The sequence below is a fragment of the Neobacillus sp. NPDC058068 genome (assembly GCF_042885335.1).
GTDB lineage: Bacteria > Bacillota > Bacilli > Bacillales > Cytobacillaceae > Neobacillus.
This window is the reverse complement of the sequence record NZ_JBHVSI010000001.1, coordinates 55938-113608: the sequence shown is the minus strand read 5'-3', so window position 1 is coordinate 113608 and position 57671 is coordinate 55938. Positions and strand designations below refer to the sequence as shown.

The window sequence follows — 57671 nt, the reverse complement described above, 5'->3', positions numbered from 1 at the left end:
TTTCGCAAGCTTTACGCCTACAGCAGCTGGCACTCCGTAACCCATCGCGCCAGATGTGGGCCCAACGTAAGTTTTTCTTTGATTAAATTGATAATAGTTATGCAACCAGCCAGAGAAATTTCCAGCATCATTTGTGAAAACAGTGTGATCAGGAACTTGTTTTTGCAGGGTTTTAATTATTTGTCTCATATCAACTTCATCATTATGTTTTTCATCTTTTATATACGTTAGATTTTGATATACTTCTCGTCTTTCTTGTGCCCATTTCTTCCACTTATCCGAAGGATTTTTGCTACTATTTTCAGCAGTTAGTAAGGATTTTAGCGCTTCATTTGCATCTGCAACTATACCAATTTCCGGGGAATATACTTTGCCGATGGTATCGTAATCTATATCAATATGAATGATTTTTTGATCATCTGAAATGATTGAATAACCTTGTGTAGTTACTTCTGAAAAACGAGTCCCGATTGCCAAAATAGTATCTGCTTGTTTAATTGTCTGAATGATTTCTTGTTCAGTTCCCAGACCTGAATGCCCCACGTATAATTCATGATTATTTTGAAACACATCATGCCTTCTAAATGAAGCAAGAACTGGCAGATGATATTTTTCTGCAAAAAGTTGAAGGTTTTCTTCACCATTTGAAGAAATAACACCTCCACCGGCAATAATTAACGGGCGATGTGAATTTTTTATAAGTTTTAAAGACTCTGTAATTTCTGATCCTGTTGGGGCTGGTTTTGGATTGGCAATAACTGGTCCAAACACCATTTCAGCCTTTTGCGCTAAAATATCTGCTGGAAGCGATACAACAACTGGACCTGGTCTTCCCGTTCTCGCAATACGGAAGGCCCTTTGAACCAACTCTGGCGTTCTTTCAACATCTCTTATCTCAACAGCCCATTTACAAATATGCTTAAAATACTGATCTAGTTCTACTTCCTGGAACCCTTCACGCCCCCGAAATTTACTATCGACTTGGCCCAAGAAAACTACCATAGGAGTAGAATCTTGATGGGCCGTGTGGACCCCAATCGATAAGTTTGTTGCCCCTACTCCTCTAGTTGCCATCGCAATACCAGGTTTACCAGAGGCTTTACCATAGGCTTCAGCCATAAATGCAGCTCCACCTTCATGCCGATTCGAAATAAGTTCAATACTGTCTTCTTCATAGATTGCATCTAATAAATCCAGATAACTTTCTCCTGGAACACAAAAAGCATGACCGATTCCTTCTAATTTTATACACTCTACGATAGCTTGCGCTCCTGTCATAACCTTTTTCATTCTTTAATCCTCCTTCTCAATCTTCTTTAACTGCTACAATCATCTCGATTTCAACAGGAGTACTACGTGGTAATTCCGAAGCCCCTACTGCCGAACGAGCATGTCTTCCGTTCTCCCCAAATATCTGTTCAATTAACTCTGATGCTGCATCAATAACTTTTGGTTGTTGGTTAAATCCCTTTGCAGAATTTACAAATCCGGTAACTTTAATAATTCTTTCAACAAGGTCAAGACTTCCAATTTCCTGTTTTAAGCAACTTAACGCTTGTAAAATGCATATTCGCGCAGATTCCCGGGCATCTTCAATGGAAACGTCTCCTCCAACTTTCCCTGTTATTTTAACCTCGCCATTAACTTTTGGGAGTTGACCACTAATATAAGCTACTCCATTATGCACAACGACTGGTACATAGATGAATGAAGGTTTTGCTGCTTCCGGTAAATCCAATCCCAATTCTCTTATTCTTTCTTCAATCATGTAACTTTCCTCCTTAATGCTTCTAAGTAATCTTCACATGCTTCTATAACCGAATATTTGGGAAAATAATTCATTTCCTTTTCAATTTTTGATGTATCCATAAGTGGATATACTGTCCCTCCTGTATCAGTTATTTCTAATGATAATTGATATTCAGACATACAGTTTTTCACAATACCTACCATCTCACTAACGGATGTTGTGTGACTTTTTACATTATATATCTCACTTAATTTTTTTTCCGTCATAGCTAGTTGATAAAATAAACTGGATACATCTTTGACATACATTAAATCAACTAATTCTGAACCACCTGTAATAACTACTTCATCACGGGAATGACAATTTTCAAACATATCTACAAATGCTCCTCCTGCGCCTTTATACCATCGGCCTGGTCCGTACACAAGAGGCAATCTTAAGGAACAAACTTCCATTCCATACTGATTTCGATAAAACGTGGTCATCAATTCATCCATTACTTTAGTAGATCCATAGAAGGTTTCTGGATTTCTAGCAGATTGTTCATTTACCAAACCTTCATTATACCAATTTGAAGGGGCATAAACTGTACTTGATCCTGACCATAACAGCCTTTTTACACCTGCATTTTTTCCTGCTTCCAAAACATTGTAGAAACCCAATACATTAACATCTAATGCCATCTTTGGAGTTTCCTGAGCAGATTTAGCTAAGCCATCTTTACCTGATCCAAATGCTGCTAAGTGAATGATGATATCCGTTTTATTATTTCCTACTGCATTTGCTAGACTTATGTAATCCATAATATTACCTTCTATAAAGGTAATATTTCCTTGAACATCACCAATTAAATTTTCATTTAGTTTTAATCCAAATAAGGTAACATGATGGCCCTTTTCAACAAATTCTCTTGTAATATGAGAGCCGACAAATCCGTCCCCACCTATTATCAATACATTCATTTCCACACCTCTTTTTCATGATATGCGAACCTTCCAACTAATGGCCCCAAGAATATTACACGTTGCCCTCTACCCCATTAAGAGTTAATTCGTTAGCAAAGTGGCACGCAACAAAATGTTCGGGTTTACTTGAATCCCCTTCATTGACATTATTGAAAGCTGGTTTTTCTGATTTACAAATATCTTGACTATAAGGACAACGAGTATGAAAACGGCAGCCGGTGGGAGGATTATCAGGGTTTGGTACATCTCCTTGTAAGACGATCCTTTTTCGTTTTCTTTGAATTTCTGGATTAGCAATCGGTATGGCGGATAGTAAAGATTCAGTATAGGGATGGAGTGGTTGGTCAAAGATGCTTTTCTTATCTGTTAATTCAACGATTTCACCCAAATACATCACAGCAATTCGGTCACTTATGTGTTTTACGACACTTAGATCATGCGCAATGAAAAAATAGGTTAGGTTAAATTGTTCTTGAAGATCTTGTAGCAAATTAATGATTTGAGATTGAATAGATACATCAAGAGCAGAAACTGCTTCATCACAAACAATAAACTCCGGGTTTAAAAGTAATGCCCTGGCAATTCCAATCCGCTGTCTTTGACCGCCAGAAAGTTCATGAGGGAATCGATTTAAATAGTCTGAATCAAGACCAACAATCTCCATCAGGTCATCAATCCGCTTTTTTCTTTCTTCCTCTGATCCTAATTTAAATAACCGCAGAGGTTCTTCCAAAATAGTGCCTATTTTCATTCTTGGGTTTAAAGAAGAATATGGGTCCTGAAAAATCATTTGCATCTTTCTTCTTATTTTTCGAACTTCTGCTTTATCAAGTGCAAAAACATTTTCCCCTTGGTAGTAGACTTCACCTTTAGTAGGCTCGAGTAACCTTAATAGGGTGCGTCCTAAGGTACTTTTTCCACAGCCTGATTCCCCAACGACACCTAATGATTCACCCTTTTTAATCGTAAATGAAACATTATCTAACGATTTCACCCAGCCTTTTGTCCTTGACAATAAGCCACCTTTTATAGGGAAATATTTTGTCAAACCTTTTACTTCTAATAGAATCTCTTTTTCTGTTTGTTCCGCCCTAGTAACCATCTGTAATTCCATTTACGCCCCCCCTAAATTTCGATTGTTTGATATTGTGAGATATTCGTTTCTTCCTTCTCATACAACCAGCAATTGGCACTTCTCCCCTTTTCAAAAGTTGTAGATGGAGGATCAATGGTTTTACACTTTTCCATTGCATGTGGACATCGAGGATAATAATTACATCCGGCTGGTCTAGAAGTAGGATTTGGAATCGATCCACCAATTGTGTTTAAACGATTTTCATTATGATCTAATCGCGGGATGGATTGTAATAGTCCCATAGTATATGGGTGTTTTGGATCTTTGAATATTTCTTCTACTGGTCCTGATTCAACAATTTTACCAGAGTACATCACGACAACCCGATCGGCCATATCTGCAATGACACCCATATCATGGGTAATTAGCATAATGGATAAATTTAAAGTGGATCGTAACTCTTTTATTAATTCTAAGATTTGAGCTTGAATGGTTACATCAAGGGCAGTTGTTGGTTCATCCGCAATAAGTAATTTAGGCTGACATGATAAAGCCATTGCAATCATGACCCTTTGCCTCATTCCTCCAGACAATTGATGTGGAAACTGTTTTAGTCTTTTTTCCGGAGAAGAAATTCCTACCAATGTTAAAATTCTAATAATCTCCGATTCAATTTCTTTTGGCGCTAGCCCCCTATGTAATCGAAGGACTTCCTCAATCTGCTTTCCAATCGCATAAACAGGATTTAAGGATGTTAACGGATCCTGAAAAATCATTGATATTTGTTTTCCGCGTATTCTTCTTATCTCTGAATCATTTAACTTTAAAAGGTCCTTGCCTTCAAACATAATCTTGCTATCAGTTCTGACAGTGGTTTTTCCCTTCTTCAGTAATCTCATTATGGAGAGAGAGGTGACACTTTTTCCACTTCCACTCTCGCCTATTACACCTAAGATTTCACCTTCATTAACAGTGAAACTAACACCTTCAATGGCTGCAACATCACCTTTTGATGTATGAAACACCGTATGCAGGTTCTCTACTTCAAGAATCGGATTATTCATTAGGTTCCCCCCTCGCAATTAGTTGATAACAAGAGTTACAATCGAGAGAAGGCAAGTCTATCCTCATCGATTTCAATCCCGCTTCCTATGGAATCATTTAGATGCAATTCTCCATTTATTACTTCTGGCTGCTCGGTTACAAGATTTTCTTTAAAAATAGTGAAAAAGCTTAACTCAGCTGGATAGTTAATTACGTTTAAGCCAAGAGCAATTTGCGCACTAAGTATGGTACCGATTGCCGTTTCACCCTGAGTTCCAATCAGTACATCTACCCCAAAGAGATTGACCAACGTCATAATTTCTTTACTTTCAGAAACCCCTGTTCTTGCAGGCTTTAAACTTACCATATCTATCGTGTCTGAATTCAATTCTCTTAAGACATCTTTTGCAGAAAAAACACTTTCATCACCTAGAATACAAACATCGGGTGCAGAGCTTAAAAATCGTATTTTACTGAAGTTTCTGACATATATGTCTTTTGGTAACGGTTCTTCAATTAAGGAAACGCCATATTCGCTTAGTTCTCTTATTACCTTCCCCGCAGTTGAAAGGGAATACCCTTGATTCGCATCAATGTATAGGAATATTTTTTCACCCAGTGTATTTCTAATATTTTTAACTAATTCCACATCCTGAACAGGATCAATACCGCCTTTTACCTTAAAACTTTTATACCCTTGCTCATACTTTTCAATGACTTGGTCAATCATTTTCTCAGGTGTATCTAGATTAACCATCCATGTTAGTGGAATACTTGTTTGCTCTCCGCCTAAAAATCTGTACATTGGTTGAGAGGCACTTCTTGCTTGAATATCAACGAGTGCCATATCGATTGCGCCTTTTGCGGTATTATTACCTGGAAATTTATTCATTTCTAATTGAATAGAATGAAGGGAATATGGATTTTTGTTTAAGAGAAACGGTTCAAACCAATTCTTTATTGCAGTGACAATAGATATTTGGGACTCTCCATATATTGTCGGTCTAGGAATTGCCTCCGCATATCCTTTTATACCTTCATTTGTATGGATGATTATAAGTACATGATTGGCAGCATCTGCTTGGCCTGTTGCCCATTTTAGGGTTTTACCGTAAGGAATGTTAAAAGGTATTGCTTCTACTTTTGTAATTTTCATAGTTCCACCTCTTTATCTATCTGATTGTGGGTCTAATAAATCACGAAGACCATCACCAATTAGGTTAAAACTAAATACTGCTAATACCATAAACAATCCTGGTAAAATTGAAATCCATGGTGCAAATAATAAGTAATCAATTCCATCGTTCAAAATGCTGCCCCAAGATGCTGCTGGAGGTTGAACACCTAAACCGAGAAAACCAAGTGCAGCTTCCAGCTGAATTGCAACGGCTAACCCTACTGTAAACTGGACAGTTACGGGGACAATTGAATTTCTTAAAACATGAACAAACATGATATACCAATCATTCATTCCTAGGGACCGTGCTGCCTCGACATATTCTTTTTCTTTTTCCTTTACGACACTGCTTCGCATGGTACGGAAAAAAACGGGTATAAAAACAATAGCGATGGCAATCATTACATTTACAACACTCGGTCCTAATATTCCAGCTATAAAGATACCTAAAATTTGTGATGGGAAACTATATAATACATCTATAACTCTTCCGAAAATATTATCAAAAATTCCACCAAAATAACCTGAAATTAATCCTAATGATCCTCCTATTATCATGGCAAACACCATTGCCCCTACTGATATTCCAAGAGAAACCCTTGTACCCCAAACTACCCTTGATAATATATCCCTGCCAAGATGATCTGTTCCAAAAGGATGCTCTAATGACGGAGCTTTTAAACGGAGTGCACTTTCTGTTTGTATCGTTATATCCTTATTAAAAAACAAGAATGGGAAAAGTGTTAAAATAAAGAAAATAATAAGGAAGATACCTCCAAAAACTAGTGTTTTATTATTCTTTAATAGTTTCACCCAGTTTGGTATTATTATTTTTTTTCCTTCATCTTTATTTAACTCTACTTCGGGCATACTCATTCAATCCCCTCCTTAATCAAACCGAATTCTCGGATCCACAAATTTATATGTAAGATCGATGATAGTATTGATGATTAATACAACAACGGTAACAAATAGAATTCCCGATGTAACAATTGGAAAATCTCTTTGTAAAAGACTATTAAAAATCAACTGACCAACACCAGGTAAACTAAATACAACCTCTACAACAACAATCCCTCCAAAAATCTGCCCCATTTCTAAACCGACAGCAGTAATAACTGAAATCAGAATATTTTTTAGCGCATGTCCAAAGATAACAGCAGTTTCTGTTATACCCTTTGACCTAGCTGTACGTATAAAATCTTGTCCTAATGTTTCTAATAGTGAAGAACGAGTCATTCTCATCACGACTGCACTACTAGCTATTCCTAAGGCAATTGCCGGTAAAATCATAATTTGAAGGTTTTGAGATAATGATTCCCATGGATATTGATAGACAACCGGTGGGGACCAAGGGAAATAAAGTGAAAAGATTAGCATAAGTAAGGTACCTTGAAAGAAAACAGGTATGGAAACCCCAGCTAATGAAAGGATCCTTAAAATATTGTCTATTAAGCCATACGGCTTCAATGCAGCAAGGATACCCAATGGTACTCCAATAATGACACATACAATTACAGAGAGAATTGCCATTTCACAAGTAATGATAAAAGCATTTAACAACGTTGGTAGTATGGCCTCTCCTGAACGCCATGAAACACCAAAATCGCCAACCATAATGCCACTAAACCAATGCCAATATTGAACAATCACAGGCTGGTTTAAACCAAAAAATTCTTCAAGTTGTTTTTGTGCTTCCCGACTATTTCCTTCTACGCCTAACATTTGCTCAACAACTGTCCCTGGGATCAACTGCATCAATAAAAACACTAATAAACTAACTCCTATTAAAGTAGGAATCATAGATAGAATACGTTTTAATATATATACACCCAATAAAGTCACTGCCTTCCTCTATTGACATATTGTTTAATAGATAAAGATGTAAGAATCTACATTGTGATAAATTCTTACATCCCGGTAATCTTTAAAACATTATTTAAATGTTATTTTTGAATCTTAGCGTATGTTAAACCATACCACCAACCCGATGGATGTTGTTCATAGTCCGTTACACTCTTTTGTGAAACAGAAATACTATCAGGTGAGAATAGTGGAATACTAGGAACCTCAACTGCCATTAGATGTTGAAATTCATTATAAATTCCTTTTCTCGTATCCTCATTTGTTTCCTTTCTGGCTTGGTCTAGTAATTTAGAACCTTCCTCATTTTTCCAACGCCTCCAATCTCCACCTTCAGGCTGCGCTCTAAAGTGACGATAATATAGTAAGTCAGGATCTGTAAATCCGCCCCATTCATTGAATGTATTCGGAGATTTGTAACTACTCCAGTCTTTAATCCAAACACCTAAATCCACTGTTTCAATTTCAACTGTTACACCAATGTCTTTCAAATTTGATGCAATTACCTCCGCAGCAGGTCTCATCCAGGCAAAACTACTAATAATTCGAAGCGGCATTTTAAAACCTGTTCCATAACCAGCCTCTTCTAATAATTTCTTAGCACCTTCCACATCTCTTTTTTGGTTTTCTAAATCAGATGTAGGTACAACCCAGTCTTTAAATGCTGGAGGCATTGTTCCTATTACTGAACCGACACCGTCAGTTGCAGCAGTCATGATTTCTTCCTTATCAAGGCCCATAAGAATAGCTCTTCTTACCTTTGGATCATTAAAGGGTTTCGTGTCATTTGAAAAATCCAATGTCGTCCATCTAAGTGCTGGATTACTTGCAACATTTAATTTTGGATTATCTTTAACCATTGTGTAAAACTTTGTATCAGTTAATAGCGCAGCATCAATCTGACCTGAACGAATTCCTGCCAACAGACTATTTTCATCAGGAACAATTTGGATAGTTATTTTATCTAGGAACCCTCTCTCATCACTCCAATACTTATCGAACTTCTTGAGAACCATACTATTATTTTGATTCCACTTGACGAGAGTGTATGGACCTGTCCCAACTACCTCATTTTTCAAATTACCCTTATCATAGGTTCCTTTAGGAACAACCGCTCCATAACGTCCACCCAATGCAGCTAGTAAACTTGCATACGGAGACTTTAAATTAAATTTGATTGTAGTTTGATCAACGACTTCGATACTGTCTACTGCAGTAAAATCACCGGCTCCGCCTGTACCAAAGGACTTATCTAGAAATAAATCGTAACTATATTTCACATCGTCTGCTGTCATTTTTTGTCCATTATGGAAAAAGACATCACCACGCAATTTAAATGTATAAGTTTTGCCATCTTCACTAATTTGCCATTCAGTGGCCAATCTTGGCTGAACTTTCATTTCATTATCCACCCATGTTAATCCTTCATACATTAAAACACTGCGTCTAGATCGCTCATCAGCTGCTTCTAAAAAGGGGTCTAAACTTGGAGTTTCAGTTACTGTACCAAAGATTAATTCACCACCCTTTGTATTACCTGTTGCTTTTGAAGTGCCATCTTTTGCAGTATCAACTTTTGAAGTACTGCTACATCCAGAAAACATCATAACTACAAGTACCAAAACACTCAGAAACGTGAGATTTTTAATCCTACTCATTTACCAAACTCCCCCTCTTACATATATTAAAGTTTACTATTTGGAAAAGCCCCATACTAAAAGGCTAATATACTACTTCCATCTGCTGCATATTTTTTAATCAAATCATTATTCAAGGTAATTCCTAATCCAGATCCTTCATTGACTTCAATAAACCCATCCTTAACAACGAATCCTTCCTCAATAATATCTGTCCTTAATGGATTCAGACTTGTGTCATATTCAAATAGGATAGGTGATGGCTCATGTAACGTATGAGGGTGACTTGGAAGATAAGCCATAAATTGTGTTGCCGCTGCAACACCAACAGCTGTTCCCCAGACATGGGCGGATATATTCAGATTCCTTGTTTGTGCAAGATTGGTAATCGCCAATGCTTCAGTAAAACCGCCACATTTACTTAAATCAGGTTGTATCACATCAATTAAGCCATTTTCAATATAGTTTCTAAAACCAAATCTCGTAAATAGCGCCTCTCCTGCCGCTAGTGGGATAGTTGTTCTCTCCTTCAAATAACAATAGCCATCCATATCCTCAGGAGATAATGGTTCCTCATACCAATAAATATCAAATTCTTCAATCATTTGTGCAGATTTTAGGGCACTATCCCTCTTGTAATTGCCATTTGAATCCACTAAAATAAGCACGTCTTTCCCTGCTATTTGTCTAGTTAATTTGACTCTCTCTCGGTCCGATTCAGGATTAATACCAATTTTAATTTTAACTGCCTTAAACCCTAGCTCCATTGCATGTTCTATTTGCTTCGACAGTTCCCGAGGTGAAGAAGTTTCCGTTATGTAACCGGTAGAAGCATAAACCATAATTTTATCTCTTGACTTCCCACCTAATAATTTTGCTACAGGCTGGTTACACGCTTTTCCCATTAAATCCCACAAAGCCATATCAATTCCACCTAATGCGGCTATATGTAATCCTCCATACCCGAGATGATACATCGAGTTCATAGCTTTTTTTAGGAGAATATCGCGATCAAAGGGATCCTGGTCTTGATAGAAAGTTGAAACTTGTTTAATATGTTCAACAGAGGGAGACCCTCCCCCCCAAGTTTCACCAATACCGATCAATCCTTCGTCTGTTTTAACAACTACAAGCGTGGATCCACGTGATGTAATTAAGCCTCTTGCCATTCCATAAGGTGCATCTAGGTCATATTTTAAATTTAAAGCTTCAATTTTTATTATCTTCACTATATTTACTCCTTTCTAAATATTCTGAATTATTATCCCAAAAAAATTTATAAAGATTCTATTTGTTGATTAATATGAAGTTTCATTAATAATTGAGCCCTCTCTTTGTTTTTATCGATGATAGCTTTCAATATTTCCTCATGAATCATGATATAATCTGCTATTTCTTTTTCATCTTGGTAAACTCTAACTGATAAATTTTCCATTACTATTTCCCAAAAGTCTTTATCCATTAGGGAGAAAATTAACTCCATTGTTTTCTCCAGGACGGTATTATTAGTCGCTTTAGCAATTGCTAAATGAAATTCCATATCTGCATCTTTTGGATCTCTTCCTGAAAGGATTAATTTCTTTAGTTTTTCAAAGGCGATGGTCATATCTTGAATATCCTTTTCAGTTCGATTCTCTGCAGCTAAAAAAGCAGCTTTTACTTCGATAGGTTCCCTCACCTCTAGGATGTCAATTGGACTTTGATCACTAAGAGCGCTTGCTAGAGCCTTAAATGCATTTCTTTTTGAAGGAACAATTTCATTTACAAAAGTCCCCGCGCCATTTTTAGTGATAATTATATTGGCAACCTGCAGTGAGCTTAAGGCCTCTCTTAACGGACCCCTACTCACTCCCATTTTTTCAGCTAATTCTCTTTCAGATGGCAACCTCTCTCCAGGTTTATATTCACCATCTTTAATAGATGCGATTAATTGCTGTGCTACTTTAAATGCCAGACGATTACTTTGAATTGGAACACTTACCATAAACACCCCTACTTTCTCTCACAGACACACAGCTGTATTACCAATTTAAATTGCAAAGCATTGCATAACTATAAATCTATAATACCAATTTTAAAGCCGCTTATACACGGTGTCAATATTTTTATTTATAATTTTCACAATGTTTTCGCATAAATCATCAACTATAATAAGGAAAAACCACTATTTTCTTTTTCCAATCAAAGTTTAGGATAATAAATACTGACTAATTATTATATTTAAAATACTAAATCAGCACAACCTTTCGTACCAATTTAATTACCTTATTTAATCAACTGATAATACCAATTTTCAAGCTGATCAATGTTAATACTTTGACCTATTAAAACTATAATTGCACAAAAATACCCAATCAAATGTTTGAACTTAAAAACAAGAGAAAATAGTGCGTATATTTGTCATACGATTTACTCTGGACTCAGGTGAAGAAGAGCTGCTCATCACCAATATGAAAGATGTAGGACTTGAAATATAAGATTTTTAGACACTATATTTTAAACGCTGGCGGATTGAAACGAAATATGAAGAATTAAAAAATAATCTACAAATTCAAAAATTCACAGCAGGTGATCCCTTTTTTATGCTCAAGGTTATACAGATTTAGTTCCTTTATTATTGTCAGGTCATTAATCTTCAAAACCCTTCTGTAATAACAGGAGGGTTTTGAAGATTACGATTATGTAAAGGGGGTATCGTTAGGTTAAAACCAATTTCACTAGCAATTTGATCATTGTAATGAAAAACATATTTAGTTTGATTTACATAGTATCCAACCAAAAAATCAATAATGTCATTATTCCAATAAAAAACATTTATTTTGATTATTTCCGAAGAGTATTCAGGATATATTTCAACACTATTAAAAATCTCACCATGATTCCGTCAGATATTTCTCTTTTATTTCATCCTCCTAGTAAGAACGATTATAAGTAACAGCCTTTCCTCCATCGGCATTACCCAACTTCATTGGTACTACGCTGTTACCCGACTACATGCAATCCATTTGGTTTCCTCACTTTGTATCGCTTGTTCGCCATACTCTTCGCTTTTATTCGAAAAGACCTGCAAGTTCTACCGAGTTGCCGTAACATATCAATGTGTAACGTGCCAAGGTCAACGAATTCGAGAAGGTTGGTTCCTATCCTCTTGCCATTTTGCGATGATAGAAATGTTGCTTTCTGCCCAGACCAACGCATCAGCTCTTCTGAGTTTGGGTTTTCGGAGCTCAATCCCTTCAACCTTACGGCTTTCAGCCCACTACCTAACTGTCTACGCTTAAAGACAGCGGTTACCCGCTGCCCTCCAAGACTCGCTACGAGTGAATAGCTAGTTCTTTCTCGACGGGATTCCCACCCGCTATATGTTACGACCTAGGCTCGGCCGCACGGACTGACCGCATTGTCCCATAAATGTGTATTTCATCGCCTATTTATTGCAGTAGCATATGCGCGGCTGCCACCCCAAATTGGAGTATATCGTTATAGTGCTCTTAAAGGGATTTACCTTAGCTAAAAGTATTTTTATTGGTTTCATAGTATTTTTAGTTGAAATCTAATGATGCACTTTACTAAAAGTAAAATACGGCAGTGAACCAACCCCCGTGGAGTTGCCAATTTTAATGTCCGTTTTATCCTTCATGACTTTTATGCTATGGTTAAACTTTCCTCCTAATATATTAGAATTTTCATTATAATTATTGTATGACGGAAAGAGAAGGGAACCAAAAGATATGTCTAGCTTTCGTAATAGTTGGTGTCTATGATTGGCCGTTTGGTGCCGTAATAATAGGATGGCAACAGCTTTTCCGCTGTCTCGGGATTATTCACAATCTCACGTATCTTAGAGCGGATAAATTCAGCAGCCGTTTCATTAGCCGCTTCATTAATTGTGATATCATAATAGGCACTGAAAATGCCTAATCCCCCATTCTCCCACGCATACTCATAGACCTGATTGCGTTCTTCCGGAGCAACTTCAAGTGCAGACTTAGTAGGCGGTACTACTGGCTGCCCCCCTTGTGATTCACGCATTTGCTTCTTAATTTCGCTAAAGTTTTCTTTTGATTGCCGGATGTATTCCGGGTCATAAGGATGGTTTCTTGCTGGGGCGCTATACTGTGGTGTCCTCTGAAAAACAGTAAGGTTCCCTGCCTCTGTAGCAAGGACCGGAATTGCTTGAACACCGCTTGACCCTGTCCCGATAATTCCGACCCGTTTCCCCTTAAAATCAACCTCTTCATGCGGCCAATGTCCAGTGTGGTACCACTCTCCTTTAAAGCTTTCTAAACCCTTGAAATTTGGAAGATTGGCTGCAGAAAGGCAATCTACTCCTGTAATAAAGTACTTGGCCGACACAATCGTGCCATCATCCAATTGGATCCTCCATTTATTATTCTCCTCATCGTAATGAGAAGCATTAATCCGGGTTTTAAACTGAATATCAGTCCGTAATTTGAACTTATCCGCAACAAAGTTAAGGTACTGCAAAATCTCTGGCTGTTCGGGGTATCTAGAAGACCAGGTCCATTCATTATAGATCCTCAGAAAAAGTGTAGTTATAATAGATGCTTTCCGAGTCGCAGCGGGCACCAGGATAACGATTCCAATACCATGTACCACCGACACCTTCACCTGCCTCGAAAACACGTGTGGAAAAACCAGCCTCGCGTAAGCGATGAAGCATATACAAACCCGAAAATCCTGCACCCACGACAACAGCGTCGTAGTTGACAGCTTGATTCGATTGTTTAGTAGTCATTATTCCGCCTCCCACACCTAAATTTAGGAATTAACACTACTCACCTTTTGATCAATTTCGCTTAAAAACTTAGCGAATCTATTAATTGACCCTTTAATTCTCTCTGGAAATACCGCCATATTTGTAAAATATCCATGCACTAAACCTGTTTCGATAATCGTTTCAACCTTAACTCCTGCTTGCTTAAGTCGTTCCGCATAGGCCAATCCTTCATCCCTAAGGACGTCATTTTCCGCGGTGAGAATGAAGGCTGGCGGAAGATTGCTTAAATCCTCAGCCAATAATGTGGCTACATATTTATTTTTTGTGTCCTCTTCATTATTAATATAGTAATTACCAAACCAAATCATTAAGTCTCTATCAAGGCCAAATCCCTGTTGAAACTCTTGATATGACTTAGTGTCGTAACCAAGTGCAGTAACTGGATAAATGAGCACCTGCCCTGAAATATCTGGTCCATTTTTTTCCTTGGAGATTAATGAAACAACTGCAGAAAGATTACCGCCTTCACTGTCACCGCCAACCACTAAATTGGAAGCGTTCCCATTTATTGATGGAGCATTTTCGCTAACCCATTGCAATGCTGCATAGGAGTCTTCTACAGGGATCGGAAACTTATATTCAGGTGAAAGCCTATAATCCACAGAAACTACTACTCTTCCTGTTCGATTTGCGATCATACGGCAACTTGCATCAGCTGTTTCAAGATCTCCTATTACCCAGCCGCCGCCATGGTAATAGACAAAGAGAGGAAATGGTCCTTGACCTTCTGGTGTGTAAATTCTGACTTTAATTTCAGCATCATCGGCGACAGGAATCATTCTTTCCTCCACCTTCGCAAGCGAAGCCAGTTCTACCTCTACAGGAGGAGCAAGGGCAAACATTTCTCTTACTGTCTGAGCGTCTAATGACTGCATTAATGGCATTTGGCTAAACATTTCTAAATATGCTTTTGCTTGCGGATCTAAATTGGCCAAAAAACATCTTCCTTTCTTTAATAGAAAATTTTTTATACTTTGAGAGAAAAGATTTCTCAAAAAGTCTATCTAAAGTATATAATCTCCTTTATAATTTGAATATTCCAAATTTTATACGTGGTATATCCCTATAAAGGTGATGATAATATGACATCTCAGTATACCTTACAGCATCGAATTCAAAAGCTAGAGGATGTAACGTCCCATGAAGAAAGATTGTTTATAATTCTTGAAGTATATTTGGATTTCTATCCCGTCAAGAATTCTTATTTATTCCGTTTTTCTCCATTAGGTAATCTTGGTGAAGGGATCATTTTATTAACCACTGGTGGAATAGTACATATTGGAGATATCTGGGATGATATCCGAACTTTACCAATTATATTTTCATCAATTCGGGAAAAGAAAGCGAAGTATTGTTCAGGTTTAGAGTTTTTAAAACAAACAAGTAGTAAGTATATTACCTCTTCCAACGTTAACTCTATGGTTGTAGTCCCTATTTGTTTTCGATCTGTTGTGATTGGATATATTTGTTCTACGGAGTTTCAAGATACAGCAGTCATTAACGATAATGTTCTTTCAACACTTACTCTTTATGGTAAACTAATTGGAAAGTTCCTAAAGAAATCCGAGAGTGTGGAGGATTCACAAGTACTAAGCAAAAGGGAATTAGAGGTCATGAAAAGAATAGCATGGGGCGAAAGCACAAAGGAAATGGGAGTTTCGATGGAGATAAGTGAATTAACAGTTAAACAATATGTAAAAACTGCAATAAAAAAGCTTGGCGTCCAAAATCGCTCACATGCAATTGGCGAGCTTTTTCGAAGAGGAATAATTTCTTGAATCTGTGAAAGCGCTTTATTTTGTTGGGTTAAATTGAAAGTATTAAACATAGTAAATTAATAACAAAAAAGTGTCTGGCACCATCCAGTAATTTCGGTGATTTAAGAATAAATTTAAAAAATATCTTTAGAGAAACGTAAGTCCATTTGTTGTAAAGTTCGACCATAAATTTCAATTAAAATTTTATAAGGTCACTGATTCTCCAGCGACCTTTTTGTCGTTATTTAGGGTACTATTTCCTTTTACTTTTTAGATTTATAACTAATCGTACGTTTGAGTTAAAGTTTTGAAAACTATATCGTTTTTTTTTTGCAAGTCACATCCAATTAATAAAAAAACTGTTGTTAAAATGTTTAACAACAGCTCTTTTATTTCCGTATAACCTTTAATCTAAAAATAGTTCACTATTAATTACATAGAATAAGAACATTCTTCTAGCTATTACAACTATTGAATATGGAAAATCTTCTTAACAATTACAAGTGAATTTTCTGTATACCGGGCTAAGTCGAATATTCCAAGAAGAATACCTCCAACAATTAAGAAAAGCAAAACAAAAAAGATGATCTTATCATTTTGTCTGAACTTGATTTCATTCAAATACGTCCTTCCTTTAATATCATAACCGAATCCTCTTGAAGTCATCGCTGCAGCCAAATGGGTAGACGAGTTCATAGACCGGAAAAAGGTCGGAATCATAATCGGCATGTAATTGATCATTTTTTTCACTGGATTCCTTCCACCTGAGTTCCATCCCCTCGACTGCTGTGCTTCAAGAATTCCTGAAATTTGCTTAAATAAAACAGGGACATAACCAATTGCGATGGAAACAGCGAGTCCTACTTCGGAAGGAGCCCCAAGCTTCACAAGTCCAGTCGCTAGTTCCGTCGGAGTTGTCACCATCAGTAAAATCATCGCCGAAGCTAAAATACAAACAAATCGGAATGCGGCTCCAAAGGAATAGACAAGTGTTTCAAGATAAATCGGAATCTTATCTTCCCCACCAGTCAAATAGGAGGGAAGCATATGACCTAACAACGTCGGTACTTTAACAGGGGGTGTGTATAAAAAGAAGTTTGCAATAAACAGGATAATTAAAATTGGGACAATTGGAGCCACAGACTTAAACACCCTTTTAACTGGTATTCCAGCCATTCCCGCAAAAAGAAGTTCATACAAAAATACTCCTAGCAGCATAAGCGGATCATCCCACATTACCACCACCAATGAAATACTAATAAACCACATTAGCTTAATCCGAGGATCAAGCTTCATCACAAAGCTGTCCTTTTTCCCAACTGCATTAAAATCCACACCGTTCACTTCCTTTTTATTGATTTATCGCCATTTTAGTCATCATGAAATATGGCAGCATCTCATCCACTGTCAAAATTGAACCTGGAATACCCTTATGGTCCATCCTTTGCGCAAATTGGGTAATTTGCGGTGGTTTAAGCATTGCACTTTGCAATACGTGGTGTTGCTGAAATACTTCTTTCGGCGTGCCGTTAAGCAATACTTCTCCTTGCCTAAATACAATCACTCGTTTTGCATATTCAACTGCCAAGTTCATGCTGTGTGTAATCGCTAAGATTGTAATACCTTCCTGATGCAATTTCATGGTCAAATCCATAATTTCCTTACTTCTTTTAAAATCCTGACCTGTGGTTGGTTCGTCAAGGATTAAAACTTTTGGCCGCATGGCCATGACTGAGGCGACAGCAATCCGTTGCTTATCCCCTTTGGAAATAAAAAACGGGTTTGTATCTAAAAGGTGACGAATCTCTAGTTTATCTGACACATCCTCAATCAATTGAGCAATCTCTTCCTCTTTATATCCCATGTTTTTCGGTCCATACGCAATTTCGTCTCGAACCTTTGATTTGAAAATTTGGGCATCAGGGTCTTGGAAGACATAACCCACTAGTCTCGATAACTCATGGAACTTATAAGAACTTGCTTCCTTTCCAAATACCTCCAAACTTCCTCCCGTTGCTTTCAAAATTCCATTTAAATGCTTGGAAAAGGTCGTCTTGCCTGAACCGTTCTGACCTAAAATGGCTACCATTTCACCTTCATGAACCGTTAAATCAATTCCTCGGAGTGCAAGTGTTCCATCTGGATAACGATGCTCTAAGCCCTTTGCCTTAATAATAGGATTGGTCTGCTCTTTTACTTGAAGCTTCTTCACTTGTTCTCTTACTGTTATGGCAAATGGCTCAAGGATTTCAATTGCCTCCTCTACGTTTAATGGCATTACCTCAATCGGACACCCTTGATTTTTCATCTTTGCTGCTAGAAGAGTTACATCCGGAACATTCAGGCCAATTTCACCCATTAATTCTACCTTCTTTAACACTTCCCTTGGTGCACCGTCCAAAATGATTTTTCCTTCATCCATTACCACAAGCCGATCAACAAACGAAGCAAGTTCCTCGATTTTATGCTCAACTATAATAACCGTAAGTTGAAGTGATTTTGCGATATCTTTAATCAGGCGCAGAAAAGTTTCGCTTCCAAGTGGATCAATGTTTGAGGTTGGTTCGTCTAGCACTAACACAGGTGGCTGCATCGTTAACACGGATGCAAGTGCGACAGCTTGCTGCTGTCCTCCGGAAAGCGCATGCGGATTTTTTTCAAGAACGTTTTGCAGACGGCAGGCTTCTAGTAAGCTATCAATCCGCTTCTGGATCTCTTCAACAGGCACCGAATAGTTTTCCGGTCCAAATGCAAGCTCCTCAAGGACGGTTGGACAAAGCAGTTGTGAGTCGGGATCTTGAAACATAAGTCCGACAATCTTGGATAATTGCGTAATGTCATAATCCTTTGTGGAATATTGGTCTGCAATGATGACCTGACCATCCATCTCACCTTTAAACAACTCAGGAATTAGCCCGTTCATGGCCTGGCAAAGGGTTGTTTTACCAGCTGATGATGGGCCTGTGATTAGAACAATTTCACCTTTATTAATTTTGAGATTTATTTCTTTAAGTGCAGGTTTTTCGGCTCCTTTATACGTAAATGATACATTCTGAAACTCAATCATCGAAGTTTCCTCCTAACCTTTTTATAAAAAAAGGAGACAAATGTCTCCCTTTTTATTGTCCTTTATATAGATTGACCGATTTTTCGATCATCCTTTCGACTCGGGAACCATTTCCAGTCTGGCGCAAGGAATTGCGGTGCTGATAAAAGCAAGATACTTGGGACTAAGCAGTAAATCAAATCAAAACCGATATAAGGGGGTCCAGCGAAATTATAAACAATAAGAGCAGGAATGCTCATAACCTTGAAAACGAATCCATAAAGGAAAATCCAGTACCAATATTGGAAGAATAATGCAACCGAGTTCCATGCCCAAAATGCAACAATTTGAATGGGTTTTTTTTGAATTTTAAAAATACTTTTATAAAGAAGTGCTAATACGATTACGTGAACTAAGTAGCCCGGAAAACCGATTAAGCCCACTTCGCCCCCGATTGAAATCATTAAGGCAACAACGATACCTGCTAAAGGACCGGCAATTAATGTTGCTAATGTTAACCATAAACCACCAAAGTTCATTGAGAATCCAGGAAGAAATGGAAGTTTAATTCCAAGCGCTTCGAAAGCAAAGGCAATTCCCCCAAATACAGCTGCGATTGCAACCTGCCTTGCAGTCATAAACGGTTTTTTCTTATTTAGCGAAAGCTCAGTCATACACACACCCCTACTATTTTTTTATTTGTACCGCATCGTCTTGCAACGATGCAGCAGTGAAACCAAAATTACCTCTTTACCAATGCCCAAATGATTTCGCAGTCTTCCTCTCCGTCATTATAAGCCCAGTGCTCTTCCCCAGCAGGAATCAATGTTGCGTCTCCAGCTGCCAAAGTATATTCTTTTCCATCTGCCCATGAAATGATTGAGCCTTTAACGATAATGGAGTATTCATCTTGATCGTGAGAACCATTCCCATGAAGTGGAACGCGTGCTTTTGGAGGAATGGACACAGTTCCAAATTGTGTCTTTCCACCTTCTATACAATCTTCTTGGAATACCGTTTTCAAGGTGACAAGAGGACGATCATCTGCCGGGATTTGTTTTTGGTTGATTATAATCATTGTTTATTCCTCCTATTATCGTAATCTTCCATTTGTAAAACCTTCAATTTCGTAGGTTTGAGGATTTACAACGACTCCGAATTCATCTTTCGCCTGTTCTAGGCTGATATACCCGTTTTTCACGTCTTTGGTAACTTGTTCTGCAGCACGTTTGAGTGGGTCTCCGTAACCGCCGCCAGTAGCAGTGACTAGTTTAACGACATCTCCCGTATTTAATGGATATCGTGGATAAATACCATATGGACCAGCCACCTCACCATTTGCTTTTTCCACATAAAATTTATTGGCTGAACCGTCTTTCCCATCATTAATACCCCATGGGACAAACTTGTGGCGGCCAAATGTTATCGATGCCGTTTGATTATCTGTTAATGCTTTGTAAGAACGAACGACACCTGCTCCACCAAGATATTCACCGGCTCCTGCTCCATCAGTATGCAAACTGTACTCATCGACCATAACTCCATACCTTGTTTCTGCTACCTCAACGGGAACATTATAAGTTTCACCATCGCCGATACAGAATTGAGCTCTTGCCCCATCCTGACCTTCAGCAGCACCCCATCCGCCAACAGATGGTTCAACAATTAGGAACGGTTCCTTCGTATCTGGATGTAATCCTGACAAGACTACAGCACAAACTGATAATAGATGACCAGCTGTTAATCGATGTGGAACAACTGGGGCAAGTGCTTTCCAAATTAAATCCGCACCAGCCTGCATACTTTCCCAATAGATAGAGACTGGAGCTGGACGTTCAGCTGAAAGTACAGAGCCCTTATCGGTGATGACTTCTAATGGACGAAATACTCCATCATTTGCATCTTGTGACGGATTTGTAATAGCTAGGAAAATCGCCCGGACAGCTGAAACAAGGGCTGTGTAAGAGCAGTTAATGGGCCCTTTTACTTGCGGATGACTTCCGCGGAAATCAGCGATAAATTTATCATCAGTAATGGTAACCTTTACTTTTACTTTGAAAGGACCATTTCCAAATCCATCATCATCAATGTAATTTTCTGCTTCATAGGTTCCATTTGGCAGTTTACTAAGCTCTTGACGAGCAAGCTGTTCTCCATGGTCCAATAAATAATCAACAGATGAAAGCACCATATCTTTTCCGTGTTTTTCACATAATTCAATGACCCGTTTTTCGCCTGTTTTAAGCGCCGCAACCTGTGCCCACATATCTCCTAACGACAACTCTGGAAAACGGACATTCGCTTCAATAATATCTACTATTGCTTGGTTGATTTGCCCTCCATTAAAGAGCTTTACGGTTGGGAATTGCAAACCTTCTTGGAAGATATCTGTTGCATCATTACTAAAAGACCCCGGATCTTTTCCGCCAACTTCTGTCCAGTGCGCTTTATTTGCAGAGAATGCAACAATTTCGCCATCATAAAATATCGGCATTACCAGCCCTACGTCAGAAAGGTGTGAACCACCGCCACCGTAAGAATCGTTAATAATAACAATATCACCTGGATTCAATTTTCCATCTCCAAATTTTTTGAGTGTTTGTTTAACCATGTCTGAGAGCATTCCGATAAAACCTGTAACACCGTTCCCTTGAGTCAATAACTGCCCTTTTGAATCGGTAAGACCGCTGGCATAGTCCAGAACCTCATATATAATTGGGCTCATTGACGTTTTTGCTAGAGCAATAAACATTTCATCACCAATTGCAATCAATGAATCCTTTAAAATTTCGAGTGTAAATGGATCAATCTTTGTTCTTACAACTTGTGTCATTTTCACTCCACCTCCGTGTCAATGATTAAATTGCCAAATTGATCAACCGATAATGACTGGCCAGGATAAAGAACCGTTGAGGCTGTAGACTCTTCAACAATAGCCGGGCCTGCAACTTGTACATCTTTGCCTAAAATATCGCGGTTATACACCTTTGTATTTACCCATCCATTTCCTTCAAAATAGACTGGACGAATTTCTTTTAAAGCATCTTCAGGATTACTTGACCCTGATTCAAATTTTTTAATTTGTGGTTTTACTACTTTACCAAATGCCGTCAAATGTAGGTTCACAATTTCAGTTGCTGTACCTTCTAGTTTAAAGGTGTAATGCTGTTCATGAAGGTTACCAAATCGTTCAATCACTTCGGAAATTATTTCTACTGTCCACTCTCTATTTGGCACAGGTACTTTAACGGTATGTTCTTGCCCTAGATAACGGATATCTGCAAATCTAGTGAATAATACGTTAGTTTCTTCCATTCCTTCTTCTTTAAATTGCTGAAGAGCCTGTGTTTCAAGAGAATTCCATTCTTGGTTTAGTTCCGTTAAATCGACTTGGTTAAATCTTCTGATATACGTCTTGATATAATCATGACGCAAGTCTGTCATTAACATCCCCCAAGCTGAGAATACTGATGAAGCAACTGGAACAATTACCTTTTTCACCCCTAATTCTTTTGCTAACGCTGGAGCGTGCATAGAACCACCACCACCGAAAGCTACTAATGAAAATTCGCGAGGATTATGACCTTTACGAATGGATATCAGCTTAAGGGCATTTAACATGTTCGAATTAGCTATCCGAATAATTCCTAATGCCGCTTCCTCAACTGATAGCCCGAAATGATCAGCAACTTTTTCCTTTATAGCCGCTTTCACCTTATCTAAATCAACTTTATAATCAAAATTTTCTGGTGACAGACGACCGGTTACAAGGTTTGCATCAGTCGTTGTCGGCTCCGTACCTCCTTGACCATAGGCTACAGGTCCTGGCAGTGCGCCAGCGGATTGCGGTCCAACCTTTAAGGATCCTGCTCCATCTATCCAGGCAATAGAACCTCCTCCATTGCCAATTTCAACAATGTCTACAACAGGAACTTTAATAGGATAACCAGCGTTTCGCTCATTTTTTTCAATAAAGTAATCAGTCGAAACCTTTACCTCACCTTGATTTATTAAGGAACACTTTGCTGTAGTTCCACCAATATCAAAGGCAATGATATTTTTTTCACCAAGGATTTCACCAAGAACAGCGGCGCCATAAATACCGGCTACCGGTCCAGATTCTACCATATTAATAGGTGTTTGCTTCGCACTATTAAATGTTGTTGTTCCTCCGTTTGATTGCATAATATAGTTCTGACTATCTGTCTTATTTTCAACTAATTTATTATGTAGACGGTTAACATAAGTGGCTGCGATTGGTTTAACATATGAATTTAGTACTGTTGTACTTGTACGCTCATATTCCCGCCATTCCTTTGTAACATCATTGGAAGCAGTTACAGCTACTTCAGGCCAAAGTTGTTTAATTAATTCTACAGTTTCCATTTCATGAATCGGATTCACATACGAATGCAAATAAGAGACGGCAAGCGCTTCAACCCCTTCTTTTTGAAAATACTCAATTGTATTTTTTAATTGTTCTATATTTAGCGGGGCTAAAACTTCTCCTTTATAGTTGAGACGCTCCTCTACTTCTTGACGTAAATGTCTTTCGACAAACGGAGCAGGCTTTTGATAGCGGACATTAAATAAATCGGGACGATTTCCCCTTGCAATTTCAAGGACATCGCGAAATCCTTTTGTGGTAATTAACCCAGTTTTTACACCTTTTCGTTCGGTTAATGCATTAATAATAACCGTTGTACCGTGTATAAATGTTTGAATGGCTGTTTGATCAATCCCACTTTTTTCAATTACATCAATGACACCTTTTTCAAAATTCGGAGGTGTCGTATGGCTTTTGGCTACACCAATTTCACCATCTTCATTTACATAAACTAAATCAGTAAATGTTCCTCCAATATCTGTAGCGACACGCATTTATACTCCACCTTTCTATAGTGTTGATGTATGAAATCCAGTTAAAAAATAACTGGAGTTAAAACACTGAGTAAAATTGATTCTTCATTAAAAGGGTTTTCTACTGTATGCGGACAAGTGGATGGAAAATGAATGGAATCACCCTCCCGAACAACATACTCTTTACCATCGATATGAAAAATAACAAACCCTTTTAAAACGTAATAAAATTCCTCTCCGGGATGTCCAAATTTTTGAGTTTGCTTTTGACTTGGAGCATAAGTTACCATAATGGGTTCCAAGGTTCTACCTGTAAATTCACCGTTTAATCTTACATAGGTGGATTCAGAGCTTTTGATTTGAAATGGCTTTTGATCGTTTTTTTTAACCATATAATTTCCATTTGGGGGATCATCAAAAAATTCTGAAATTTTTGTATTTAAGGCATCTGCAATTTTTTTTAGTGAAGTAATGGCTAACGAGGTTGTTCCCCTTTCAATCTGTGACAGGAAACTAATCGAAAGCTCTGTACGTTCACTCAACTCCTTTAGGGTTAAACCGTTTTGTAGTCTTAGGTCTTTTATTTTTTTGTAAATTTCATCCATATTAAACTCCTTTTAATTGATACAAGAAAAATTACATTATTGCTGTAATTAATTTAAGTCTTATTGTAATTAAAAAAATAATAGCATGTAATTCAGAAAATTAAAAGTATATTTATAATTTTTTCTATTCAGAAAATAATTTTTAATAATTTTTCAAAATCATACTACTTGTTTTTTTTGTCCTTCCTTAGTCAAAATCATAATAGATTTTCAATTGGCTGATTCTTGCATAAGATGACACATAATTTACCCAATACTCACTTCCACATATATAAAATTGTTGTATCCGTTTAGGACTTTTCCTTGAAGCAAAACAGTTTGTTTTCATATTAAAAGATAATTTTTATTAACTTCAGAAAACTGACTCTCATTTTAATGGAAATAAAATTAAACCGGAAGTGTAACTCCTTCCGGTTTAAAAAGCCAATAATATTCGGAGCCTGTGTCATGCCCCGAATATTATTGTTCACACATTGTTCCATATGACTGCCTTTACGAAATTTATATATGTATGTTCTTTTTGGAAAAGGGTTCTTATACCTTTCTTTGGGAGTCTTACCTGGTTTTGAGTTAGAAATGTCAAATCATTTCGTGCCTTGTATAAAATATATTATTCAACTATGATTTTCTTCATGATGTTCCACCCTTTTTAATCCCATGTATGCTTCTCAGAATCATCCAATTATACGTGTATCTTCCTTCAGTTTCAACAGCAAATTGCAGTGCTGTTACGCCCTGAAATACAATTGGTTTCTGAAAATTACGATTTTTTGCAAAGCAGATAAAATACATAGCTCCATTGTTTTATAAATGAAGATGACGGCAAATTTCAGTAAGAGAAAGAACATAAGGTCCGGAATTGACTCCAACAATTCAAGGAAATTTTTAAGGTATAAGTATTTGTAGGATCTACGTGTTTCATGGTACTGAGATTTTATTCAATAGAAGAGGAGATACCTCTTCTTCCATAATCGGGCGTATTTATGAAATAACTAAAGCCTAATTTCTCACTTTTTCCACTGAGAAATTAGGCTTTTTATCAGGAGTGTTGATAATCGTCGTTCCGTTAATTTCATGATAATGAGAGACTTGTTCAATAAAGATTTGGATTCATATGATCCAATGAAAATTCTGCTTGCCAAAAACCTCCATGAATTACAATTGCAACAGGAAACGGTCCATCCCCGCCGGAAGCCTTAAATCCCCAAATTGATTTTCCTTGCGGCCATAGGAGATTCTTCTGAACTACTCATTGTAATCTACCTTCTTTGTTAAAAATTATTACCACTTATACAACGAGCGTACGTTTATTGCTATAGGTCTCATAATCCTTATTCATCGCTATTTCCTCGAGGATTTCCACGAGTCGATACACTTCCTCATATGAAACATAGAGTGGTACTGGCGCAAGCCTTATGACATTCGGTTCACGATAGTCCGGCACAACACCACGATTTTTCAGTGCTTTACAAATACGGTAGGCTTCCTCATGTTCAAGACATACGTGACCGCCACGTTTATGATCTTCGCGAGGGTTTCCAATGGTGTAACCATATTTCGCCAAACGTTCATCCGCCAGTTCCATCAAATATTTAGTAATATCCAATGATTTCGCACGAATCTTCTCCATACCAACCTCGTGATAAATGTTTAGAACACCTTCTAGTGGTGCCATAGAGAATAACGGCTGTGTCCCTGTTTGCCAGCCATGGGCGTTTAATTCATGATTAAACTCATTGAGCAGCTTAAATTGTGTTTCTTTGTTATTTCCATGCCATCCAGCTAAACCCGGTTCCTTTTCAAAGTGCCTTTTATTGATGTAGAAACCGGCAATAGCACCCGGTCCCGCCGATAAATATTTATAATTGCACCAAACGGCAAAATCAGGACTAATTTGTTTGAAATCATGCGGAACGATTCCGATGGAGTGGCATAAATCCCAACCAATAATAATTCCTCTATCATGGGCTTCTTTCGTAATACGTTCCATATTAAGTAGCTGTGCACTCCGATACAAAACAGATGGAAGCAAAACCAAGGCCACATCTTCTGTCATTCCTTCAATAATTGTATCCTCAGAAATAAATCTTCCATCAGAACTTGCTATGACTTTAACCGCATCTTTCGGGTTATACCCTTTTAAGCTTACTTGGCTATCAACGGCATACCGATCTGTAGGAAAATTAAGATCATCGACTAAGATTTTGTAGCGGTCTGATGTAGGTTTATAAAATGTACTGATCCCTTGATGGATATTAATGGTTGTATTTGTCATAACTGTGACTTCATCGGCATCTGCCTGAATCAATTGCGCAAGTTTTGCACCAATAACCTTTTGATATAGAAAATATTTACTATCCTCGACATCCCAAATACCAATTCCATGTTTCTCCCACAAATCAATCACATGGTATAAAGCTTCTTTAGCATCCTTCGAGCACAGCCCTAATGAATTTCCATCCATATATATCACATTTTCCTGAATACAGAACCGTTCCCGTATCTCCCTTAAAACATCTTCACGGTCCCTCCTCTTAGCAAACTCCAAGCTGTTCTCAAATTTTATCAATTTACGTCACCCTTTTTATTAGTTTAATAGATTTTTATAAGCTGGGGCCTTTGTTGCTTATTCTTTCATCGTGACTTTTTGACTTAGTTTTCTTCCAAATAAAATAAGCAATTGATATGAAAATTAACTCTGGAAAGCCAAATACTAAGGTATCTTTAAACATTGGAGAAAACCAAGTAGATAAAACGACAGATGCTAACAAAATTCCACCCAAAATTGTTAAGTAAGGATAACCTATCATTCGTACAGGAAGCTTCCGGCCTCCTTGCTGATCCCATTTTTTACGGAAAAAGTAATGTGTCACAAAAATCATGAACCAAGCAAACATCGCACCAAAACTTGAAATCGAGATCATTTGTACAAATGCTGTATTAGGGGAAACCACATAATAAACCGACGCTAATGCAATTCCGATTGCTGAAGTTGATAAAGCAATGACAGGAACCTTATTTTTGCTTAACTGACCTACCTTCTTAGGGGCATATCCTGCACGCGATAATGAAAACATCATTCGAGTAGAAATGTATAATTGACTGTTCATAGCGGAAAGCGCAGCAACAAGGATAACAAAATTCATGATTCCTGCTGCTCCTGGAATATGGAGAATCTCCATCACTTTTACAAATGGACTTTTGTCTGAACCTGCGGAACTCCACGGTACAATCATGACCATAAGGAAAAGCGTTAACAGGTAAAATAAGATAAGACGAATAACCGCAGAGCGAAGTGCAATTGGCACAGCTTTTTCAGGGTCTTCCGCTTCCCCGGCACTAACGGCAATCATTTCAATACTTAAATAACTAAACAGAGAAATAAAGATAGCAATCCACATGCCCCAAAATCCATTTGGGAAAAAACCACCCTGTATCGTTAGATTTTGTGTACCGATATTTGTTTGATTTCCTCCAACAATGACATAAGCCCCTAAGATAATAAAACCAACAATGGCAATAACTTTAATAAGGGAGAACCAATATTCAACGGCACCAAACACATTTACACTGGTAGCGTTTACATAAAGAAGCAAAGCAGAAAATAGCAAAATCCATACAATCCCTGGAACAGTCGGAAACCAATATTTCATGTAAATGGCAACCGCAGTGATTTCCGTGCCAACTGCACAAACAAGACTAAACCAATAGGAATAGCGAACAGCGAACCCTGCCCAAGGATTCAGATATCGTTCAGCGTAAGCACCAAATGATCCTGAAGTTGGATGAGCAACTGTCATTTCAGAAAGGCACCCCATCAGCAGCAAAGCGATTAACGCACCAATCGCATAGCTTACTATCACGCTTGGACCCGCACTGCCAATTGCAAGACCACTACCTAAAAATAATCCAGTTCCTATCGCACCGCCAATGGCAATCATGGTAAGCTGAGAGGTTTTTAAACTCTTATTTAATCCTTTCTCCCTTTCGATAATATCCTGGAAATTGTCATTATGTTTCATTTTCCTCACCTCATATAAATGATGTAAATATGAACTTTACTATTTTTCTTGCAAACAATCTTTTCTTTTGGCAGTTGCATAACGCTATATTTCTAATTCTTTCACCATTCCTCCTTATTTTGGAAAATAAATTAGTTGGTTTTTATTAAATCTGGTAATTAAATCATTCTTGTAACCACTAATCTGAATTTACTATATTTTCTTACAATTTTGATTATAATATATTTCCGACATCGTGTCCATAATATTTCCGACTTAACGTCGGAAATATTACACAACTTAACATTAAGTGTACTTATTACTTTTTTTCCTTATAAATAGCTTCTACATACATAGTGGTTAAGGTAGCTGCAACCTCTTCAAGTGAAAAATTATTAGTATTAAAAACAATCTCCCATTGATAGTTTTCGTTAGAGAAAAACCAGCTTCGCGCCACAATTTCTGCCTTTAGATCTGTTCGGGCCAATCCTTTAAATTGAGAATAGGCAATATCTTTTGTGATACTTTGAATAAATCTTAGTCTAATTTCCTCCCATTTTTCATTCACTATGGTTGAAAGCCCAATCGCCTCTGAAAAAACCTTCATTATCTCCCTTTCTGTATCTGCTATTTGCAAAAAATTTAAAACTTGAGTTAAAATAATCTCTTTCGCTTCGTCTCTAGTTATTGGAAAAAATGGGGTTTTTGCAATTTCAAAGAATTTATTCATAACATCTTCCATTAACACAATAAATAGGTCATCTTTGCCTTTAAAATGACCATAGAAAGTCCCATATCCTATATTTGCTTGTTCCATAATGTGTTTAACCGTTGTATTTCTAAAACCTTCTCGTGAAAAAACAATGTGTGCAGCCTTAATAATTTTATTTCGAGTTGTGATAGACCGTAAACGCCTTCCATCTTCAACCTTATTTTTCTCCCTCATAATGATCCACCTTATCAATTTTATTACCGCTAGATAATTAGTATTTTACCTATTATCATAGCGAATAATAATAAAGGCAACAATCTATATTTGGATGTAAAGAAGAGAAGCCACTGTGGGTAGCACTCTCTTCTTACCTTTTCACTCACTTACAATACATGGAAACACACCTAAGCCTTCAAAATTGGTAATCGCCGAATCTCCCGGCTTAACTGCGATGGCTTCGGAGATCGCGCCGCTCAAGATGATATCTCCCTTTTTAAGATCTTTCCCATTAACACTCCGGGGGCCAGGCGCCGAAATTCTCTTAAAGACTTCCAACATTTAGTTAGAAATCCTTATAGACAGCGGCCTTTTATAAAAAGGAAAATGCAATAAGCCACTACAATTATATTAATGTAGTGGCAAATAACCAATTATTTTATTATTTTTTGCTAGCAATTCTCAATCAAAAAGTATAAATGGAACCATAAACACCTAATTATTATGAATAGATTTTATTTGCATTAATTTCCTTAAACTTCTTGACTTGCCCTGAAATAGCCAATTCAGTCGGTAAACGTTCAATACTTGATGCTCCAAAAAATCCTGAAACACCTGTTGTCCTATTTAAAACATACTCTGCATCTTCTGGTTCTGAAATTGGCCCACCATGACATAATACGATAATATCTGGATTAATGCTTTTACCTGCATCATGGATTCGCTGCACTAAATCAACTGCACCATCAATATCTATAGCAGTTTTGGCACCGATGGCACCTTTTGTTGTTAAGCCCACGTGTGCAACAAGAATATCAGCACCAGCCCTTGCCATTTTTACTGCATCCTCTTCGTTAAAGACATACGGGGAAGTAACTAAACCAATGTCATGGGCTTTTTTTATCATATCCACTTCAAGATCATAACCCATCCCTGTCTCCTCTAAATTTTGACGGAATTGACCGTCACATAAACCTACCGTAGGGAAGTTTTGTACTCCGGAAAATCCTAATTCCTTCAGTTGTTTTAAGAAGTAATCCATGTCTCTAAATGGATCAGTTCCACAAACACCAGCTAATACGGGAGTGTCTTTAACGACAGGCAAAACCTCGTTACCCATTTCAACGACAATTTGATTGGCATCACCATAAGGCATTAGCCCTGCTAAAGAACCACGTCCAGCCATCCGATAGCGGCCTGAATTGTATATGATAATAAGGTCAATTCCACCCATTTCAGCGCTTTTTGCTGATAACCCAGTGCCTGCACCCCCACCAATAATTACCTTTTTGTCTTCAATTTGTTTATTTAATCGTGATAATATTTCCTCTCTAGTGAGTCGCATTCTTTACACCACCTATTTTTGTACTTAGTAATTCCAATAATTGATTAGCTATTAAACTAGCCACACGCGTACTATTAATATCTTCTTCAACTTCTAACAAAGTAATATGAGGTTTCAGGTTCTGTTTAATCCCATTATATAATGCTTGCCGCTCCTCAATTCCTTCAAATGGCTGACCAGATTTATCTAACAATGACACCCCGCCTTTAGGGAATACCAAGACAGTAGGTGATGTACTTTTATTTAACTTTCGTGCTAACGTTTCACCTAGTATAAAATTCTCCTCTACCGTAGTCCTCATTAAGGTAGTTGTGGGATTATGCTGATAAAATTTCCGACCTTTAAATTTTTCCGGTACCGTTTCTGGAGGTCCGAAATTCACCATATCCAACGCACCAACAGACACAACTTGAGGTATTCCCTTCATCCCTGCTATTTCCAAACGATTTTCTCCTGATGAAAAAATTCCTCCCACAAGGCCATCTGCCAGCTCGGTTGTAGTAATATCTACAACACCCTTTATAAAGCCGTCGTTAATTAAATTTTCCATGGCATCCCCGCCTGCTCCAGTTGCGTGGAAGACAAGAACATCAAATCCGTTCTGTTCCAAAATTTCTCTCGTTTGATTTACACATGGTGTTGTCACGCCAAACATCGTGGCCCCAATCATTGGCTTTCCACCATCAACTATTGCGACGGAATTCCCTATCACCATCCCACTAAGTGCGTTTGCTGCATTCCGAAGAATTCGAGCAGATAAACTGTTAATTCCTGCAATATCAACAATTGAATACATCATCATAATATCTTTTTCGCCAACATATGGACGAGTATTGCCTGAAGCAACGGTGGAAACAATCAGTTTGGGAATACCAACCGGAACGCTTCTCATGGCTGCCGCTCCAACCGTTGTACCAGCTGTTCCCCCCATTCCAAAGACACCCGCAACTTGATCATCTTCTACCAATTTTTTTACTATTGAGGCAATACCATTTGTCATAACCGAAACGGCATAACCACGGTCATTTTTTTGTCTTAGTTCGTCAATCGTGGATCCTCCCGCATTCGCAACATTCTCATTAGGAATGTCACCTACGGAGGAAGATTCATAAACACCTGTATTGATTAAAAGTGTTTCAACTCCTGATTCTTCAATTATCTCTTTCACATACAAGAATTCTTTTTCCTTGGTGTCTAGTGACCCAACTAAGACAATTTTTTTACTCATGAGCTCCCTCCTTTTTCACAATGCTTTCGAAAAACTCCTTGGTTTGACGAACAACTTCGACTTCACCAAGTTTATCTTGTTGGTAAAAGGACGGATAATGAGTATCAATCGTTAAAATTGCTTGTGGATCGTGGTCAGCAAGCGCCTTCATTAATGGTTCGTGATCAAAGTCATCTTTTCCTGCAATAGCAAAGTTCCCAAACATTCCATATGGATTAACCTTTGTGATGGAATTCGATAACCGGGAAGCTCCTTTAAGATGCGTTTGGTATACAGAGCCTTTAATGTTTTCATACTTTTCCAAAGTTGGATATTCACCTGCCCTCCAACCATTAACTATATCCCAATTGATTTTTAAGTTTGGATGATTCGTATATTTAACGAGAATCCCCAATTCTTCACAATTACTTGTTAACGTTGGCGGCTCGTTTTCAACCAATAAAATTTTTCCTCTTTCTTTCGCATGTTCAGCATGCCTTAACATAATTTCAGCGTTATGTTTATATTGTTTTTCCTTTTCATCATCGGACAATAAATTGAAATCCTCTTGCCGATATAATGAATAGATTCTAATATAGGGAGTAGAGAAAATATCAGCCAAATCAAACAAACGATCTAAGACGGTGCTCATGTGTTTATGATGATTCTCATCGTTATTACGATAAGATGGTTCCCCAGAGAATGTACATGAATTTACTGCCCAAGAACTTAAACTGCTCACTTTTAGATTGTTCTCTTGGACTAGTAAACTTAAATATCTAGCTTTATCCAATGTTATATTATCAATCGTAGAACCGTTTAATTTCCCTCTTAAATCAATGTTTTCAAATCCAAGTTCCTTTGTATGTTGAAGCGCCTCTTCGAATGACTCAGAACCTAACATATCCGTAAAAATACTCAGTCTCATAGTTTGTCCCTCCTTAAAGTTATTCAATCGTAATCCACTTACCAGAACGGTTATTTTTATAGGCTTCAAAGATTTTTGTTAAATGCAACGAATCCTTTAACGTGGCACGTTCAATTTTCCTGCCATTTAAGACAGCATTTGAGAAGTGATTTACACTTTGAACCATGCCTTGGAGGAAAAGATTCTTATTATATATTTGACCTAAAGAAAATTCTGGCTCCCAATGCACAGGTCCATCAGTAGGATCGTCACCAATATACGATGGAGCTTTCCCATACTCGCCACTACCTTTAGATCCCTTATAATAAGACAATCTCATTCCGTTATCGATCACTACATTCTGCTTATTTCCAATAATCTCGTATCTTTCAAATGGACTTGTATCCGCTTGGGTAGAAGGTAATTCCAGATTCCCGACTGCACCTGATTTAAATGAGAGAAGTGTTTGCACATTACCACTTGGCTGGTGTTCAATAAAGCACATCTCCTTTACCTCACCCATAAGGTAATGAATGCCAGACATTGGATGACAAATATCTAAAAACCAGTGTAAACCAGTTCTTTCTCCCAATTCTTCCTGGAATGGCGATAATGTAAGAGGGTACCTTCCTGAAACGGATACAGGTTTCCCAAAAGGGTCACTTTCAAGAATCAATTTAGCCTTTTCAAACGATGGATAAAAATAGCGCTTATTGGATACAAGAACAAATTGACCCGTCTTTTCTTCCAATTCTATTAAATCTTCCGCTTCTTTTGCTGTGTAGGATACTGGCTTTTCGATCCATGCAGGTAACCCAGCCTTTAGGATATCTGGAACGATCTTCGGGTATAATGGACGGCCGTTTCTATCAAAATTTAAAACCACAAATACAGCATCCAAATCCTCTTTTTTAAGCATCTCCTTATAATCTGTATATGCTTTTTCTGCACCAAATCTTTTTTTATAAATATCAGCACGTTCCTGGTTTAAGTCACAAACAGCGACTAAATCTACTGGAGCATAATCAAAAGTAGGATAAACGTTCCTAAATGCGTGTGCTCCACAGCCAATAAACCCTACTCTTATTTTCCTTGAATATTCATAATTGAATTTTACAGGTTCCATCGTTTCTCCCCTTTTCGTTATCATATTTTTTAAAAAATCGATTATTCCCCAATTGTCTTCCTGTCTGGCGCTGAATAGGCAATGATCATTCTACAAGGTTCCCAGCTAGTAACCGTTGCATTATGTGGGATATTACGCGGGATTCTGAGCATCATTCCCGGTTTTAAATGGTACGATTCATCACCAAGTGTATGATCACACTCACCCGATAAAACAAAGATCAATTCTTCACAATTTGGATGTACGTGTCGGGTATTGGCTTCACCTGCGTTAATATAAACCATGCCAAATGTCATTTCACACTCTGGATCAATTTCTTCCCCGCAAAGCCACTGAATTGCCCCCCAATCCATTGGTAATAGATGCTTTTCCGTATTTAAATCTGTTATTGTTGCCATTCAATTCTCTCCAATCGTTATCAATTTTTAAAAAAGCTTTTTTCGTATATTCAAGTAAGAAGGAATTACTTATTAGCCCCACCTGTCATCCCTTCTACGAATGACCTTTGAAAAATGATATAAATGATAATACTTGGAATCATACTAATAACGGTACCGCCAAAAATTAAACCAAAATTTGTCGTCTGTTCCCCCTGAAAGGAATATAAGCCTAGTGAAATAGTAAATTTTTCTTGGTTGATTAATAAAACTAATGGAAGTAAAAAGTCATTCCAGATGTTCATAAATGTGAAGATAAGCAGGGCTACTAATCCAGGTTTCGCTAGTGGAAGAATTACAGACCAAAAGGTTCGCCATTCCCCCGCGCCATCAATAGCTGCTGATTCCCGCAGCTCTTTCGGTATATCTCTGAATGTATTTCTCATAAGAAATATCGAAAATGGCAGCGCCAAACCCGACGACACTAATGTAACACCGGTAAGTGTATTAACTAACCCCATTGTTTTTAATTGAAAGAAGATTGGTATGATAATAGCCTGAACTGGTAAGGACATACCCAACAGTATTAAGTAGAATAAGAGATTACTCCCTTTGAAAGATAATTGTGCAAATGCATAGCCTGCCGGACATGCAACCAGGGCAACAATAACCATTCCACCTATCGTAATAAATGCACTATTTAAGAAGTACACCTTAAAGTTCCCCAGATTCCAAGCATTCATATAGTTATCAAAATTCCACGACTTTGGTAACGAAAAAGGCGTGTTGAATATTTCCATATTGGTCTTAAAACTCGCTAATATTGCATAGAAAATTGGAGCAGTAATTAAGAGGAGCAAGAGTAATAAAATCGCCCATAGTGCAAATTGCGATGATTTCCACCTTCTAATGAGAGATTCCACTAATTTTCACTCCTTTCACGGTAATAATTAAAGCCAATCGTAAAAACGATGACGATTATTCCAAGGACAACACTTCCAGCCGTTGCATAACTTACCTTATTCATACTAAATGCGGCTTTATAGACGTATGTTGAAACCAACTCACTCATATAAAATGGACCACCCTGGGTCATTATCCAAATCAATGCAAATCCTTTAAGCGCATTAATAATTACCATACTGATGACAACGTTCATTGTATTGCGTAAACTAGGGATGGTTATACTCCAAAATTTCCTGATGGGTCCCGCTCCATCGAGATCAGCTGCCTCATATAGTTCATAATTTATATTTTGCAGACCCGCTAAAAATAAAATCATATAGAGACCATAAAAGGCCCATGTACTCGCTATCACTAATGCTGGGATAACAAAGAGAGGTTCGCCCAACCAATTTTTCGCTATATTCTCTAATCCTATTGATTTTAAAAATACATTGATTGGTCCCATCATCGGGTCATAAATTTTTGACCATAACACACCAACAACGGCTAATGAAAGGACACTTGGGAGGTAGAAACCGGCTCGGAAAAAAGTTTTGCCTTTTTTCACGCGACTAATTAATACTGCCAATATTAGCGTCGGTATGACCATTAAGAATAAACTTAAGACAACCCATAACAAATTATGTCCTAGTGCTTTTAAAAAAACCTTGTCATCCGCTAACTTGATATAATTGTCCAACCCAACAAAATTCATTGAGGGGGCTGCACCGTCCCAATCAAAAAAGCTAAAACGGACTGCATCTATCATAGGATAGAGCATAAAGATCGAATATAAGATAAGCGCTGGTAACAGAAAGGATAGAATTGTAATCATTTTTTTATACTTTATTTTGTTTTTTCCCTTTATTATTGAAAGACGTTTCTTTTGTTCAATCTCTAAAGGGGATGTAGAATCGTATATGTTCAATGCAATACCCCTCCTTTGCAATGAGAGGCTTAAATCATTTATATCTTCCAAATAATCTAAGCCTCAATTTTTCTTATTTCTTGTTTAATTTAAATCCTGCGGCACGGTCTTTTTCAGCAGCGGCTTCAATATTATTCATCGCATCCTTAGGTGTTGTTAAACCGCCCACTAAACCTTGTAAGTTTTGATAGTAGGCTTCCTTCGCTTCAACCCCAATAAAAACACTAGGATTGTAACCTGATCCATTCTCAATATCTTTCATGGAGGATTTTAACACCTCTCCTGCTGGCTCCGTCCCAACCGATGCTTTTGAGGCAGGTACAAAATTGTAATCTGGCAAATTTAAAACGATATCGCTGTATTCTTTTGAGATGATAAAATTAAACCATTTTTCTGCTAAATCCACATCTTTAGCTTTAGTTGGAATTACCCATGTCAAACCAATACCCCCAACAGGTTTGGCTGTCTTACCATCAATAAAGGAAGGCATCATAAACGAATTCACACTGGTTTGTAATTTTTGATCCACAATATCGGTAATTAAATACGTTCCCTCAGCCTCCATTGCAGCTTTTTTACTTAAAAATCTAAACTTTGAATCTGCCTGCGTTTGGGTTACAGATTCTTTGGTAATGTATCCCTTTTTCACCCAATCAGCCATCATTTCGGCTACTTTTACTACCTCTGGGTCATTCCAGTTTCCATTTCCATACAGAAGATCTTCAACCTTTTCAGTACCTGCAACAGACTCTAACATGACACCAAATAGCCATCCAATAGCGTACCCATTCCGTGCACCTACGGTAATCGGTGAAACACCTGCATCCTTTAACTTTTGAAGCGCTTTCAAAAATTCCTCTTTGGTAGTCGGAACCTTAATTCCATTTTGTTCAAAAATCTCTTTATTATAGAAAAATCCGATAGCATCAATCATATGTGGCAATTCATAGATGTTTTCCTCGCCAGAGATAAGGTCATAAGCGAATGGGCGTAATTGATTTTTCCAGTTGTTTTGTTCATACAATTTATTTAAGGGTTGAATTAATTTCACATCGGATAATACAGAAACTCGTCCAGGGCCAGCATTCATTAGAATAGCATCAGGTGGCTCAACGCCTGATTGCAGGAGAGTTGGTAACTTTCCAGATTCTACCTGGACATCACCATTTGCTACATTTACATTTACACCAGGATTAAGTTCTTTAAATTTATCGACAACCATTGCCCATTGTTGTTTTTCTACATCGTTATAAAAATTAGGAATATATAGATCAAGTGTTTTATCTTTCTCACCCTTTGCACTTTCACTTTTACTTCCTTCATTTTTATTTGATTTCTTTCCGCTGGAACTAGCTGTTGGGGACTGACATCCGGCAATCATTGTTAAGACCATTAATAATGTTAACGCCAATGCAAAATAACGACGATAATTTTTCACTTCATGACCCCCCTGTTCATTTTCTTCAAGGAATTTTTAGCAGAAAACTACTAGTTCATATAAAAAGTAATTTACTTTTGCTCCCCCCTTCGATATTCTTAAAATAAAATCAACTTACTGATAATTATAAATATTGCAAAGAATATAACAACGGGGTAAATAGTAGGAAAAAGGGGACATTTCATGGATTACCATAATTCATGGTGCAAACTTGTAAAACGAGGGGAATAGATAATAAATGAGATTTGCAAACTCAATCTTCTTTAAACTTCTTCTTTCATTTGTACTCATTTCAGTTATTCCACTATCATTGGTCGGTTGGATTACATATGATAAATATTCACAAAATCTTTTTGAAAAATTAGAGTACCATGCAAATTACATCTTAAGTCAGAAAATGAACGCACTTAATACTTTTTTATTTGATCTAGAAAGAATGCAATCTGGTATGAAGGGCAGTAATGTATTTTCGCAATTTCTAGAAAATCAAGATCCCACTTTACACCCTCAGTTCTATTTAAACCTTGATGTGTTAATGGAAAGCATCCAAACTATCCGCCCAGAAACTGTTGGAATTACGATTATTAGCAATAATGGCTTCGTTTACAATTACGGTTATTCTCTCAATTTGAATTTTACAAAAGATAACTTTAATAAACTTTCATGGTTACAAGATATTAAGGGAAATAATCTGAACCCGCTCATTACAAATCTCCATACACGGGAGTATTCAAACCATTATAAAGGCCAAAAGGTATATTCCTATGTTCAAAAGGTTTGGGATAAAAAACTTAGAAGCTACGGATATATTGTTATCGATTTTAAACCCGAATTACTCCAAAACATATTAAATAATGAACTTGATTCCGCCAACTCCTCTGGAACATTTATTTATAGCAAATATAGTTTTGTATTATCACCAGACAGGTCATCGCATATTTCGTTTGATTCCATTCAAAATCAAAAGACCGGCTCTACAATTAATACAACTGCTAATATGAAATACCTGCTATTTAAACAATATAATCCGAAGATCAAGTGGTATGTAGCAGAATATTTTGAAGTGGATAAGTTTTATAAACCGGTTAATGAGATAAAATTAATTGCATGGTTAATTACCATTACTAGTGTAATAGTTTGTATATTAGCAGCAATGGTTATTTCACACAGATTATCCCGTCCGATTAAGAAATTGCAGCAAGTTATGATAAATGTAAAAAATGGTAACCTCGATCAAAAATTCAATGTTAAATCCAAGGATGAAATTGGCGAACTTGGACGAGGGTTTAATGAAATGATTGTGCAGATAAATAAATTAATTAAATCCGTATCCAAAGAGGAGAAATTAAAAAAAGCGGCGGAAATTACGGCACTACAGCTCCAAATTAATCCACATTTCCTTTACAATACACTTGAATCAATTAACTCATTGGCACGTATAAAAAAGGAATATGAAATCAGCCATTTAATCGTATTATTAGGCCGATTATTACGATTAAGCATCAGCTCTTTTGAGGAAAAAATTCCAATTAATCAAGAGGTTATGTACATAGAAAGTTATTTAGAAATTCAAAAAGTCAGAATGAGAGATCCACTTGAATATTCAATTTTACTTGATGAAGAAATTAAGGATTGCCTAACAGTAAAGTTGATCCTCCAACCAATTGTCGAGAATGCTATAATACATGGAATCGACCCTTTAAGGACTGCAGGACAGGTAAATATTGAAGGAAAACTTTTAGATGATTTCATTGTCTTTACCGTTAAGGATAATGGGAAAGGAATAAATCCAGAGCAGCTCGAACAAATTCGGGATCGTTTGAAAAATAAATCGGAGGATTTATCAAAGTATAGGAAAAAAATTGGGTTATACAACGTTCAAACTAGAATTCTATCACATTACGGAGAAACATTTGGTATTAGTATAGAAAGCAAAATAAACAAAGGTACAACTGTCACCATTAAAATCCCAAAAGAGGTGTGTGATGACAATGAAAAAAATGTTAATTGTTGATGATGATTGGTTAATTTCCAGTAGTTTAATGTCAATGGATGAATGGAATGAACGAAATATTGACGTTATCGGAACTGCTGAGAACGGTAATGAAGCATTATATTGGATGGAAAACGAGAAAATAGACATTGTCCTTACTGATATTCGAATGCCGCATATGGACGGGATAGAATTAACTAAACATATCTACGAACAATCCCCCCAGATTCAGGTAGTCATTATGAGTGGGTATGAAGAATTCACCTATGCCCATAATGCTCTAAAATATAATGCAAAAGGTTACATATTAAAACCAATTGATACAAATGAGCTTTTTGGCGTTATTGATAAAATTCTGAAAGAATCAGAAATGTCACTACAAGTTTTATCGCCAACTGAAGAAAAGTCGGCTACCTACCATGAAAGACTAGTGCTAAGTGGCAAATCCTTCATCAATGCCAATTATATGAACCCGATATCATTAAAAGATGTATCTAAGCGTGCCCATCTTACTGAGCATTACTTTGGGCAGATCTTTAAATCGACCACTGGTGAATCATTTTTAAATTTCCTAACTCGTATAAGAATGGAAAAAGCATGTCAATTACTAAAAAACCCTAACTTAAAATTCTATGAAATTAGTCAGCAAGTTGGCTATAATGACCCAAAATACTTCACTAAAATGTTTCATAAAAATTATGGATTAACCCCAAAGGAATTTAGAAAGCAATTTTTTAATTAATAACTTAAACCGACATAGTTACAAAGTTTTCCATCGTGCTATTTCAAACTAAACTTAACCTCTTGTTTAGTAATAGTTTGTTACACGAGTGTTGATTATCCACAGAGTGTTCCCTTGAGGTTTTTTTATCAAAATAAGGCTTTCTATCAAGTGATAGAAAGCCAATTTTACTATCCATTATTATTTGTAAACCAACCTGGTTTATGTTTTGTTGCACGACTTCCTTTCGCTGTAAATTGAAAAGTAATCCCCTTTTGTCTAAGCTCATTAATTAACGGCTTAAGTTCCGCCCCGCCAACTATCCACAGACTCCCGCCCTTAGGCCGTTTGTCATTCACCTCATAGTTTTTGAGGTCAGATAACTATATAGACTGTCAGGGGTTTTTTCAATCAAATCAATTATATCCATTTGTTCATGAAAGCCTTCTAATTCTGGGGAGAAAAGCGCAATTTGTTCTGAACTAGCTTTTTTCCCATTAGTATTAAAGTTAATCACACTATCTACCTTTGAAGTTGAGTTGAATGCTGACGATTTCTCTCGTAATGGTTCTCTTTTTGCTTTCTTCAGAGTGATTTCCTTTTTTACCATTCTTGTTGGAATTTCTTCAGGTGAGGCCTTTTGTTGATTAATTAGGCTGATTTCCATTGCTTCTAGCTTCATCCAGAGTTGCTCCAATGTTTTTTCAGGGTTAGAATAAAATATTAAGGTCGGAAAAATGTGCCTGATCCCCAGCGATGTAATATTTTAATTCCTCGGGGGTCAGGCACTAGAATTATGTGATGGAACTAAGAATCTCCCCATTTTTCTCCCCACAACAAATAAGTTTTTCTGGTTTTTAAACGATTAATTGTATTTTGAAGATAAATAATGCTCAATCGTCTTCACATATGTTTTCCAATCTTTATATTGTCCTTGGATTTTCCCAACCAAAATAGAATCAATTTGTTTTTCTTCTTTATATATACCTAGGCGACGCATGTTTTCTAGTCTATTAATATATTGTTCTACAGATATAGGCTTTAATTTTCTTTCTCCTTTTTTGAGTATATGTTTCTGTGATAAATATTCTTTAAAGTCCAAAATATCGACTTTTCTATTTGAAACAACCGTTTCATGACGATAAATATTATTTTGGTTTTTCAAGAATAGCTCCCTCAGCCATTCTTCTCCTTTTTCTGACAGTTGGGTAACGAACTCTTGCCCAATCCCTGTTTTCACAGTACAAAATCCATCCAGTGTATTTTGCCATGTCTTTTGATGAACTTGTGTAAGATTTTTATAAAAAAGGTTTGGTAGTTTCCAGGTAGCTATGTTCGATTCTTTACTGTTGGATAGCAATAGATGATTGTTAAGCGTTGTAAAGTAACCGCAGCCTGGGATTTTTAAATCCTCAAATAACCATTGGTCGGGTACAAAAATGAAGTTTTTCTGGTTTCTTGCAAAAGCTGCTTCTGTGATGTGGGGATGATGATGCAGGTTGTATTCTTTAAGTATTTCTTTACATTCCTTAAAAGTTTCTATTCTCTTCTTTACTTTTAACCAGCCATAAATATAATGGCCGGATATTTTTTTATTTGAAGTCGATTGAAAACCACCAAAAAATAAAAAGATTGATCCTTCATTTACATCGTGCTTTCCTAAATGAGGTGCTGCATTAAATTGGCCAAACCCCTTACCAATCTTACAGTTTTCATTATCCTCTATCCATGGAGGTATTCCTAACATTGGATCGAAGTGAGCAAATAATTCATCATCGTTTATGGAAGCGTACTCATTTTCCCTTAACTTTACACGGTCCGTTCCTTTTAAATTGTTATAAACCTCACTTAGATTACAACCTTTTAAACTGCAAATATATTCATTTTTTACAAGTATATCCGTATATCGAATATGATTTGAATAACTATTTACCTTTTCTGGTATTGGAAACCAAATGTATTTTCCTGTGTCGTAATTATATGGAGAGAAACACCCTCCACTACCGGAATCAAAACCTTTCCTGCTAAGGACTAATTTCATGGTAATTCCCCGCCTTGTATTTTTTCTTTATACTCTAAAGTACTAGTTAATAATCCAAACTTCTCAGCTACATCATTCAGCATTAACTTGGCATTTCTTTCTGAGTTTATTATTACTACTATATCAATAACTCTATTTTTCAACTTATTTAATACCAGTCTAAAAACGTGATAACTACAATTATTAACATTTATCTCCTGTGTATATTTTACCATAAAATTCCCACATTTTTTTATTTTCAAATTTTTCATTCAATTTCCTAATACACTGTTACTTTATTATCTTGCCGAAACCCCCTATCTAATTCAACTATATCTTCCAAATCAATTAGTCTTTATACAATGAGTGTAGTAAACTTCAAGTAACTTTCAAAAGGAGAAAATGGACATGATGATTTCATAAAACATGTGACGATTTAATGACAATCTAATTCCGTGGTCAAATAAAAATAGTATTAAATCCATCTAATTTAATGATCCGTTCTCAATCTTGATTGTACCCTTGCTACTTCGCAACAGTTCTACTTACAACATCGAATATACCTATAAGAGCTTCATAATAGAATAGGATTAAGCTTTCCATTATACTGATGATTAGGATGCAAATGATCCAGCAAGAAAGTAGGTCTATATATGCTATTTTATGTGTTTGCAATTCTTGTTATTGTGATGGACCAGCTTTCTAAATATCTAATTCGGGCCTATATTGACATCAATGAAACATTTACATTGTGGGGAATTCAACTCACACATATCGAAAATAGCGGGATGGCAGGTGGTATATTTCAAGGTTATGCACGGTTCTTCGGAATTGTGGCTGTGCTGTTCGTGATAAGTGTTTATTATTTTCGCAGAACCGGAGAAATGAAGGGTGTTCTCATTGATAGTAGTTTAGGATTCCTTGTCGGAGGAGCAATTGGAAATGGCATTGATCGAGTTTTGTTTGGGCAGGTGACAGATTTTATCATTCGCTCTGGCGGAATCCTTAACTTGGCCGACCATGCTATTGAGATGGGGGTGTTACTGCTTCTTTTTTACGGAGTCGTTAGCTGGTTGAAAAGTAAGCACTAGTTTCTCTAGAAATGCATATGGGAAAATGCTCGTTACTGTCTTTGGTTGGAATTAGAGCTATCTCCTTAATCATACCAAGACCAATTACTCCTGATCATTTATAGGTATTTTTGCTTTTTAAAAGTTGACTCCTAACCGGCCTATTATTACTTATAATTTAAAAATCGTATTCAGAAGAGGGGAGCAAAAGATAACTTTTGCTCCCCTTTCTATTAATCAATAATTGCTAATCCTTAAAAGCATTTTATAATGAAATATTTTACAATTAAAACTGGGCATGGTCCCTTTTGAACAACATAATGGCTGACACTTTCCAAGAATAGTTCCTTCAGTCCACTTATCCTCTGCTTCCCTTTACAACTAAGACTGCATCATTCTGCTTTACGAATTCAATAATCATGAGTCCTGGGTTGCCTTGAAATAAAAGTGATTTTGTTTTATTTTGAAGCGACTTTTTTTCACTTATTTGGACTCAAAACCCCTGCTTAATTCCGAACCTCTATCTAATATTTCAACATTTTTTCATAGCTGTATTTCGTGTCAACTTCCTTTGAAGAAAGTCCGGCACGTAAGTCGGCAATCATAGCTTCTTCCTTCTCGTATAGCATTTCCGCCTTAGCAAGAACATCATCCACACATTCCCAAGGAACTATTACTACACAAGTCCGATCTGCTATAACAACATCACCTGGTCGAACCTGTACCCCACCAAACTGAATCATAACGTTTGTCGCCTCTTCCATGATTCTTCCATGGGCAGTAGCAACCACCGAGCCTCTGGAATAAACAGAAGTTTGAAAAATGCTATTGAAAAAAGCACAATTCGAAATATGGAAGTTGTTCCCCCCTTTTCTCCTGGGAGTTTGCCGTACACCCTTATGAAATGCTCTTCTATAACACACTTGGTTCCTAAATCAAAAAAGCGCCTGGCACCATTCAATTTACTTGAAGGTACCGAGCGCTCATTTAGTCTGTAATAACTACTCTTTAGTTAAGATTTTTACTTCTTCAATTACGCTGGAGGTCAGGCACCAGATACCCGCTTTGCTATCACTTGTGATACGGTACTAAATGAGGTATCTAAAATTCTTAATCTTTATTTATGACATGTTCCTTTTTAAAAGTCCTCTCGTGTTGAAGCAGCCATTCCTTCCTCCATAAACCACCTGCATAACCGGTTAATTTCCCATTTGAACCGATGACTCTGTGACAAGGAATCACAATGCTTAACTTATTTTTCCCATTTGCACTTCCTACTGCTCTGATTGCCTTTTCATTTCCGATAGAAACAGCGATATCCTTATAAGATCCCGTTTTAGCATAATGGATTTTTGTTAGAGCGTTCCACACTGTTTTTTGAAAGTCAGTCCCTTCAAATTGGTAGGGGAATGTAAATTCTTGCCGCTGGCCCTTAAAATATTCATCAAGTTGGTTATAGCATTCTGCTAATACCGGAGGGGTATCAGGCTGTAAAAAATTCACCTTTTCATTTTCGTCAGAAAATAGAATAGAGCGGATACCTTCATAGGTGCCGCTTATTTCTATCATGCCAATTGGCGATTCATAATCTAATTTATATACTTTTGTCATAAAACGACCTCCAAAGATAAAAGGTAGCATACCTCTTTAATTTAAAGAAGCACTTCTTGATTGAACCTGCCCAAAAAAATTAAACATTCTTTAAAAATTTAATTCTTTAGGAGGGTAAATCTCCAAATAAAATTCATGATCAATGTATTTCATTTTGGAGTTCCTTTCGGTATTGACTAGGCGAACAGTTTTTCAACCTTCGAAACAATTTATAAAAATTGGATGTGCTTTGGAATCCCACCTCATAACAAATTTCTAGGTTTGTCTTGTCTGTGCATTTAAGGAGGTGTGCTGCCTTATCAACACGTATTTTTTCTAAATAGGTGCGCGGAGTCTCAGCGGTTTCTTGTTTAAATATGCGCTCCAGATAAAAGGGACTCAAACCAATTTGATCGGCTATATCCTTTAACAACAAATTTTGCTTATAATTATTGATCAGAAATGTAATCGTATTTCTGACAATCTCAATATGTGGAGATTGCTCAACTTCTGGTTGACATCTTTTGCAAGCGCGAAAACCAGCTTTTTCTACTTCATTGATATCATGGTAAAATTCTACATTCCTCTTTTTAGGCTTTCTTGATTTGCAGGAAGGACGGCAATATATTTTAGTTGTTTTTACGGCTGTAAAAAATAGTCCATCATATGTGCGGTCACAAGCAATGATTTTTTCCCACATCTCTTCAAATGAAAGATTGACATTCGGCACCATGTTATTCCACTTTCCTTTCCGCACCAATGCTAATTCCTATACAAATGGATAGTATCCATGAGTTTTACTAAGTCATCAATATTCTTTTCTAAATATGCAATCACTTTATCTGATAGCGCATTCCCAAAACTAAAACGTTTCACCCCTAATGCCTCAAGTTTATTACAGTTTGTTAGTTCCGGTAAAGATAATACGTTCAGTGGAGCATTAACATTCATTGCGATTTCTTTAATCTCATCATCCTTCTTCAAACCCGGAACAAAAACACCGCTAGCCCCACTGTCAACATACGCCTTTGCTCGTTCTAGTGTTTCCATTAAAGGATATTCCTTTTGAAGATAGGTATCTGTTCTTGCATTAATATAAAAATCTTCAAAACCATGTTGATCTAAAGCTACTCTAAGTTCCTTCAAAAGTTTACAATGCTGTGTAATCTCTCTTAGACCATTTGATTTTTTCATTGAATCTTCAATATTGATTCCTGCTACCCCAACATCTGCAGTTCTTAAAACATTATGAATAATTCCATCAATATCCTCACTATATCCAGCCTCAATATCAGCGGATACAGGAATTTTCACATTCGCTGTAATGGTTTTAATGATTCCTAAATGTCTGTCAAAATCAATTAATTCTCCATCTGCAAATCCTAGTGAATTTGCAATCCCCCAACTGGTTGTACCAATGGCTTTGAATCCTGCCTTTTCAAGAGTAAGGGCGGACAGCAAATCGTGGGCATTTCCTAAGAATAATAGTTCCTTTGAAGAATGCAACTTATTAAATTCCTGAATCTTGTTCATTTTTTCTCCTCCAACTATTTATTGGATTCATTTTAACAAGTAACCGACTCCATTTCGTCCTCATTCTTGCTCTTATGGTCTGTCTCGAAACGAAAAAAGAGGAGCAGTTATCTTACTTAAGAAAGAAACACCAAAGAACATTTGATGTTGTATTAACACTAGATGAGGTACAAACTATTGATCAGATTTTTGGAGAGATAATACTGCCAAGACGATTTTCGAGGCCAATAAAAAATTTTTCACTAAACAAACGATTTATGGTAAAATAAAATTCCTTGGCAGGGGCATCAAAAAAGAGAGTCGGCATTTTATTGTCCAGACTCTCTTTTCTTTGTGTATTTCACCTAAATTATAATATTTTTTCTAAGCAATCTAGCTCGTGTTTATCAAGACTCCTTATACCAACTAGCTAACCATTCTAGTATAACTGCGTCCTTCAATAAAAATTGCCAGGCACTATTAATTTCCTGGGGAGTACCTGGCACTTTTTTAGTTACAACTACAAACTATACTAACACCCTACATATTTCCGTTTGAAACCAAGCTTCCCTCTATCTAATTCCTATGAATATTTTCGGAAGCAAGCAGAAAATCGGTGCAATGGCCCCACTGCGTTAACGCTTTAACTTACTGGGGGTCAAGCACCGAAATAGGAACAATGCTTATTGGACTCTTTTAGATTAAAAAGCATATAAATAATAAAGGGACAGTACCTGTTATTCGTACTATTCCTTCTCTTTGAAGGATTTATTTTTTCAAACCAGCAGCAAATAAGGGACCATTAATTGTAATGGTGGATAGAATACGAGCCATTTCTTGGGGAGATTCTTTCCTGCCACTATCTAACCATTTTTGAATTACTCCTATATGTGCAGATGCTATGTAAGAAGCTAAATATTGCCCTGGAACAAGTAAATTTTGCTCCTTAACAAGTGCGTCTGGATCATTTCCAAACATTGTTTTCCATATAAAATCTTTCAATCTTGTTTGAAATGATAAATCTCCTTTTGGACCTAACACAGCTTTCATAAAACCACTTTTTTCATTAAGATACTCAAATATTAAAACTGCAAGGGGAAATGGTGTTGCTGTCGGTGAGTTAGTTTCAAATGCGGCAACAACACCTGGAAAGTTCTGTTTTGCAATTCTGGACATTTCAAGCATAATTTCGTCTTCACATTTTGTCATTAAATCAAATTTGTCTTGATAGTGTGCATAAAATGTTCCTCGATTAATCTTTGCTCTGGTTGTTATGTCTTTAACCTTGATTGCTTCGAAACCTTTTTCATCGATTAATTCCACTAGTGCATCTCGGATTGATTCTTTTGTCCGAATGATTCGTAAATCCGTATTACTATCTCGCAAGCTATTTTCCTCCTTCATTTTATCCAACACATTTATAAAAGGTGTTCCATAACCAACACATCTTTCATTTTTGATTATTGAACAGAAAAGGATTCAATTATAAAATTTAAACGTAATGAACGACAGGTTGTTCATTATTATAACAAAAAATCAAGGGGGATAAAATATGTTCAAAAGCAAACTGTTAATAATTTCACCCATTATCGCATTGGCAGTTATTTTTATTTTTTCACTAACATTATTTCCATCGGTTCAACCTCAACCAAAAAATTTGCCCATTGCAATTGTAAATGAGGATGTAGGGGTGGAATTTCCTAATCAACCAAAGATGTATATGGGTCAAACAATCGTTGACATGATACAAAAAAATTCAAAAACCACAACAGAAAAAAACCCTGCTGTGAAATGGGTTGTAGTAAAAACCTTAGTGGAAATGCAAAAAGGATTAGATAATCAAGAATATTACGCCGCATTAGTAATCCCGAAGGATTTCAGTGCTAAACAGGCTTCTTTACGGACTCCTACACCATCATCGCCCGAAGTTGAAATATTTATTAATCAAGGAATGAATATAGCAGCATCAACCGCAGCGGGGCAAATATTGAACGGCGTAGTTGACAATATGAATAATAATATTCGTACACAACTACTTGATGGTTTTGAAAAGCAAGGAGCAACATTAACAGCAAAGCAAGCTGCAGGTCTAGCAACTCCTATTACAAAAAAAGTCACTAATGTTAATGAAATTGGTACTAATAGTGCAAACGGAAATTCTCCTGTTTCCTTATTTCAACCATTATGGATAGCAAGCTTGGCAAGTGCTGCTATTATCTTTATCGCTGTTAGTAAATCATCCATTACAAATCGGAAAGAGAACCTTATCGCAAAGATAGGACAAATAGGAATGGGGGCAATTGTTGCACTTGTCGTTGGATTTGGTTTACCTTGGTTGGCAGATGGGATGATAGGACTTCATATTCCGCATTATATGGATACAGCTTTATTCCTATCGATCACTTCTTTTAGCTTTTTCCTAATGATTTCAGCTGTACTTTTGTGGTTGGGAATCAGAAGTATCGCTCTTTTTGCCCTAATGTTATTCTTTGGTGCACCATTGCTTGCAATGGCTCCAGAAATGATGTCTCCATTTTATCGAGATTGGGTTTATTCTTGGTTGCCAATGCGTTTTATGATACAAGGTTTGCGAGAATTGTTCTTCTTCGGAAAAGGATTAACTTGGAATTCCCCTTTATCTACCCTTGTATGGATTGGAGTAGTAAGCATGGTACTCATACTAGCTTCTGCTTTAAAACTTAATTCAATAAAAGACAAAACACAAAACCAAAAACTAGAGGGATAACACAGTTTTCCAAAATGATATGATCCGAATATACAACGATAAGGATTTTTGAAGATAAAAAAGCCTAATTCCTTCGTATTTTTAGCGAGGAATTAGGCTTATGATCTTTCACAAACTTGCCCTATTCTTGAATAACTGAGTGTTAAGATTAGCTGCGAATTCACTTTCAGTTCGTCAAGGAACGCATACAATTTAGGAGAAATTGAAACGGTGTCACTGGGACCTTCCCCCTCGACTCAATTCGCTAAAATAGGAACTTTCCCACACCGATTAGACTACTAATAATTCCTATTCCATTCATGGTGCCTTTTCCCACGTTAAGTAATCCTCCAAGTATTCCCGGCTGGCCTATACCTTTGTTATTCCCCCATCCCATCGGGGCTCCCGGACCACCCCATCCTATGGGATTTACCTGTCCCCCCCATCCTGTGGGGTTTCCAAAACCGCCCCAGTTAGCCTGCTGACCATTGGCGCTAAAACCAAAAGGATTGGCAGACGGCGGCATCAAAGCGGCGGGATGTCCTTGTGCGAACATTCCCGCATGATTGACCGGTTGCGCCCAAGGGAAGGGCTGTTTTTGGGAATTGAAACCCTTATTGCCAGCTGATGGGGCCCAACTAGCCGGATGTCCTTGAGTCATCATCCCCGCATGATTGATTGATTGCACCCAATGAAGAGGCTGTTTTTGGGGGTTGAAACCCGCATGACCGGCTGATGGAGCCCACCCTAAAGGCTGGCCTTGTGCGATCATCCCTGCATGGTTGATCGGTTGTGCCCAAGGAGTGGGCTGTCCTAGAGGCGCGAAACCCGGATGTTCGGGAAGCTGCGGCCAGTTGGTTGGCTGCTCTGGCGACTCCCAATCGTCATGATCGACCGGCTGCAACCATTTCCCGTTGTATCCTTGAGAAATGAAACCTGGATGTTCGGGATGTTGCGGCCAATTGGTAGGCTGTTCATGTGACTCCCAATCGTTATGATCCACCGGCGGCAGCCAATTTCCGAGTTGTTTTTGTGACGTGGAACCCTTATTGTCAGCTGGTTGCGTCCAATTGGCAGGCTGTTCTTGCGACTCCCAATCGTCATGATCGACCGGCGGCATCGTATTCCCGAGTTGTTTTTGTGATGTGGAACCCTTATTGTCAGCCGGTTGCGGCCAGTTGGCCGGCTGCTCTTGCGACTCCCAATCATCATGATTGACCGGCGGAATCGAATTCCCGAGGTGTTTTTGAGACGTGGAACCCTTATTGTCAGCCGGTGTTATCCAACCGGAAGAAGGCTCTTGTGCTGTCAAACCCATTTGGTCGGCGGGAGAAGTCCAATTAACAGGTTGTTCCATACGATCAAAACCCTTTAACCCCCCGTGACTCTTCCATCCAGCCGGATAGACTCGACCACTCCAACCCTCGGGAATCCCAAGACCATTTATTCCTCCAAGTTTGGGTATTTGGGGCTGTGAATATAATGGTGGTACTGAAATTTTGTTATTATATAGCTGCCCGCTCTCCTTTGAATTCACATACCAATACTGGTGCATACGCCTATTCCCCTCATTTTAAAAACGTGATGTTAGACTTAGCCTATGTAATATTCCTTTTTGTGGATGGTTAAATAACTAGGTCTACAAGCCCATATTTAAAAGAATGGGTGTGTGGTTATCATTTCGGAAAATGGGGAAAATGGGTTCAGCCCCCGGTGGGTTAAAGCTTTAGTTTACCGGGGGACTGACCATATTTTAGATAGGCTTTTAGTAATATCTATTCTATTCCAGGGAACCATCCCGGCGAATGAATAATTGCCTGCCATAGGGGATCAGGTACATCCAGCAATTGCTGATGATTCTTGTTTATTTTGGTGACAATTTCAGACTCTCTACCTTGTTCCACTTTTTGCACCCACTCAGGATCAATAATCAGTTCACGTCCCAATGCAATTAATGGGACTCCCGTTTCAAATGCTTTTAAGGCATCATCGGCTGAATAAATCGAACCGACTCCGATTACTGGAACACGGTCACCTACACGCTCCTGAATAATTTCAATTCGTGTACGTGTATCCTCAACTCCTCGTCTAGGTGTTGACCTAAAATCCAACAATGAAACATGAAGATAATCAAGGTCTTTTTCTGCAAGTGTATTTACTAGTGCTAGTGTGTCAGCCATCGTGATTCCAGGAGTTTCAGGTTCCTCCGGTGAAAAACGATAGCCAACCAAGAATGGCTCTTTCGCATATTCAGCAACAACTCTCTTTACTTCATCAACAACCGCTAACGGAAAAGTTAGACGTTTTTCAAGAGTGCCGCCCCACCGGTCTTCACGACGATTCGAATGAGGGGAAAAGAATTGCTGAATCAGGTATCCATTGGCACCATGTATTTCAACTCCGTCATAACCTGCTTCAATTGCTCGTCGAGTTGTTTCTCCAAAATCGCGAATAATCGATTCAATCTCTGTTTCAGATAATGTCCGTGGAACCGGTTTTCCTTCTCCTTCTGAAGGAATTGCACTAGCACTTACCACATCACCATCCACTAATTCAGGTGGAACCTGGCGTCCGCCATGAAAGATTTGTAAAATCGCTTTCGCACCCTTCTCTTTAATTGCTGATGCAAGTCGACGCAAACTTGGTATCATTTCATCATGGTCTCCACCAAATTCACCATGAAATCCTTTACCATTCCTTGTCACATAGGTACATGCTGTAATGACCATCCCAACGCCATTGGAACGTCGTTCATAATACTTGACTTCCGCATCTGAGACGGTCCCGTCAGAATTGGATGAGAAATTTGTCATCGGTGCCATGACAATGCGATTTTTTAATTGAATCCCCTTCCCTATCGTAAATGACTCAAATAATGGTGCATATTTTAAATTCATCATGTCTTTACTCCTCTACCTTGTTCATTTATGTGAAATAGACAAAAAATACTTTGCCCACTCTCCAACTTCATCCCATATTAACCGTTTCGTTCAAAGCAAATTTTTTTCAGTATTAAGAGTGCTTTAAAATTTATTTTGTCAAAGCTTCTTTGGTTGGAAGCCGATAACCTTATCTACCAACACACCCTTTTTGAAAAGAATCAACAGATTACCATGTTGCATCAAAATTCCTAATTCTGTTTCCACTGATTAGATATTCAGATTTCTTATTATTCACTTTTGTTGTTTTTTTAATATCCCTATCTTTATTTCCGTATAATTGTTGTAGAAATTTATAAAAATTGATACAATTAAGGTAATGGCGAATATATGTTCTTATTTCGTATTCGCTGCTTGGAAATGTGTAGAGTACGATTAAAGATACGTTGAAAATCAAAAAGGCGTATCTAGAAAGGAGCTGAAACCTATGGCAAGAAAGAGTTCACCCACTTATACAATCGAATTTCCGCTAGACATTCCCCTTTGGCAAAGACACCGATTAGAGAAGAAATTTAAGATTGCTCGTACAGTCTACAATTCTTGTCTAGGTGAAGCTCTCAAACGCCATAAACATGTAAAAGCTGATAAAGAATATCGCAGGCTGCTGAAAGAACCGAAGTCCAAAGAACGTGATCTTCAACTACTTTCAGAGATACGTTTAGCCTACGGCTTTTCTGAATATGGTTTGCACGATTTCGTGAAACAAGTTCAACATAAATTCAAGGAAAATATCGGCAGCTTTGAAGCACAAAAACTTGCGACAAGGGCGTTTCAATCTGTAGAGAAACTACATTTTGACAAGGCTCGAAAAGTCCACTTCAAAAAGTTAGATGATAATATTTCTGTTGAAAATAAATCAAACAAAACGGGCTTGAGATATGCAAACGGCAATATCCTATGGGGCGACAAGCCAACAAAGAAATATCCAAACCCTAAGAATTGGTTGTGTATGCCAATTGCACCGAATGCAAATGATGAATATGCTCACCTAGCCTTAATGGATAAGACAAAGTATGTGCGTATCTTGAAACGTGAAGTACGGGGGAAAGTTCGCTATTTTGTACAACTTATTCAAGAAGGTTATCCACCAACAAAACGTAATCGAAAAGTTGCGAATGATGGAAACAAACGTGTAGGGATTGACATTGGTTCCTCTACAATCGCGTTTAGCAGCGAAACTACCGTTGAACTTCGTGAACTTGCACCCGAATGCAATGTTGATAAAGTCGGATTAAGACGTATTCAGCGTGCAATGGATCGGTCTAAAAGAGCGACTAATACTGACAACTTCAAAGAAGATGGCACGATTAAGAAAGGGCGCTTGGAATGGAACTACTCCAACCGATACAAGAAGCTTCGTAAAATACGCAAAGAATGGTATCGGAAAATGGCTGTCCGGCGAAAAATAGCGCATGAGAAGTTAGCGAATGATATTCTTGCACTAGGTTCTGATGTACGAATAGAAACCATGAGGTTTCAGTCGATTCAAAAGCGAACAAAGAAAACAACCCGCAACAAGAAGAATGGCAAGATTAACCGCAAGAAACGGTTTGGTAAATCAATCGCCAATCATGCCCCAGCCATGCTCCTCACAATTATTGACCGAAAACTAGGCTATCAAGGACGGTCCCTTAAGAAAATAGATACCTACGCTACAAAAGCGAGTCAATTTAATCATGTCACTGGTGAATATACAAAGAAACAGCTCTCGGAACGTTGGAATGATTTTGGAGAGTTTCGTATCCAACGTGATTTATATAGTGCTTATTTGATTAGAAACACCACTGAAACTCTTAACTCTGTTGATGTAGACAAATGCAACGAACAATGGAATAACTTCGTTAAAATGCATAATCGTGAGATTGCAAGACTAAAAGAATCAGCAAGCAAAACATTGCGTTGGTTTGTCGCATAAACACAAACCTGATTGGTCGTGACACCGCCCAAAAGAAGTCGGAACGACAAACACACAAGGAGTCCATAGTGGCTTGCTTGGAGAAGTGTCTTGCTATACGCAATACGTCCGTTAATGTTCTAGGAGAACGTACACCAGTGCTTCGATAGAAACTCTATCCGCAAGGAAAGATAAGGGTATCGTTGAGAAGTGTACTAGGCAAGTTTGCCACTGTATCCCAGAACCCCACTGCTTTAGCGGTGGGAGTTGTCAGTAACTGTCACATCGGGCAGCTTTTCTGCCCATTTAATTGGGAGCCAAATCGATTTGCTAATCGCTTTTTCATTGTCACTTTCGACCACCCTTACTTTTACAATTTCTTGAACAGAGTCTATAGTTTCAACATACCCGTGGATCAGTTCTCCATCTCTGGACCGCCCCTGTACCCAATCCCCATTTTCAAATCGATAGTTATCGGTCATCGGTATCTCCATCCCTTAAATGTTATAAAATAAATTACAGTTTGGTTTTAAAAAAAGTATTTCATCACTATAGCATTATACTGTAATAAAATAATATACAGTATGAATAAAAGAAAAAACTAAATCATGGACAATGTTTAATTTTTTCTAAAACAGTACTAAGGGTAATATTCTCTAAATATTTTTCAAAATACACTTCAGCATCATTGAAAATTTGATCCATAACCACCTGAGTATTTGACGATATAACACATTCTTGCTCCGGATCACCTGTGCACCAATTTGGTTTTAGGCTTCCACGTGAAACTGTACGATAAATATCTGCCAATGATACCTCTTGAGTGTTACAGTCGAGGATATAGCCACCGCCAATGCCTTCTTTCGTCCTAACAAATCCATGATTCCGTAAACAGCTCATGATCTTACGAATCCTTGCCGCGTTTGTACAAACATTGGTAGCGATTGACTCACTGCTAGCCATATGATCTGGTAAATAAGCCAAATAGACTAAACTATGGATAGCTATCGTAAAATCACTATTCACTTTGATGCTTCCTCCTCAAGAAGATTAATGTAATTTTAATATTTACAGTTTATAAAGTCAACGAATAGCAACTCTTTATTAATAAATTCCACTATAGCCTATAATTCAATTTACAAGCATTAAGTCTCATTTGTTAATACCTTGTTAATTTTTTCATGATTTCCGTTTTTCTTTGCTTGTCATTTATTCTTGTCAAATCAAGGGCCACTTCATGGCCTTTATGTTTCGACCGTAAAATTTCTCTGATTGCATTTTTCACACTTTCTTCTTCATCCGTTACAACGATAACATTTCGCAGCATTTTCTCCCTTCCCTTCTATCATATTTTTATGATTTTTTGCGAAGCAGATAAAATACATAGCCATAATACTCAGAATAATTTCAGTATAAGTCAATCTCCGTTTGAAATTCAGATAATGTTTTTACTGCCTCGAGGAAATTTTTAAGGATAACTACCTCGCACTCAAATTCTGTTCCTTTTAAAAATAGCATATTTTTCAAATAATGTTAATAGTCAGTACTCTACGCTAACTTTTCTTTTGATAAGCTAACAGCATCCTGGAAGGGGGAGGATATTGTTATACCTTCGTTGAAGTAACCTTTACTCTACTGGAATCAGGCACCATAATTCGGTCACATTATCACCTACATGAAATATTGGAAAATTATTCTTTGAAACACTTTCACCATCTCGCAATTATGGGAACTACCCCTTCTGTAAAAATACATTTAATACATTAAATCAATGTGCGAAGTTTTTCCTTTCTTTGCAGGATAGATCCCGAAAGATTCTGGTATTAGTTGTGTTGATCGGTAAAGCAATTCAGATACCGTTACACTTTCATATCCGTTCATGTCTAAAAAGTCCAAAATGTTATCTAATGCTTGAACAGTAGAACAGGTTTGAGTATATTCACTACCATGCCAATCATGAAAAAGAATAATATTACCTGGCTTTATTCCTTTTTTTATATAACTGCACATTTGATTTGCTGGAGGGTTTGCCCAATCACGGGAATCTTGATACCATGACCATAATACGACCGTTTTGCCATTTTTTAATGCCGTATTGATAATTACATCATTATAAAAACCTCCTACAGGCCGATAAAGTGACGGTTTTAACCCAGTGAATTGCTTAATCATTTTATCTGTCTCTTCTAATTCGGAGGATAGTTTTGCCGAGGTTATATTTCCATAAATATGGTGGAAAGTATGATTAGCAATTTCATGCCCCTCTTTCACTTCTCTTTTTAAAAGATCTGGAAATCTGACTACTTTATTGCCAGCTACAAAAAAGGTAGCTTTAGCATCATGTTTTGCCAATATATCAAGTATTTGTGGAGTGAAAACAGGATGTGGTCCATCATCGAAAGTAAGGGCAACTAACTTTTTCTTAGTGTTAACTTCCCAAATAACGCGCCCGGTTTTTTCAAATGCTTCTCGACTATTAGTGGATGTAGCGGCATTCACTTGAAAGGTGAATAAAGGAATTATTAAAAGAATCGTAATGAGCAAAACTTTTTTCATTGGATACGCTCCTTATTTATGATGAACTTATTTTTTGATGTCTTTATAAAAAATATTTATTAAAAACAAGTATTGGTGAGTTTTCTATAGGAATGTGAAATGATCCTATGCCTTCTCACCCGTACAAGAAGTTTGTTATCTCCCTACCAAATACAGCAAATACTGGGTGGTACCAGGCACTCAGTACTAAAACGGTACAAAATTCAACTAATATTTTAGAAAATAATCCGTGATACTGAGAACATCCAATAATTTTTGTCATGAAGGTTAGATCCTCCGAGATTCAATAGAAGAGGAGATACCTCTTCTTCCATAATCGAGCGTATTATGAAATAACTAAAGCCTAATTTCTCACTTTTACCACTGAGAAATTAGGCTTTTTATCAGGAGTGTTGATTATCGTCGTTCCGTTAATTTCATGATAATGAGAGACTTGTTCAACTAAGTGCTTATCACTATGGAAGGTGTCAGCCATTCAGGTTAAAAAAATCGTAAGTATTACTTGGAAAAAGCCACCGGAACCGTCCCTATGGTTTATTGTTTTTGCATTGAATTGTAAGAGGTAAAAGTTTAAAATAGAAAAAGCGTCCTAAATATTTTGTTATGTTTGTAAAATAGACTATTTATCTAATTTATTTTAGACTTTTTGGAACAACAAAGAATATGCAGAGGTGTAATAATTTGATTAAAGAATGGAGCTTATTACGAGCAATAGCTTGTCTGAGTATTGTATTTCTTCATAGCACTACCCGCATAGGATATATTGTTGGAAATCCTCAAAACACTCTATATAATTTTGGAAGAGTTCTTTTATGTTATGCTACTCCAACATTTATCGTCCTATCTATAATAATATTGGCTAATCGCTA

The 57671-nt window shown here is 37.3% G+C and carries 54 protein-coding genes and 2 pseudogenes (2 of these 56 cut by a window edge); 7 read left to right on the top strand and 49 right to left on the bottom strand.

The window, feature by feature from the left end; translation table 11 throughout:
* From ACFVSW_RS00600 to ACFVSW_RS00535, 14 genes are all read right to left on the bottom strand, one after another.
* Positions 1 to 1290, bottom strand: partial view of a thiamine pyrophosphate-dependent enzyme gene (locus ACFVSW_RS00600; protein ID WP_387311065.1) — the 5' portion only. 396 nt of this gene lie to the left of the window's left edge; the window shows 1290 of its 1686 coding nt (coding positions 1-1290); the start codon lies at positions 1288 to 1290; its stop codon lies off the left edge, out of view.
* Positions 1291 to 1306: 16 nt separating this feature from the next.
* Positions 1307 to 1768: a RidA family protein gene (locus ACFVSW_RS00595; protein WP_387311063.1), complete on the bottom strand. Its 462-nt coding sequence runs from the start codon at positions 1766 to 1768 to the stop codon at positions 1307 to 1309.
* The gene (locus ACFVSW_RS00590; RefSeq protein WP_387311061.1) at positions 1765 to 2712 is read right to left on the bottom strand and encodes an NAD-dependent epimerase/dehydratase family protein; all 948 of its coding nucleotides are present in this window, start codon (positions 2710 to 2712) and stop codon (positions 1765 to 1767) included. The genes ACFVSW_RS00595 and ACFVSW_RS00590 overlap by 4 nt, the downstream gene beginning before the upstream one ends.
* 55 nt (positions 2713 to 2767) lie before the next feature.
* Positions 2768 to 3829, bottom strand: a complete 1062-nt coding sequence (locus ACFVSW_RS00585) for an ABC transporter ATP-binding protein (protein ID WP_387311059.1) — start codon at positions 3827 to 3829, stop codon at positions 2768 to 2770.
* A gap of 11 nt (positions 3830 to 3840) precedes the next feature.
* On the bottom strand, positions 3841 to 4854 hold the full coding sequence (locus tag ACFVSW_RS00580) for an ABC transporter ATP-binding protein (RefSeq protein ID WP_387311057.1): 1014 nt from the start codon (positions 4852 to 4854) through the stop codon (positions 3841 to 3843).
* Positions 4855 to 4889: 35 nt separating this feature from the next.
* Positions 4890 to 5990, bottom strand: coding sequence for a mandelate racemase/muconate lactonizing enzyme family protein (locus tag ACFVSW_RS00575; protein WP_387311055.1), 1101 nt, complete (start codon positions 5988 to 5990; stop codon positions 4890 to 4892).
* 12 nt (positions 5991 to 6002) lie between these two features.
* The gene (locus ACFVSW_RS00570; protein WP_387311053.1) at positions 6003 to 6887 is read right to left on the bottom strand and encodes an ABC transporter permease; all 885 of its coding nucleotides are present in this window, start codon (positions 6885 to 6887) and stop codon (positions 6003 to 6005) included.
* A 12-nt stretch (positions 6888 to 6899) separates the two neighbouring features.
* Entirely contained in the window at positions 6900 to 7856 is a 957-nt protein-coding gene (locus tag ACFVSW_RS00565) for an ABC transporter permease (RefSeq protein ID WP_387311051.1), read from the bottom strand.
* Positions 7857 to 7957: 101 nt separating this feature from the next.
* Positions 7958 to 9532 carry an ABC transporter substrate-binding protein gene (locus ACFVSW_RS00560; protein WP_387311050.1) on the bottom strand — a complete coding sequence of 525 codons (1575 nt, stop codon included), beginning with the start codon at positions 9530 to 9532 and terminating at the stop codon, positions 7958 to 7960.
* A 56-nt stretch (positions 9533 to 9588) separates the two neighbouring features.
* The gene (locus ACFVSW_RS00555; protein WP_387311048.1) at positions 9589 to 10740 is read right to left on the bottom strand and encodes a mandelate racemase/muconate lactonizing enzyme family protein; all 1152 of its coding nucleotides are present in this window, start codon (positions 10738 to 10740) and stop codon (positions 9589 to 9591) included.
* Between the two features lie 47 nt (positions 10741 to 10787).
* Positions 10788 to 11495 carry a FadR/GntR family transcriptional regulator gene (locus ACFVSW_RS00550; RefSeq protein ID WP_387311046.1) on the bottom strand — a complete coding sequence of 236 codons (708 nt, stop codon included), beginning with the start codon at positions 11493 to 11495 and terminating at the stop codon, positions 10788 to 10790.
* A 1751-nt stretch (positions 11496 to 13246) separates the two neighbouring features.
* Positions 13247 to 14101 (bottom strand): flavin-containing monooxygenase, encoded by an 855-nt coding sequence (locus ACFVSW_RS00545; RefSeq protein ID WP_387311643.1) that lies wholly within the window; start codon positions 14099 to 14101, stop codon positions 13247 to 13249.
* The gene (locus tag ACFVSW_RS00540) at positions 14043 to 14270 is read right to left on the bottom strand and encodes an NAD(P)-binding protein (protein ID WP_387311044.1); all 228 of its coding nucleotides are present in this window, start codon (positions 14268 to 14270) and stop codon (positions 14043 to 14045) included. The genes ACFVSW_RS00545 and ACFVSW_RS00540 overlap by 59 nt, the downstream gene beginning before the upstream one ends.
* A gap of 23 nt (positions 14271 to 14293) precedes the next feature.
* Complete coding sequence (locus ACFVSW_RS00535; protein ID WP_387311042.1) at positions 14294 to 15247, bottom strand: alpha/beta hydrolase; 954 nt, start codon at positions 15245 to 15247, stop codon at positions 14294 to 14296.
* Positions 15248 to 15394: 147 nt separating this feature from the next.
* Between ACFVSW_RS00535 and ACFVSW_RS00530 the strand changes: the two genes are divergently transcribed.
* The gene (locus tag ACFVSW_RS00530; RefSeq protein ID WP_387311040.1) at positions 15395 to 16090 is read left to right on the top strand and encodes a response regulator transcription factor; all 696 of its coding nucleotides are present in this window, start codon (positions 15395 to 15397) and stop codon (positions 16088 to 16090) included.
* A 447-nt stretch (positions 16091 to 16537) separates the two neighbouring features.
* On the opposite strand, the gene ACFVSW_RS00525 is transcribed toward ACFVSW_RS00530, so the two are convergent.
* The 19 genes and pseudogenes from ACFVSW_RS00525 to ACFVSW_RS00435 form a co-directional block, all read right to left on the bottom strand.
* On the bottom strand, positions 16538 to 17404 hold the full coding sequence (locus ACFVSW_RS00525) for an energy-coupling factor transporter transmembrane component T family protein (protein WP_387311038.1): 867 nt from the start codon (positions 17402 to 17404) through the stop codon (positions 16538 to 16540).
* A gap of 16 nt (positions 17405 to 17420) precedes the next feature.
* Positions 17421 to 19136 carry an ABC transporter ATP-binding protein gene (locus ACFVSW_RS00520; protein ID WP_387311036.1) on the bottom strand — a complete coding sequence of 572 codons (1716 nt, stop codon included), beginning with the start codon at positions 19134 to 19136 and terminating at the stop codon, positions 17421 to 17423.
* A gap of 62 nt (positions 19137 to 19198) precedes the next feature.
* Positions 19199 to 19789 (bottom strand): hypothetical protein, encoded by a 591-nt coding sequence (locus ACFVSW_RS00515; protein WP_387311034.1) that lies wholly within the window; start codon positions 19787 to 19789, stop codon positions 19199 to 19201.
* A gap of 68 nt (positions 19790 to 19857) precedes the next feature.
* Positions 19858 to 20193: a cupin domain-containing protein gene (locus tag ACFVSW_RS00510; RefSeq protein WP_387311032.1), complete on the bottom strand. Its 336-nt coding sequence runs from the start codon at positions 20191 to 20193 to the stop codon at positions 19858 to 19860.
* A 15-nt stretch (positions 20194 to 20208) separates the two neighbouring features.
* Complete coding sequence (locus ACFVSW_RS00505) at positions 20209 to 21948, bottom strand: hydantoinase B/oxoprolinase family protein (RefSeq protein WP_387311031.1); 1740 nt, start codon at positions 21946 to 21948, stop codon at positions 20209 to 20211.
* Between the two features lie 2 nt (positions 21949 to 21950).
* Complete coding sequence (locus ACFVSW_RS00500) at positions 21951 to 23996, bottom strand: hydantoinase/oxoprolinase family protein (RefSeq protein WP_387311029.1); 2046 nt, start codon at positions 23994 to 23996, stop codon at positions 21951 to 21953.
* 41 nt (positions 23997 to 24037) lie between these two features.
* Complete coding sequence (locus ACFVSW_RS00495; RefSeq protein ID WP_387311027.1) at positions 24038 to 24580, bottom strand: helix-turn-helix domain-containing protein; 543 nt, start codon at positions 24578 to 24580, stop codon at positions 24038 to 24040.
* 1288 nt (positions 24581 to 25868) lie between these two features.
* The gene (gene kynU, locus ACFVSW_RS00490) at positions 25869 to 27149 is read right to left on the bottom strand and encodes a kynureninase (RefSeq protein ID WP_387311025.1); all 1281 of its coding nucleotides are present in this window, start codon (positions 27147 to 27149) and stop codon (positions 25869 to 25871) included.
* Positions 27150 to 27183: 34 nt separating this feature from the next.
* Positions 27184 to 28602 carry an amino acid permease gene (locus ACFVSW_RS00485; RefSeq protein WP_387311024.1) on the bottom strand — a complete coding sequence of 473 codons (1419 nt, stop codon included), beginning with the start codon at positions 28600 to 28602 and terminating at the stop codon, positions 27184 to 27186.
* A gap of 298 nt (positions 28603 to 28900) precedes the next feature.
* Positions 28901 to 29527 carry a TetR/AcrR family transcriptional regulator gene (locus tag ACFVSW_RS00480; protein WP_387311022.1) on the bottom strand — a complete coding sequence of 209 codons (627 nt, stop codon included), beginning with the start codon at positions 29525 to 29527 and terminating at the stop codon, positions 28901 to 28903.
* Positions 29528 to 29672: 145 nt separating this feature from the next.
* Positions 29673 to 29791, bottom strand: a pseudogene (locus ACFVSW_RS00475) (4-oxalocrotonate decarboxylase); the annotation flags it as partial.
* Positions 29792 to 30011: 220 nt separating this feature from the next.
* Positions 30012 to 30854 carry a phosphoenolpyruvate hydrolase family protein gene (locus ACFVSW_RS00470; protein WP_387311020.1) on the bottom strand — a complete coding sequence of 281 codons (843 nt, stop codon included), beginning with the start codon at positions 30852 to 30854 and terminating at the stop codon, positions 30012 to 30014.
* On the bottom strand, positions 30841 to 32082 hold the full coding sequence (locus ACFVSW_RS00465) for a Tm-1-like ATP-binding domain-containing protein (protein WP_387311018.1): 1242 nt from the start codon (positions 32080 to 32082) through the stop codon (positions 30841 to 30843). The genes ACFVSW_RS00470 and ACFVSW_RS00465 overlap by 14 nt, the downstream gene beginning before the upstream one ends.
* A complete protein-coding gene (locus ACFVSW_RS00460) occupies positions 32075 to 32989 on the bottom strand; it encodes a sugar phosphate isomerase/epimerase family protein (protein WP_387311016.1) in 915 nt (304 codons plus the stop codon). Before ACFVSW_RS00460 ends, ACFVSW_RS00465 begins: the two co-directional genes overlap by 8 nt.
* 19 nt (positions 32990 to 33008) lie before the next feature.
* Positions 33009 to 34094: a Gfo/Idh/MocA family protein gene (locus tag ACFVSW_RS00455; protein ID WP_387311014.1), complete on the bottom strand. Its 1086-nt coding sequence runs from the start codon at positions 34092 to 34094 to the stop codon at positions 33009 to 33011.
* Between the two features lie 41 nt (positions 34095 to 34135).
* Entirely contained in the window at positions 34136 to 34492 is a 357-nt protein-coding gene (locus ACFVSW_RS00450) for a cupin domain-containing protein (protein ID WP_387311012.1), read from the bottom strand.
* Positions 34493 to 34557: 65 nt separating this feature from the next.
* Positions 34558 to 35394 (bottom strand): carbohydrate ABC transporter permease, encoded by an 837-nt coding sequence (locus tag ACFVSW_RS00445; RefSeq protein WP_387311010.1) that lies wholly within the window; start codon positions 35392 to 35394, stop codon positions 34558 to 34560.
* Positions 35394 to 36344, bottom strand: coding sequence for a carbohydrate ABC transporter permease (locus tag ACFVSW_RS00440; RefSeq protein ID WP_387311008.1), 951 nt, complete (start codon positions 36342 to 36344; stop codon positions 35394 to 35396). Before ACFVSW_RS00440 ends, ACFVSW_RS00445 begins: the two co-directional genes overlap by 1 nt.
* 73 nt (positions 36345 to 36417) lie before the next feature.
* A complete protein-coding gene (locus ACFVSW_RS00435; RefSeq protein ID WP_387311006.1) occupies positions 36418 to 37782 on the bottom strand; it encodes an ABC transporter substrate-binding protein in 1365 nt (454 codons plus the stop codon).
* A gap of 238 nt (positions 37783 to 38020) precedes the next feature.
* On the opposite strand from ACFVSW_RS00435, the gene ACFVSW_RS00430 reads away from it, so the two are divergent.
* On the top strand, positions 38021 to 39796 hold the full coding sequence (locus ACFVSW_RS00430) for a sensor histidine kinase (RefSeq protein ID WP_387311004.1): 1776 nt from the start codon (positions 38021 to 38023) through the stop codon (positions 39794 to 39796).
* Positions 39774 to 40517 carry a response regulator transcription factor gene (locus tag ACFVSW_RS00425; RefSeq protein WP_387311002.1) on the top strand — a complete coding sequence of 248 codons (744 nt, stop codon included), beginning with the start codon at positions 39774 to 39776 and terminating at the stop codon, positions 40515 to 40517. Before ACFVSW_RS00430 ends, ACFVSW_RS00425 begins: the two co-directional genes overlap by 23 nt.
* A 334-nt stretch (positions 40518 to 40851) precedes the next feature.
* On the opposite strand, the gene ACFVSW_RS00420 is transcribed toward ACFVSW_RS00425, so the two are convergent.
* The 3 genes from ACFVSW_RS00420 to ACFVSW_RS00410 form a co-directional block, all read right to left on the bottom strand.
* Entirely contained in the window at positions 40852 to 41178 is a 327-nt protein-coding gene (locus ACFVSW_RS00420) for a hypothetical protein (RefSeq protein ID WP_387311000.1), read from the bottom strand.
* Positions 41179 to 41361: 183 nt separating this feature from the next.
* Positions 41362 to 42537 (bottom strand): Nmad3 family putative nucleotide modification protein, encoded by a 1176-nt coding sequence (locus ACFVSW_RS00415; protein ID WP_387310998.1) that lies wholly within the window; start codon positions 42535 to 42537, stop codon positions 41362 to 41364.
* On the bottom strand, positions 42534 to 42788 hold the full coding sequence (locus ACFVSW_RS00410) for a hypothetical protein (protein WP_387310996.1): 255 nt from the start codon (positions 42786 to 42788) through the stop codon (positions 42534 to 42536). Before ACFVSW_RS00410 ends, ACFVSW_RS00415 begins: the two co-directional genes overlap by 4 nt.
* A 381-nt stretch (positions 42789 to 43169) precedes the next feature.
* Here ACFVSW_RS00410 and lspA point away from each other — a divergent pair, with 381 nt between their 5' ends.
* A complete protein-coding gene (gene lspA, locus ACFVSW_RS00405; protein ID WP_387310994.1) occupies positions 43170 to 43607 on the top strand; it encodes a signal peptidase II in 438 nt (145 codons plus the stop codon).
* Positions 43608 to 43840: 233 nt separating this feature from the next.
* Here lspA and ACFVSW_RS00400 read toward each other — a convergent pair whose 3' ends face one another.
* The 7 genes and pseudogenes from ACFVSW_RS00400 to ACFVSW_RS00370 all read right to left on the bottom strand — a co-directional run bounded on the left by ACFVSW_RS00400 (position 43841) and on the right by ACFVSW_RS00370 (position 48074).
* Positions 43841 to 43924 carry a hypothetical protein gene (locus ACFVSW_RS00400; RefSeq protein WP_387311641.1) on the bottom strand — a complete coding sequence of 28 codons (84 nt, stop codon included), beginning with the start codon at positions 43922 to 43924 and terminating at the stop codon, positions 43841 to 43843.
* A gap of 186 nt (positions 43925 to 44110) precedes the next feature.
* Positions 44111 to 44509, bottom strand: a complete 399-nt coding sequence (locus tag ACFVSW_RS00395) for an RraA family protein (RefSeq protein ID WP_387310992.1) — start codon at positions 44507 to 44509, stop codon at positions 44111 to 44113.
* A gap of 187 nt (positions 44510 to 44696) precedes the next feature.
* On the bottom strand, positions 44697 to 45197 hold the full coding sequence (locus ACFVSW_RS00390; RefSeq protein ID WP_387310990.1) for a methylated-DNA--[protein]-cysteine S-methyltransferase: 501 nt from the start codon (positions 45195 to 45197) through the stop codon (positions 44697 to 44699).
* Positions 45198 to 45336: 139 nt separating this feature from the next.
* Positions 45337 to 45909, bottom strand: coding sequence for a bifunctional transcriptional activator/DNA repair enzyme AdaA (locus ACFVSW_RS00385; RefSeq protein WP_387310988.1), 573 nt, complete (start codon positions 45907 to 45909; stop codon positions 45337 to 45339).
* Positions 45910 to 45938: 29 nt separating this feature from the next.
* A complete protein-coding gene (locus tag ACFVSW_RS00380) occupies positions 45939 to 46709 on the bottom strand; it encodes an isocitrate lyase/PEP mutase family protein (RefSeq protein WP_387310986.1) in 771 nt (256 codons plus the stop codon).
* Between the two features lie 511 nt (positions 46710 to 47220).
* Positions 47221 to 47306, bottom strand: a pseudogene (locus ACFVSW_RS00375) (DNA alkylation repair protein); the annotation flags it as partial.
* 150 nt (positions 47307 to 47456) lie between these two features.
* Positions 47457 to 48074: a TetR/AcrR family transcriptional regulator gene (locus ACFVSW_RS00370; RefSeq protein ID WP_387310984.1), complete on the bottom strand. Its 618-nt coding sequence runs from the start codon at positions 48072 to 48074 to the stop codon at positions 47457 to 47459.
* 166 nt (positions 48075 to 48240) lie between these two features.
* On the opposite strand from ACFVSW_RS00370, the gene ACFVSW_RS00365 reads away from it, so the two are divergent.
* Positions 48241 to 49434 carry a YhgE/Pip domain-containing protein gene (locus tag ACFVSW_RS00365; RefSeq protein WP_387310982.1) on the top strand — a complete coding sequence of 398 codons (1194 nt, stop codon included), beginning with the start codon at positions 48241 to 48243 and terminating at the stop codon, positions 49432 to 49434.
* 244 nt (positions 49435 to 49678) lie between these two features.
* Here the strand turns inward: ACFVSW_RS00365 and ACFVSW_RS00360 are convergent, their stop codons facing one another.
* Entirely contained in the window at positions 49679 to 50317 is a 639-nt protein-coding gene (locus ACFVSW_RS00360; RefSeq protein WP_387311639.1) for a chromosomal replication initiator protein DnaA, read from the bottom strand.
* An 871-nt stretch (positions 50318 to 51188) separates the two neighbouring features.
* Positions 51189 to 52313, bottom strand: a complete 1125-nt coding sequence (locus tag ACFVSW_RS00355) for an NADH-dependent flavin oxidoreductase (RefSeq protein WP_387310980.1) — start codon at positions 52311 to 52313, stop codon at positions 51189 to 51191.
* A gap of 466 nt (positions 52314 to 52779) precedes the next feature.
* On the opposite strand from ACFVSW_RS00355, the gene ACFVSW_RS00350 reads away from it, so the two are divergent.
* Positions 52780 to 54267, top strand: coding sequence for an RNA-guided endonuclease TnpB family protein (locus tag ACFVSW_RS00350; protein WP_387310978.1), 1488 nt, complete (start codon positions 52780 to 52782; stop codon positions 54265 to 54267).
* Positions 54268 to 54500: 233 nt separating this feature from the next.
* On the opposite strand, the gene ACFVSW_RS00345 is transcribed toward ACFVSW_RS00350, so the two are convergent.
* From ACFVSW_RS00345 to ACFVSW_RS00330, 4 genes are all read right to left on the bottom strand, one after another.
* Positions 54501 to 54728: a hypothetical protein gene (locus tag ACFVSW_RS00345; RefSeq protein WP_387310976.1), complete on the bottom strand. Its 228-nt coding sequence runs from the start codon at positions 54726 to 54728 to the stop codon at positions 54501 to 54503.
* Positions 54729 to 54852: 124 nt separating this feature from the next.
* Positions 54853 to 55272, bottom strand: a complete 420-nt coding sequence (locus ACFVSW_RS00340) for an RrF2 family transcriptional regulator (RefSeq protein WP_387310975.1) — start codon at positions 55270 to 55272, stop codon at positions 54853 to 54855.
* A gap of 133 nt (positions 55273 to 55405) precedes the next feature.
* The gene (locus tag ACFVSW_RS00335) at positions 55406 to 55573 is read right to left on the bottom strand and encodes a hypothetical protein (RefSeq protein ID WP_387310973.1); all 168 of its coding nucleotides are present in this window, start codon (positions 55571 to 55573) and stop codon (positions 55406 to 55408) included.
* A gap of 428 nt (positions 55574 to 56001) precedes the next feature.
* On the bottom strand, positions 56002 to 56802 hold the full coding sequence (locus ACFVSW_RS00330; protein ID WP_387310972.1) for a polysaccharide deacetylase family protein: 801 nt from the start codon (positions 56800 to 56802) through the stop codon (positions 56002 to 56004).
* A gap of 681 nt (positions 56803 to 57483) precedes the next feature.
* Here ACFVSW_RS00330 and ACFVSW_RS00325 point away from each other — a divergent pair.
* Positions 57484 to 57671 carry the 5' portion of an acyltransferase family protein gene (locus ACFVSW_RS00325; protein WP_387310969.1) on the top strand. 844 nt of this gene lie beyond the right edge of the window, so only the first 188 of its 1032 coding nucleotides appear in the window; it begins with the start codon at positions 57484 to 57486; its stop codon lies beyond the right edge, outside the window.

What these genes read in the sequence shown, in the direction of transcription:
- ACFVSW_RS00530 (WP_387311040.1), top strand. Translation starts at nt 15,395, where the DNA reads ATGACATCTCAGTATACCTTACAGCATCGAATTCAAAAGCTAGAGGAT.
- ACFVSW_RS00430 (WP_387311004.1), top strand. Translation starts at nt 38,021, where the DNA reads ATGAGATTTGCAAACTCAATCTTCTTTAAACTTCTTCTTTCATTTGTA.
- ACFVSW_RS00390 (WP_387310990.1), bottom strand. Translation starts at nt 45,197, where the DNA reads ATGACAAAAGTATATAAATTAGATTATGAATCGCCAATTGGCATGATA.
- ACFVSW_RS00465 (WP_387311018.1), bottom strand. Translation starts at nt 32,082, where the DNA reads ATGAGTAAAAAAATTGTCTTAGTTGGGTCACTAGACACCAAGGAAAAA.
- ACFVSW_RS00415 (WP_387310998.1), bottom strand. Translation starts at nt 42,537, where the DNA reads ATGAAATTAGTCCTTAGCAGGAAAGGTTTTGATTCCGGTAGTGGAGGG.
- ACFVSW_RS00425 (WP_387311002.1), top strand. Translation starts at nt 39,774, where the DNA reads ATGAAAAAAATGTTAATTGTTGATGATGATTGGTTAATTTCCAGTAGT.
- ACFVSW_RS00355 (WP_387310980.1), bottom strand. Translation starts at nt 52,313, where the DNA reads ATGATGAATTTAAAATATGCACCATTATTTGAGTCATTTACGATAGGG.
- ACFVSW_RS00550 (WP_387311046.1), bottom strand. Translation starts at nt 11,495, where the DNA reads ATGGTAAGTGTTCCAATTCAAAGTAATCGTCTGGCATTTAAAGTAGCA.
- ACFVSW_RS00350 (WP_387310978.1), top strand. Translation starts at nt 52,780, where the DNA reads ATGGCAAGAAAGAGTTCACCCACTTATACAATCGAATTTCCGCTAGAC.
- ACFVSW_RS00345 (WP_387310976.1), bottom strand. Translation starts at nt 54,728, where the DNA reads ATGACCGATAACTATCGATTTGAAAATGGGGATTGGGTACAGGGGCGG.
- ACFVSW_RS00595 (WP_387311063.1), bottom strand. Translation starts at nt 1,768, where the DNA reads ATGATTGAAGAAAGAATAAGAGAATTGGGATTGGATTTACCGGAAGCA.
- ACFVSW_RS00380 (WP_387310986.1), bottom strand. Translation starts at nt 46,709, where the DNA reads ATGAACAAGATTCAGGAATTTAATAAGTTGCATTCTTCAAAGGAACTA.
- ACFVSW_RS00335 (WP_387310973.1), bottom strand. Translation starts at nt 55,573, where the DNA reads ATGCTGCGAAATGTTATCGTTGTAACGGATGAAGAAGAAAGTGTGAAA.
- ACFVSW_RS00480 (WP_387311022.1), bottom strand. Translation starts at nt 29,527, where the DNA reads ATGAGGGAGAAAAATAAGGTTGAAGATGGAAGGCGTTTACGGTCTATC.
- lspA (WP_387310994.1), top strand. Translation starts at nt 43,170, where the DNA reads ATGCTATTTTATGTGTTTGCAATTCTTGTTATTGTGATGGACCAGCTT.
- ACFVSW_RS00385 (WP_387310988.1), bottom strand. Translation starts at nt 45,909, where the DNA reads ATGGTGCCGAATGTCAATCTTTCATTTGAAGAGATGTGGGAAAAAATC.
- ACFVSW_RS00570 (WP_387311053.1), bottom strand. Translation starts at nt 6,887, where the DNA reads ATGAGTATGCCCGAAGTAGAGTTAAATAAAGATGAAGGAAAAAAAATA.
- ACFVSW_RS00515 (WP_387311034.1), bottom strand. Translation starts at nt 19,789, where the DNA reads ATGACTGAGCTTTCGCTAAATAAGAAAAAACCGTTTATGACTGCAAGG.
- ACFVSW_RS00580 (WP_387311057.1), bottom strand. Translation starts at nt 4,854, where the DNA reads ATGAATAATCCGATTCTTGAAGTAGAGAACCTGCATACGGTGTTTCAT.
- ACFVSW_RS00455 (WP_387311014.1), bottom strand. Translation starts at nt 34,094, where the DNA reads ATGGAACCTGTAAAATTCAATTATGAATATTCAAGGAAAATAAGAGTA.
- ACFVSW_RS00590 (WP_387311061.1), bottom strand. Translation starts at nt 2,712, where the DNA reads ATGAATGTATTGATAATAGGTGGGGACGGATTTGTCGGCTCTCATATT.
- ACFVSW_RS00460 (WP_387311016.1), bottom strand. Translation starts at nt 32,989, where the DNA reads ATGAGACTGAGTATTTTTACGGATATGTTAGGTTCTGAGTCATTCGAA.
- ACFVSW_RS00505 (WP_387311031.1), bottom strand. Translation starts at nt 21,948, where the DNA reads ATGACACAAGTTGTAAGAACAAAGATTGATCCATTTACACTCGAAATT.
- ACFVSW_RS00520 (WP_387311036.1), bottom strand. Translation starts at nt 19,136, where the DNA reads ATGATTGAGTTTCAGAATGTATCATTTACGTATAAAGGAGCCGAAAAA.
- ACFVSW_RS00510 (WP_387311032.1), bottom strand. Translation starts at nt 20,193, where the DNA reads ATGATTATAATCAACCAAAAACAAATCCCGGCAGATGATCGTCCTCTT.
- ACFVSW_RS00560 (WP_387311050.1), bottom strand. Translation starts at nt 9,532, where the DNA reads ATGAGTAGGATTAAAAATCTCACGTTTCTGAGTGTTTTGGTACTTGTA.
- ACFVSW_RS00540 (WP_387311044.1), bottom strand. Translation starts at nt 14,270, where the DNA reads ATGACTACTAAACAATCGAATCAAGCTGTCAACTACGACGCTGTTGTC.
- ACFVSW_RS00450 (WP_387311012.1), bottom strand. Translation starts at nt 34,492, where the DNA reads ATGGCAACAATAACAGATTTAAATACGGAAAAGCATCTATTACCAATG.
- ACFVSW_RS00485 (WP_387311024.1), bottom strand. Translation starts at nt 28,602, where the DNA reads ATGAAACATAATGACAATTTCCAGGATATTATCGAAAGGGAGAAAGGA.
- ACFVSW_RS00500 (WP_387311029.1), bottom strand. Translation starts at nt 23,996, where the DNA reads ATGCGTGTCGCTACAGATATTGGAGGAACATTTACTGATTTAGTTTAT.
- ACFVSW_RS00575 (WP_387311055.1), bottom strand. Translation starts at nt 5,990, where the DNA reads ATGAAAATTACAAAAGTAGAAGCAATACCTTTTAACATTCCTTACGGT.
- ACFVSW_RS00410 (WP_387310996.1), bottom strand. Translation starts at nt 42,788, where the DNA reads ATGAAAAATTTGAAAATAAAAAAATGTGGGAATTTTATGGTAAAATAT.
- ACFVSW_RS00470 (WP_387311020.1), bottom strand. Translation starts at nt 30,854, where the DNA reads ATGCGACTCACTAGAGAGGAAATATTATCACGATTAAATAAACAAATT.
- ACFVSW_RS00585 (WP_387311059.1), bottom strand. Translation starts at nt 3,829, where the DNA reads ATGGAATTACAGATGGTTACTAGGGCGGAACAAACAGAAAAAGAGATT.
- ACFVSW_RS00495 (WP_387311027.1), bottom strand. Translation starts at nt 24,580, where the DNA reads ATGGATGAAATTTACAAAAAAATAAAAGACCTAAGACTACAAAACGGT.
- ACFVSW_RS00420 (WP_387311000.1), bottom strand. Translation starts at nt 41,178, where the DNA reads ATGAAGCTAGAAGCAATGGAAATCAGCCTAATTAATCAACAAAAGGCC.
- ACFVSW_RS00330 (WP_387310972.1), bottom strand. Translation starts at nt 56,802, where the DNA reads ATGAAAAAAGTTTTGCTCATTACGATTCTTTTAATAATTCCTTTATTC.
- ACFVSW_RS00365 (WP_387310982.1), top strand. Translation starts at nt 48,241, where the DNA reads ATGTTCAAAAGCAAACTGTTAATAATTTCACCCATTATCGCATTGGCA.